Below are 54,099 nucleotides of genomic sequence, written 5' to 3'. Positions count from 1 at the left end.
CGTCACCTCCACCACCGACTATTCGGCGGGCGGGGCCCGGTCGCGGCACTGGCGGGCCTGGGTCCGGCCGCTGGCGACGGGCGGGGCGGGGCCGATGGCCCTGCTGGCCCTGCGCGACGAAACGGACGTGCGGCGCATGGAGCTGATGCGCGTCGATTTCCTGGCCAACGCCAGCCACGAGTTGCGCACGCCCCTGGCCTCCCTGTCCGGGTTCATCGAGACCCTGAAGGGCCACGCCAAGGACGATCCGGTCGCCCGCGACAAGTTCCTGGACATCATGTCGGCCCAGGCCGACCGGATGAGCCGGCTGGTCGCGGACCTGCTGTCGCTGAGCCGGATCGAGCTGAACGAACATATCCCGCCCTCAGGCCGGGTGGATGTGTCGCGCGCCGCGTCCGACGTGGTGGACGCCGTCAGCGTTCTGTCGCGCGACAAGGGCGTCTGCATCAAGCTGGAGGTCCAGGAGGGCGCCGCGACCATCGACGGCGACCGCGACGAGATCATTCAGGTGATCCAGAACCTCGTGGACAACGCCATCAAGTATTCGACGGCGGGGCAGACGGTCGAGCTGACCGTGGCGACGGATCTGACGGTGGACGCCGCTCCGGGGCCGAGACGCGAGGGGACGACGCGGCTGTCGCTGGTCAGCCCGGACCGGGAGCAGGGCGCGCGCTATGCGGCCGTCACCGTGCGGGACCATGGGCCGGGCATGGCGCGCGAGCATCTGCCGCGGCTGACGGAGCGATTCTATCGGGTCGAGGGCCAGAAGAGCGGCGGCGACCGGCCGGGCACGGGTCTGGGCCTGGCGATCGTCAAACACATCGTCAACCGGCACCGGGGCGGACTGACGGTTGAAAGCGCGCCGGGGGACGGGGCGTCGTTCAGCGCCTATTTCCCTCTGAACATCAAGGAGCCGACGTCGTCCGAGCCCCTTGCGTGACGGCGCACCGGCGCGGGAACCTGCGCCGTAACAGAACTGTCATCCAGCCGTCTTAATCCGCTCGCCAAGTGAAGGCAGTTTCCGGCCCGCAAGGCGCCGGGCGTTTCCGGGGCCGAATCCGGCTCCCCGAACCTGACCTGATGTTCTGGCTTTTCCTGCTGATCCTGGCCGCGCTGGCGGCGCTGGGCTTTGTCGGCGCCCGCGCCCTGGCGACGACACGCGCTCGCGAGGCGGGGGTGCGCGGCCATTCGCGCCCGACCCAGCACGGCCTCTACGCCCTGATCTGGATCGCCGCGCCGTCGCTGGCGATCCTGTTGCTGGCCTCGATTTTCTCCACCCCCATCGCCAACCAGACCCTGGCCGCCGGGGCTCCGGCCGAGGTGGTCGCCCTGGAGCCGATGAAGCGGGCCGCCTTCTTCTCCGACGCCCAGCGCGTGGGCGTGGGCGCCGCGCCGCTGCAGATCTGGGAGGCGCCGCTGAGCGAGCGTCTGATCCAGGAAGGCCGCCGCGCCGTCGAGATCAACCGGATGCTCAGCTTCGGCGGCGGGGTCGCGGCCCTGATCGCCGCCATCCTGGGCGGGCTGTTCGTCTTCCTGCGCATCCGGCCGGACCTCAGGGCGCGCAACGCCGTCGAGGGCTGGGTGGCGATCACCCTGTTCGCCTGTTCGGTCGTGGCCATCCTGACGACGCTCGGCATCGTCGCCTCCCTGTTGTGGGACGCCCTGCGCTTCTTCGAGACGGTGCCGGTGTTCGAGTTCCTGTTCGGGACCAAATGGTCGCCCCAGATCGCCATTCGCGCCGATCAGGTCGGTTCGACCGGAGCCTTCGGCGCCGTGCCCCTGTTCGCCGGCACCTTCCTCATCATGCTGATCGCCATGTGCGTGGCGGCGCCGGTCGGCCTGTTCTCGGCCATCTATCTGTCGGAATACGCCAGCCGTCCGTCGCGGGCTGTGGTCAAGCCGGTGCTAGAGATCCTCGCGGGCGTGCCGACCGTGGTCTACGGCTTCTTCGCCGCCCTGACGGTGGGGCCGGCCTTCCGGGACTTCTTCAACACCATCGGCGGCTGGCTGGTCGGGGGTCCGCTGGACGGAATGGGCCAGTATCTGCTGCTGGTGCAGAACCAGATGGCCCTGGTGGCGGGGGCCGTCATGGGCATCATGCTGATCCCCTTCGTCTCCTCCCTGTCCGACGACATCCTCAACGCCGTGCCGCAGAGCCTGCGCGACGGCTCATACGCCATGGGCGCGACCAAGTCCGAGACGGTGAAGCGGGTTCTGCTGCCCGCCGCCCTGCCGGGCGTGGCCGGCGCCCTGCTGTTGGCCATGTCGCGGGCGATCGGCGAGACCATGATCGTGACCAAGGCGGCGGGCCTGGCGGCCAAGCTGACCCTCAATCCGCTGGACACGGTGACGACCGTGACGGTGCAGATCGTCACCCTGCTGACGGGAGACCAGGAGTTCGACAGTCCCAAGACCCTGGCCGCCTTCGGCCTCGGCCTGACCCTGTTCCTGGTGACCCTGTGCCTGAACATCATCGCCCAGCGCATCGTCCAGACCTATCGGGAACAGTATGACTGACGCGACCCCCGAGATGATCGAGAAGGGCATGATCGAGGCGGCGACGGCCGACACGCGGCTGGACCGGCTGCAGAACGGTCTGAAGGCCCGCTATGCCCGCGAGCGCCGGTTCCGCCTGTACGGCGTCCTGGCCGTGGCCCTGGCGATCGGCTTCCTGGCCCTGCTGCTCGGCCGGATTGTGACCCAGGGCTATACCGCCTTCTACGCCCACGAGATCACCCTGCCGGTCTACATGGACCCGGCGAGGATCGACCGCGCCTATCCCCAGGGCGCCAACTATCAGCTGATGACGGCCGAGCAGGAGCTGCGTCGGATGGGCGTCACGGACGACGCGCGCGGAACCAAGGCCCTGGCCATGCGGTCGCTGTTCTCGTCGGAGCTGAAGTTCCGGGCGGCGGAGCGGGTGCGCGAGAACCCGGCCCTGATCGGTCAGACCGTGGCCATCTCGGCGCCGGCGTCGGACGAGGCCGACCTCTACTACAAGGGCGAAATCTCCAAGGCGACGCCGGCCGACCAGCGCCGCCTGACCGACGAACAGATCGAATGGCTGGACCGGATGAAGGCCGAGGGCGCCGTGCGGACCCACTTCAACACGGCCCTGTTCACCAACGGCGACTCGACCGAGCCCGAGCTGGCCGGGGTGCTGGGCGGGGTGGTCGGATCTGCCCTGATGCTGCTGGTCACGGCCCTGATCGCCATTCCGATCGGCATCGGGGCGGCGGTCTATCTGGAGGAGTTCTCGCCCCGGAACCGGATCACCGACCTGATCGAGGTCAACATCAACAATCTCGCCGCCGTCCCGTCGATCGTCTACGGCCTGCTGGGCGTGGCCCTGTTCATCAACTGGCTGCACCTGCCGCGCTCGTCGCCACTGGTGGGCGGTCTGGTGCTGGGGCTGATGGCCCTGCCGACCATCATCATCGCGACCCGGTCGTCGCTGAAGGCGGTGCCGCCCTCGATCCGCGAAGCCGCCCTGGCCATGGGCGCGAGCCGGACCCAGACGGTGTTCCAGCACGTCCTGCCCCTGGCCATGCCGGGCGTGATGACGGGCACCATCATCTCGATGGCCCACGCGCTCGGCGAGACCGCGCCCTTGCTGCTGATCGGCATGGTCAGCTTCGTGCCGGGCGTGCCGCATCTGATCAACGAACCGGCGGGCGCCCTGCCGTCTCTGGTCTATATCTGGGAGAATGCGTCGGAGCGCGCGTTCCATGAGCGGACAGCCGCCGCCATCATGGTGCTCCTCGCCTTCATGATCCTCATGAACGCCGCCGCGATCGTGCTGCGCCGGCGCTTCGAACGCCGGTGGTAAGTCAATGAAGTTCCCCATTTTCCGCGCTCAGGATGACCGCAATGGCGGGACGGCCCATTCGGGCGACGTCTCGCCGATCGTGCAGACGCCTGGAGCCGGCCCTGAAACGCTGCGCCCCGCCGAAATCGCGGCCCCGAGCAACGATGTCGCTCCGGGACAGGCTGGCATGGCCGCGCCGGTGGTGACGCCGTCGGCAGGCCCCGCCCAGCCGGTCAAGATCACCGCCCGGGACGTGTCGGTCTTCTACGGGGACAAGCAGGCGTTGCACGAGGTCAGCCTGGACATTCCGGACAAGACGGTCACGGCCTTCATCGGCCCGTCGGGGTGCGGCAAGTCGACCTTCCTGCGGACCATGAACCGGATGAACGACACCATCCCGGGCTGCAAGGTCAGCGGCAAGATCGACATGGACGGGCAGGACATCAATGCGAAGTCCATCGACCCGGTGCTGCTGCGCGCCCAGGTCGGGATGGTGTTCCAGAAGCCCAATCCTTTCCCAAAGTCGATCTATGAGAACGTCGCCTATGGCCCGAAGATTCACGGGCTGACGACCTCCAAATCGGAGCTCGACGGGATCGTCGAGGCGTCGCTCAAGCGCGCGGGTCTGTGGGATGAGGTGGCCGACCGGCTGCATTCCTCGGGATCGGGCTTGTCGGGCGGCCAGCAGCAGCGTCTGGTCATCGCCCGCGCCATCGCGGTCGAGCCGGAAGTCATCCTGATGGACGAGCCCTGCTCGGCGCTGGACCCCATCGCCACGGCCAAGATCGAAGAGCTGATCGACGAGCTGCGCGAGCGCTACTGCATCGTCATCGTCACCCACTCCATGGCCCAGGCGGCGCGGGTGTCGCAACGCACGGCCTTCTTCCACATGGGTCGTCTGGTCGAGACCGGCGACACAGAGGAGATCTTCACCAACCCCCGCGAGCGTCGCACGCTGGACTACATCACGGGACGGTTCGGCTGATGAATCAGCACACAGTAAAGGCGTACGGCGACGAGCTGAACCAGCTGACGGCAGAGGTGGCCCGCATGGGCGGTCTGGCCGAGGCCCAGGTGGCGGATGCGGTCGACAGCGTCGCCCGCCGCGACATCGCCCTGGCGAGAGCCGTGGTGGAGCGTGACGTCAAGCTGGACGCCATGCATCGCGACATCGAGAAGAAGTCGATCCGCCTGATCGCCCTGCGTCAGCCAGTGGCCTCGGACCTGCGTCGCGCCCTGGCGGCGATGAAGCTGGCCAGCGATCTGGAGCGGACCGGCGACCTGGCCAAGAACATCGCCAAGCGCGCCCTGGCCGTGGCCGAGACCGAGCCGATGCAGCCGCTGACCCGGTCCATCGAGCGGATGGGCCGGCTGGTGTCGGTGCGTCTGCGCGATGTGCTGGACGCCTATACCTCGGGCGAGCTCGACGGCGCCCTGGCGGTCTGGAACACCGACGACGAGGTGGACGAGCATTACAATGCGCTCTTCCGCGAGCTCCTGACCTATATGATGGGCGATCCGCGCACGATCAGCGCCTGCACCCATCTGTTGTTCATGGCCAAGAACCTCGAACGGATCGGCGACCACGCGACCAATATCGCCGAGACCATCCACTATGAGATCACCGGCGAGGAGATGGTGGGCGAACGCCCCCGCTGGACGCCGACCAGCGCCGATACGGGCGTGGGCCAGACCCACACCCTGCCGGAAGCCTAAGCTAGACGACGCGACGGAGAGACGACCGTGCAGCCCTATATCCTGGTGATGGAAGACGAGGACGCGCTGGCGACCCTGCTTCAGTACAACCTCGAGAAGGAGGGCTATGACGTCGTCATCGCCTCCGACGGCGAGGAAGGTCTGGTTCAGGTCGATGAGCGCCAGCCCGATCTGGTCCTGCTGGACTGGATGCTGCCGAAGGTGTCGGGCATCGAGGTCTGCCGTCGCCTGCGCGGACGGTCCGAGACGCGCAACCTGCCGATCATCATGCTGACCGCGCGGGGCGAGGAGACCGACCGGGTGCGGGGTCTGGACACCGGCGCCGACGACTATCTGACCAAGCCCTTCTCCATGGTCGAGCTGATCGCCCGCATCCGGGCCGTGCTGCGCCGGATCCGGCCTGGTCTGGCCGATGACCGGGTCGGTCATGGCGACATCGTCATCGACCGCGTCGCCCACCGGGTTCGCCGCAACGGCACCGAGGTCCACCTCGGGCCGACCGAGTTCCGTCTGCTGGACCACTTCATGCGCCACCCGGGCCGGGTGTTCAGCCGCGAACAGCTGCTGGACGCCGTCTGGGGCTCGGACGTCTATGTCGAGGCCCGCACGGTGGACGTCCACGTCGGCCGCCTGCGCAAGGCCCTGGACGTCGGCGGCAGCGCCAACCCGATCCGCACGGTCCGCTCGGCGGGCTATTCGCTGGATCTTGAGCACTAGGGCTGAAAATGTCCGTCACCCTCGGGCTTGATCCGAGGGCCGGACGTTCCGCAGGCGGTGCGTTGATTTCTACATCGCGCGGCCGCTGCCTCCGATCCTCGGGTCAAGCCCGAGGATGACGGTGTTTTTTCTTTCCCCCTTCGTTTGAACGGTTAGGGTCCGGTCTCCGGTTTTTTGGAGATCGCCATGCGTCGTCGCACCTTCCTTTCGGCCCTGCCGGCCGGCGCATTGATGGCGGGGGCGGCGAAGGCCCAGACGCCGGCTCCCGCTTCTGCGCAGGCGGCGCCGGCGCGCCCTGCAAATCCCTATGCCGGCATCGGGCCAGGCGACCGGATCACCGGGGCGCCCTTCGCGGGGCGATCGACGGTCTGGGGCATGCACGGGGCGGCGGCGACGGCGCATCCGACGGCGACCCTGATCGGGATCGAGACCCTCAAGCGCGGGGGCTCGGCCATCGACGCGGCCATCGCCATCAATGCGGCGCTGGGTTTTCTGGAGCCGGTGGCCAACGGCATCGGCGGCGACGCCTTCTGCATGCTGTGGGATCCGAAGCAGAGAAAGGTCGTCGGCTTCAATGGCTCGGGAAACAGCCCGCGCGGCCTGTCGCTGGAGACGGCGCGGGGCAAGGCCAATGCGCGGGGATACCTGCCGTCCTATGGGGCGGTGACGGTCAATGTGCCCGGGGCGGTGGACGCCTGGTGGAGCGCGCACCAGCGGTATGGAAAGCTGCCCTGGAAGGACGTTCTCCTGCCGGTCGCCGAACTGTGCGAGCAGGGCGTGCCCATGCCGCAGACGATCGCCTGGTATCTGCAGCGGAACATGGCGAACTTCGACCGCTCGACGATCATCGAGGAGAACGACAATCGCAAGACGGTCTATGCGCCGGGCGGGGCGACGCCCAAGGTCGGGGAGGTGTTCGCCAATCCCTTCCTCGGCAAGACGCTGCGGGCCATCGCCGAGGGCGGGCGGGACGCCTTTTACGACGGGCCGATCGCGGATCAGATCGAGGCCTATTTCAAACGGATCGGCGGCTGGCTGAAGCGGGCGGACATGGCGGCGCACCATACCGAATGGGTCGAGCCGCTGCGGACCGACTATCGCGGGGTGGATGTCTACAGCCTGCCGCCCAACTCTCAGGGGTTGTCGACCAACCAGATCCTGAACATCTGCGAGCAGTTCGACATCAAGGGGATGGGGTTCCAGTCGGCCGCCTCGATCCACCATCAGGCCGAGGCCAAGCGGCTGGCGTTCGAGGATCGCGCCCGGTATTTCACCGATCCCCGCTTTGCAGATATTCCTCTGGAGTGGTTGAATTCCAAGACCTATGCGGTCGAGCGGGCGAAGCTGATCCGCCCGGACCGGGTGATGGAGCGGGTCTTCCCCGGCGACGCCCCGACCCAGGGCGACACCACCTATTTCAGCGTCGCCGACAGCGACGGGATGATGGTCAGCTGGATCCAGTCCAACTATCGCGGCATGGGATCGGGCCTGGTCCCCGACGACGGCCACGGGGCGCCGCTGGGCTTCATGTTCCAGGACCGGGGCGAGCTGTTCGCCCTGAAGGACGGCCACCCGAATATCTATGCGCCGGGCAAGCGGCCGTTCCAGACCATCATCCCGGGCTTCGCCTGCAAGGGCGGGGAGCCGTGGATGGCTTACGGCGTCATGGGCGGCGGGATGCAGCCGCAGGGCCAGGCCCAGATCATCGTCAACATGGTCGATTACGGCCTTGATCCGCAGGAGGCCGGCGATGCGCCGCGTTGGCAGCACGAGGGCTCGTCGGAGCCGACGGGGGAGCCGGCCGAGGGCGTCGGCACCCTGTTCCTCGAGACGGGGGTGCCGGCGTCAGTCAAGGCGGAGCTGACGGCCATGGGCTGGGCGCTGGGTCAGCCCAACGGCGGCTTCGGCGGCTATCAGAACGTGGTGCGGCAGGTGAACGGGCGCGGGCCCTGGACCTATGGGGCGGCGACCGAGATGCGCAAGGACGGGATCGCGCTGGCGTACTGATGGCTTACTGGTCCCCCTGAAGCGCCCAGGCGATCAGCATGTCGGCGGTGACGCCGTCGGGGCCGAAGGCGAGGCGGGGCCAGTCGGGGATCAGGCGGCTGATGGCCAGGATGACGCCGAGGCCCTGATCCTGGCTCCAGTGGGTTCCGGCGCCGCGCACGAACGTAGCGGCGTCGGCGGGGCTCATGTCGCCGCCGCGTGGATCGGTCAGCCAGGCCCAGGCGGCCCAGTTGCCCGTGCCCTCCATCGTCAGGAAGACGTCGTCGGCCTCCGCGTAGACGGCGTCGGCCCCGGTGAACCAGCGGTCGCGGCGGGCCTTCATGGCGCGGGCGGCGGCGGCCAGACGGGTGCGGGCGGTCGCGGCGTCGGGGGCGTTGGCGGCCTGATAGAAGAGGTCGCGCTCGGCGGCGTAGGCGGCGGCGTAGCCGGGCCGGGCCTTGAAGCGGTTCTGGACGACGTCGTCGTTCGTATCCTCGGGCAGGCCCTTGGCCAGCATGGCGTCGACCCGCTCGCCCAGACCCTCGGCCTGCTGGGTGTGGGCGAACTCATGCATGAAGACGACCATCGACAGGCGGCGCGGGTCGCGGGCCTCGGCCGGGTCGGCGCGCCACAGGGCGGGCAGGGCCATGATGAAGAACATGCCGCCGTCCGAGGTCGGGGAGGCGAAGGCCAGACGGTTCGCCGGCACGGTGTTGCCGTCCGGCAGGGCGATCTGGCCCGCATGGGGCGAGGCCGTGGTGCGATAGCGCCGCGCGCCGACGCGGAAGTCGCCGCGCCGGTCGGGCGTCAGCCGGTAGGCGCAGCGCTGGTCGAACAGGGTGATCGAGGGCGTGACCGGCCGGGCGATACGCAGGCGGGCGGCGTCCAGCCGGTCCCAGGCCGTCAGGGCCTGGGCCGTCCAGTCCCTCGGCTCGCCCTGGAATCGGCAGGCGGCGGCCGCCGGAGCGGGGGCTGGGGCCGAGGCGAGGGTCAGGGCGGACAGGAGGGCGGCGATCATCCGCACTCAATGGCCGGGAAGCGTCGCGGTTTCAAATGAAGTCGCGGATGGAGTTGCGGCGAGGCGAAGGCGGAAATCAGCCCGCCACAACCTCGTCCGGCGCGATCTCGTAGACGGTGTTGCAGTATTCGCAGGTGACGCGGATCTGGCCGTCGTCCTCGACCATGTCGGCGCGTTCCTGATCCGAGAAGGAGGTGAGGACCGAGGCGATGCGGTCCTTCGAGCAACGGCAGACGGCGGCCAAGGGGCGGGCCTCCTCCAGTCGGACGCCGTCCTCGTGGAACAGACGAAACAGCAGGACGTCCGGCGTGATGGTCGGGTCGATCAGCTCGTCGTCGCCGAGGGTGGCGAACAGGGCGCGGCTGCGGTCCCAGACGTCATCGGTCGCGCCGCGGGCCGTGTCGCCGGCGACCATCTGGATCATGGCTCCGCCGGCGCGCCATTGCTGCCCGGCCTCGGTCGAGACCTGACCGACGGCGAGGCGGACCTTGGTCGGCACCTGCTCGGACTGGGCGAAATAATGTTCGGCGCAGAGCGACAGGCTCTCGCCCTCGATGGGCGTGATGCCCTGATGGCGATCGAAGTCCGGTCCCTGATCCAGGGTCATGATGAAGACGCCCTGACCCAGCAGGGTCTGGGCCCCCGGGCGAGCGAAGCCGGTCGAGGCGGCGGCGACCTCGGCCTCGTCAAATCGGCAGTAGCCGCGCAGGGTCCCGGAAGTGTCATAGTCGGCCACGACATAGCGCACGGGCCCGTCGCCCTGGGCCTGGACGATCAGCCGGCCTTCGAACTTGAGGCTGGAACCGACGAGGGCGGCCAGGGCGCAGGCCTCGCCCAGCAGGGCGGCGACGGGCTCGGGATAGGCATGGGCCGACAGGATCTGGTCGATGGTCTCGCCGAGGCGCACCAGACGGCCGCGCACGGGCCAGCCTTCGATCTGGAAGGCGGCGGCGAGGTCGTCGGTCAGGGGCAGGGCGGGGGCGGCGGGCGTGTTCAGGGGCACGGCGGGTGTCCGGTCTTGATCTTGGGCAAGCGCAGGAAGATAGGCGCCCGCAGGCGGGATGGTAAGGGGCGGGGTCGTCAAGGGCCGTGGCGGCGGCAAGGCGAGGCGGAATTTCGCACCGGCGCCCCAAGCTTGACGGAACCGATCGCGGCCCGGTTCGCTCTTTTCCCCGAAGCGCCCGACACCCGACGGGCGAGAAGACAAAGGTGCGCTCCCATGATCCGTGATTTCGACGACGTCATCGATGAGGTCCGCAAACACCCCGGCATCACCGCCGGCACCCTGGCCCTGGTGGCCGGCGCCGCCATCGCGACCGTGCTGCTGACCCAGCGGACCGGACCGCGTCGCTATGAATGGATCCGCGAGCGGCTGGACCCGCGCGGCTGGATCGACGCCGAGGCCCTGCGTCACCGGTTCGAGGACATCTCGCGCGGTCTGAGCGAGGGCGCCGAGGATCTGTCGCACAAGGCGGGCGAATTCACCGACGACACCCGTCACAGCGCCCGCAAGCTGTTCAGGCGTGGTCAGAAGGCGATCTCGCCGTCCAAGCGCAAGCGCTATGCCCGGGCCGCGCGAGGCTATGCCGAGGATGCGGGCCGCAACGCCCGTCGCTATGCCGGCGAAGCGGGTCAGTATGCCCGGGATCATGCCCGGGAAGGCGGGGCGCTTCTGGCCGTGGCCACCATCGCGGCGGCGATCGGCGCGGCCGTGCTGGAAAGCCGTCGCCCGGACAGCCACGTGCGCCGTATCGGCAAATTCTAGGGGTTTCGCGCATAATCGTTGCGACGAAGGGCGGTTTCGGCGAAACAGCCGCGCATGAGCGCGCAGCCGACCCTGATCTTCGATTTTGATTCCACCCTCGTCCGCATCGAGACGCTTGAGGCGCTCGCCGATCTGGCGCTAGAGGGCCATCCCGAGGCCGCCGCCATCCGTGAACAGGTGGCCGATCTCACCGATCAGGCGATGGCGGGCGAGCTGCCGTTCGGCGAGGCGCTGCGGCGTCGTCTGGCGCTGCTGCCCCTGACGCGGGAACACATCGACGCCCTGGCCGCGACGATCCTGGACGAGGGGACGCCGTCGGTGCGGCGGAACCTGCGCTTCTTCCAGGAGAACGCCGGGCGAATCCTGATCCTGTCCGGGGGTTTCCGCGAGATCATCGCGCCGGTCGCCGAGCGGCTGGGCATCGCGCCGGAACAGGTCTTCTGCAACGACCTGACCTATGACGCCGAGGGTCGGGTCACGGGCGTGGACGACGCCAATCCCTTGTCCCAGGCGGACGGCAAGCCCAGGGTCATCAAGGCGCTGAACCTGACGGGCCCGGTCGTCATGATCGGCGACGGCTGGACCGACGCCGAGGTCAAGCTGGCGGGGGCCGCAGACCGCTTCTACGCCTACACCGAAATCGTGCGCCGCGAGCGGGTGGTCGCGGTCGCGGACGCCGAAACGCCGTCGATGGACGACCTGCTGTTCGCCGAGGGGCTGACGGGGCGTTGGTCCTATCCGCGCCGCCGCATCAAGATGCTGTTGCTGGAGAACATCCACCCGGCGGCCGTCGAGCGGCTGACCGACGAGGGATACTCGGTCGAAACGATCAAGGGCGCCCTGGACGAGGACGACCTGATCGAGCGGATCAAGGGGGTGCATGTCCTCGGCATCCGCTCCAAGACAAACGTCACGCCGCGCGTCCTGGAGGCGGCGGACCGGCTGCTGGCCATCGGCGCCTTCTGCATCGGCACCAACCAGATCGACCTGCAGGCGGCGGCGGATCACGGGGTGGCTGTGTTCAACGCCCCCTATTCCAACACCCGGTCGGTGGTGGAGCTGGCCATCGGTCTGACCATCACCCTGATGCGCGACGTGGCGGACAAGTCGGCCGCCATGCACCAGGGCAAATGGAACAAGTCGGCGGACGGATCACGCGAGCTGCGCGGCAAGACCCTGGGCATCGTCGGCTACGGAGCCATCGGTTCGCAGCTGTCGGTCGTGGCCGAGGCTCTCGGGATGCGGGTCATCTTCCATGACCTGTCGGAGCGACTGGCGCTGGGCAATGCGCGGCGCGTGCGGCGTCTGGACGATCTGCTGGCCGAGGCCGATGTGGTCAGCCTGCACGTCGACGGGCGACGCGAGAACACCAATCTGATCGGCGCGGCCGAGTTCCAGAAGCTGAAGCCGGGCGCCCTGTTCCTGAACCTGTCGCGTGGTCATGTGGTCGATATCGGCGCCCTGTCGCAGGCGATCGGGTCGGGCCGGGTCGGGGGCGCGGCGCTGGACGTCTTCCCGGAGGAGCCGCGCACCAACGCCGATCCGTTCGACAGCCCCCTGCGCGGACTGAAGAACGTGATCCTGACCCCCCACATCGGCGGCTCGACCGAAGAGGCGCAGGAGGCCATCGCCGAGTTCGCGGCGGAGCGGCTGCTGAACTTCATGAATCGGGGCGACACCACCTTCTGCGTCAACCTGCCGAACGTGCAGTTGCCGGAGGTGTCGGGCGGCCACCGCATCCTGCACATCCACAGGAATCAGCTGGGCGTCATGTTCGAGCTGAACCGGGAGCTGGCCGAGGCCGGTCTGAACATCCTGGGGCAATATCTGAAGACGGACGAAAACGTCGGCTATGTCATCACCGACGTTGACCGCGACTACGATCCCGAGGCCCTGACGGCGCTGAAAGCCGTGTCGGGGACGCTTAAGTTCCGTCTGCTGCATTAAATTCGGCGAAAGCTTCCCCTGCGTCGTCTTGCTTCCCGCACAAACGGGCGCAGACTGGCGTCAACGGCCGCATGATGACGGCCGATGGGAGGATCCATGTCTCGTTTCTATCGTAGCGCCGCCGCAGCGGTGCTGGCGCTTGCCGCCGTCTCGGTCGCCGGCGCCGCCTCGGCCCAGACCTACAACCGCCTGGTCGTGTTCGGCGACAGCCTGAGCGACAACGGCAACCTGTTCGCCGCGACCGGCGGAACCCAGCCGCCGGCGCCGGTCTACTGGCAGGGCCGCTTCTCGACCGGCCCGACCTTCGTGGAGCTTCTGGGCTTCAATCTGGGCCGGTTCACCGCAGGCTCCCCGGTGACGGGCAGCATCAACTACGCCTTCGGCGGCGCGCGCACCGACAGCCAGGCCTCGCCTCCGGGCATGCGGAACCAGCTGGCCGCCTATCTGGGCGCGGGCGGCCGGTTCGGGTCGGGCGACCTGGTCAGCATCCTGGGCGGCGCGAACAATATCTTCCAGGGCCTGCCGGCGGCGGGCGCGAGTTCGAATCCGACCGGCGCCATCACCCCGGTGGCGAACAGCGCCGCCGCCGACATCAACTTCCTGGTGAACAGCGTGGCCTCGGCGGGCGCGGGGACGGTTCTGGTCACCAACCTGCCCAAGCTGAGCCTGACGCCGCAGTTCAGGAACACCACGGCGGCGCCCCTGGCCGACTTCGCCGTGTCGACCTTCAACACCGCCCTGTTCAACGGCCTGACGACGACGGCGGCGGCCCAGCCCAACACCAACATCATCTACATGGACCTTTTCAAGATCGGCGACACGATCGCGGGCAGTCCCGGCCGCTTCGGCATCACCAACGTGACCGACGCCTGCTTCAACGGCGTGACCCTGTGCGCCAACTCCAGCGGCTACTTCTATCTGGACGGCGTCCATCCGACGGCCCTGGGCCATCAGATCATCGCCAAGCTGGCCAATGACTATCTCTACTACGGCGATCGGGGCGCGGACACGGCGGTCCTGGGCGAGACGACCTTCCGTCAGCGCGAGGTCGATCTCGATTTCGGCGGCGAGCGGCTGTCGGCTCGCGAAGACTGGCATGACGGGACGAGCGTGGTCGTGGGCGCCGCCTATGACAGCACCGAGACGGACGCCCGGGGCACGATCAACGCCTATGACTCGACCGGGCAAGGCGCGCGCATGGGTATCGAGCACGCCTGGTCCAACACCTGGAAGGTCGGGCTGAGCGGCGGCTATCGCAAAACGGATGTCGAATCGGGCCGGTTCAACGCCGATTTCGAGACCCTGTCGCTGGACGTCTACGCCGGCTGGCGGTCGGGCAATCTGTTCGCCAACGCCGCCGCCGGGGCCAGCCACGACAATATCGACGCAGACCGGCAGTCGGCCCTCGATCCCATCGTCATGACGGCCACGACGACGGCGACCAGCAAGGGCGCGCGGGCGCAGGCCGGCATGTGGTTCGGCGGCGAAGGGCTGGCGATCTCGCCCCGGGTGGCGGTCAGCTGGGTGTCGTCCACCGTCGACGGCTATTTCGAGCAGGGCCCGTCGGCCCAGTACCAGTACGCCGACCGCGACGTGACTGTCCTGTCGGCCGAGGCGGCCTTGAGGGCCGAGGGGCGGGTCGGCGGCTTCGGCTTCTTCCTTGAAGGCGGCTATCGCGACGCCCTGGACGATAGCTCGGACGCCGTGCGCACCTCGATCATGGCCAACACCGCCAAGGCGCTGGACAGGCATGTGGAGGAGCCCTTCGGCGGTCAGATCCTGGCTTCGGCGGGCCTGACGGGCGATCTGGGCCCGCTGAAGGTGGACGTCGGCTATCGCGGCCGCTTCGGCGAACATGCGGACAGCCACCTGGGCGGGATCACCCTGACCCTGCCACTGCAGTAGCATCGGACCGGCCCCCTCCCGTCCGGCGCGGGAGGGGGCTGCGACCGCGCGTCGCAATCGGCGCCCCAAAGTCGCCCCACAGTCGCCGCGGGAGCGAGTCAGAAGACGGCCGTCCCGCGCGGCGCCGTCTGATTTCGCATGTTGCGATCATGGCCCGGCGAGAATGTCCCCCGCTCGATGCAGCGACGCCGGAGCCGACGACCCCATGCGCCGATACCTGCCGCACCTGCGGCTATTGACGATCCATGCCGGTCACACGGCCGCCCTGCTGGTGGTGGCCGTGCTGGCGATGGCGGCCGCGCCGATGAACGCGCCCAAGGACACCGAGATTTCCGCACCTGTGGCCCCGCCGGTCAAGGCGGTCGCGAGGCCGGCCGGGCCGGTCACGCGGGCCCTCGTCTTCGCCGAGCCGGTGCCGGGGCGGGGAATCAATTCGCCCTATGGCATGCGTCGCCTGGGCGGCGAGCCGGGGGCCAGGCCGCACAAGGGGGTCGATATCGCGGCGCCGACCGGCACCCCGGTGCTGGCGACGGCCGAGGCGCGGGTTCTGAGGATCGGCCATGACCCCGAGGGCTATGGGAACTTCATCGAGCTGTCCCACCCGAACGGGATGACCAGCCTCTACGGCCACCTGAGCCGGATCGATGTAGCGAGCGGCGACGTCGTGGCGGCGGGGTCGAGGATCGGTCTGGTGGGCTCCACCGGATATTCCACCGGCCCGCATCTGCATTTCGAGGTCCGCCGCGCGGGGGCCCAGGTCAATCCGGTCAAGGTGATCGGCCGCACCTTTCAGATCCGGGCGAAGGCGCCGACCGCCTAGCGACGGCGCCGATTCCCCTGCTACGACGTCGGACAGGCAGGGAGTGATCATATGGCGGCCTTGACGCTGGACGGGGTGAGCAAGCGCTATGGGTCGTTCCAGGCGGTCGATGGCCTGAGCTTTGAGGTCGAGAAGGGCGCGATCTGCGGCTTCCTGGGGCCGAACGGCGCGGGTAAGACCTCGACCCTAAGAATGATCCTGGGCCTGCAGCCGGCGACCAGCGGACGGATCGAGATTCTGGGCGCCGCGGACGGGCGGACGGTGCGCGACCGGATCGGCTTCCTCCCCGAGGAGCGCGGCCTCTACAAGAAGATGACGCCGGTGGACGCCATCGCCTTCTTCGGCGCCCTGAAAGGCCTGCCGCAGTCCGAGGGGCGCAGGCGGGCGCGTGACCTGCTGGAGCAGCAGGGGTTGGGCGCGTCGCGCAACAAGAAGATGAAGGAGCTGTCCAAGGGGATGGCCCAGAAGGTCCAGTTGATCGCCTCGGTCGTGCATCGGCCGGAGTTCGTGATCCTGGACGAACCGTTCAGCGGCCTGGACCCCGTCAACCAGCAGGGGCTGGAGGCGATGATCCGGGGGCTGGCGGCGGAGGGGGCGACGGTGTTGTTCTCGACCCATGTGATGCAGCACGCCGAGCGGCTGTGCGACAAGGTGGTTCTGCTGGCGCGCGGGCGGAAGGCCTTCGAGGGCACGGTGGACGAGGCCCGGGCCACCACGCCGCGCTTCCTGGAACTGGAGGGCGCCATCGCGCCGGACGCGGCGGCCGCCCTGCCAGGCGTGGAGGCCGTGGAGGTTCTGTCGGACGACGGCGATGTGCGGGTGCTGCGCGCCGCCCTGGGGCGCGGCCAGGGCGGTCAGGCGGCGCTGAAGGCGGCCTTCCTCGGCGGGCTGGACGTCCGCCGGTTCGAAATGCGCGAGCCCTCCCTGCATGACGCCTTCATCGGCCTGACCGGCGATCGGCCGGACGAGGACCAGTCGGTGCGACGGGCTGAGCTGGAGGCTGTGAAATGAGCCGTATCTTCCTGATCGCGCGGCGCGAATACGCCGCCTACGCCAAGACGGTCGGCTTCTGGCTGTCGCTGCTGGCCTTTCCCCTGTTCGCGGTTCTGGGCGGTGGAGTTCAGGTGCTGATCAAATCGTCCGAGCCGGTGCGCGAGGTCGCTCTGGTGGAAAGCGGACCCCAGGCGACCGGCCTGGCCGCTGCTGTGCGGCAGGTGCTGCAGGACGACGCCGACCGTCGCGCCGCTCGCCAGCGCGAGGAGATCGAGAAGGCCATGAAGGCCTCCGGCGCGCCTCCGGGGGCGGCGAACCAAGCCCTGGCCGGTCTGGGCGGGAATCGCCTGAGGTTCGTCGATACCCCCGCCGATATCGCGGCGGCCGCTCCCGGACCCGCGCGGGACGACGCCGTGCGGCGTCATCTCGAAAAGGAGGCGGATCAGCGGCTGGCCGCCGTCGTCTTCCTGGACCGCAACGGCGAGGCCCCGACGGCCCGCGTCTGGACCGCTCGGGCGACGGACGACACGGTTGAGGACTTCATCCGCGACGCCCTGAAGTCGATCAACCGCAAGGCGGTGTTCGCGGCCTCGGGCATCGACACGGCCATCGTCGATCGGACCGAGACCTTCCGGCCCGAGATCAGCGTCTTCTCGCCCAATTCGCGCAGCGGCGGAGAGGTGTCGTTCCGCGACAAGCTGCCGATGCTGGTTGGGCTGGCGGGGGGCTTCATCCTGTGGTCGCTGATCCTGACCGGGGCCTCGATCCTGCTGAACAGCGTGATGGAGGAGAAGTCGAACAAGATCCTGGAGGTCTTGCTGTCCTCGGCCTCGGCGACCGAAATCCTGACCGGCAAGGTGCTGGGGGTGGCGATGCTGACCCTCTCGGTGCTGGCTGTCTGGGGCGTGCTGGGGCTGGGCGGCCTGGCGCGGTTCGCCCCGGATCAGGCGGCGGACATCATGGGCGTGCTGTGGTCCGGCGGGATGCTAGGCTGGTTCCTGGCCTTCATGGTCGGCGGCTATCTGATGTATGCGGTCCTGTTCGCGGCCATCGGCGCCTTCTGCGAGACGCCGCGCGACGCCCAGACCCTGATGGGGCCGATCATGATGATCCTGGTCGTGCCGATGCTGACCCTGTCGATGGCGCTGCAGACGCCGGATGCGCCGGTGGTGAAGATCCTGTCGTGGATCCCGCTGTTCACGCCCTTCCTGATGATGGCGCGGATGCCCAGCGATCCGCCGTTGATCGAATCGATCGGCGCCCTGGTCACGATGTTCGCCTTCGCCGGATTGATGGTCTGGGTCGCGGGTCGGGCGTTCCGCGCCGGGGCCCTGTCGGACGTGAAGCTGAGCTGGAAGAGCTTTGCGGCGGCGATCCGTGGCGGGGGGCGGTAGCTCCGTTTGTCCTCCCTGTTCGCCTCTTGGCGAATGGGGGGGGGACCGCGAAGCGGTGGGGGCTCTTGAAGGGGCTCCGCGTCGGGGGCGCGGAAGGAAACCCTCCGTCACGACGCAAGCGGCGCCGCGCCACCTCCCCATCGCTTCGCGACGGGGAGGACAAACAAAAAGGCCGCTCTTTCGAGCGGCCATTTCAATTCCTGGACCGTGAGGTCGTATCAGCCGCGCGGGCCGGCGCCCGGGACGCGGGGCTTCGGAGCGGGCAGCCGGCCTTCGCGCTGCATGCGCTAGCGGGCCAGCTTGCGGGCGCGGCGGATGGCCTCGGCCTTTTGACGGGCGCGCTTTTCCGACGGCTTTTCGAAGTGAACGTGGCGCTTCATTTCACGGAAGCTGCCCTCGCGCTGCATCTTCTTCTTCAGCGCCTTGAGGGCTTGATCGACGTTGTTGTCGCGAACGAAAATCTGAACCAGGTGAAACTCTCCTTTGGCCGCCCGCCGCGTCCTGTGAGGGAGACGGGCAGACAAATAAATTAGGCGTCCGACAGACACGGTCTGCGGATGAAGGCGGGCTGATACACGAACCCACCCCCGCTGTCCAGTTGTCGCAAGCGGTTGTGAAGGGCTCGAAACGCCCGCGCCGCAGGCGTATCATGCGGCCATGACCGACGCGCCGCACCTGTCGAACGCCGCCCCCGATTCGCGGTCAGAGCCCGACTGGGCCGACCAGATGGAGCAGGCGGTGCTCGACATCGCCATCCGGCGCGCGCCCGGTCTGGGCTGGAACGGGCAGCTGGTGCGGGCGGCGGGCGCCGAGGCGGGGTTGTCGGACGGCGACATCGAACTGTTGTTCCCGAACGGCGCGCGAGATCTGGCGGCCCTGCTGTCGCGACGGCACGACGACCGGGCGATGGCGGCCCTGTCGGCGCTCGATCCGGCCACGCTGAAGATGCGCGAGCGAATCGCCCGCTCGGTCTCGGCGCGGCTGGAAGCGGCGGCCGCGGATGCGGAAGCGGCCAAACGCTGCACCGGCTTCCTCGCCCTGCCGACCAACGCCGATCTTGGGCTGTCGCTGGCCTGGGAGACGGCGGACCTTCTTTGGCGCTGGTCCGGCGACACGGCGACGGACTGGAACCACTATTCCAAGCGCACGATCCTGTCGGGCATCCTGATCCCGGCCCTGACGATGCGGCTGTTCGACGGGCGGGAGAAGGCCGATGCCTTCGTCGCCGCCCGCATCGAGAACGTCATGGTCTTCGAGAAGTGGAAGGCGGGCAAGGACTTCGAGGCCCCGCTGAAGCGGATGACCGACCTGCTGAGCCGGATGCGGTATGGCTAGTCTGTATCGACATTTGTTGACACGGGTCCGGTCTGACCTCACATTGGTGGAGATGCAGGAGGACGCCGATGCGTGTGCAGGTGAAGAAGTGGGGTAACAGTGCGTCAGTCCGGATTCCGGCGACCGTCCTGGCTGCCGCCGATCTGAGCATCGATCAGGCGGTTGATGTTCGCGAAGAGGGCGGGCGGATCGTGATAGAGCCCCTGCGCAAGCCCGTTTACGACCTGGATGATCTTCTGCTGGATATGGCGCCGGAGCGGTTTCCTGAGGAAGTCGATCTCGGCGCTCCGGTAGGGAACGAGGTCTGGTGACACACTCATGGGCCCCGGATGTCGGCGACATCGTCTGGCTTCACTTCGATCCTCAGGCAGGTCATGAACAAGCTGGACGTCGGCCGGCCCTGGTCTTGTCACCCGCACGCTACAACCGGGCTCGCGGCATGATGCTGTGTTGTCCAATGACGTCCCGCATCAAGGGCTATGCGTTCGAGGTCGTGGTCAGTGAAGCACCGCCGAGCGCCATTCTAGCGGATCAAATCAGAAGTCTGGACTGGCGCGCACGCAGGGCCGCTCCCAAGGGCGTGGTTTCGCCCGAAGTCCTGGCCGAGGTTCAGGCCAAGCTACAGGCGCTGTTGCGACTCTAGCGTTCAGACTGCTGGGCTAAGCCGAACCCAGCACCCGGTTCACATGGGCCATCTTGCGGCCGGGGCGGGCCTCGGCCTTGCCGTAGAGGTGCAGGCGGACGGCGGGGTCGGAGGCCAGGTCGCGCCAGGCCTCGACCTCGTCGCCCAGCAGGTTGGTCATCTCGACCCGGGCGTGCGCGGCGGTGGGGCCGAGCGGCCAGCCGACGACGGCGCGGACATGCTGTTCGAACTGGTCGCAGACGCAGCCGTCCTGGGTCCAGTGGCCGGTGTTGTGGACGCGGGGCGCGATCTCGTTGACCAGCAGGGTTCCGTCGGCCAGCTCGAACAGCTCGACGCCGAGGACGCCGACATAGTCCAGGCCGTCGAGAATGGCCTCGGCGATCTCATGGGCGCGGGCCTGACCGGCGGCGGAGACCTCGGCGGGGGCCAGGGTGATCTTCAGCACGCCGTTCGCATGGCGGTTCTCGCCGAGGGGGTAGACGGCCACGGCGCCGTCGCGGTCGCGGGCGGCGATGACGGACAGTTCGCGGGTGAAGGCGGCGGCCGCCTCGAGGATGGCCGGGCGGCCGCTGATGGCCTCGAAGGCGGCGGCGGTTTCGGCCGCGTCGCGGATCCAGACCTGGCCCTTGCCGTCATAACCCTCGCGGCGGGTCTTCAGCAGGGCGGGCAGGCCGATGACGGCGACGGCCTCGTCCAGGTCCGACAGAGTGTCGACCACGGCGAAATCCACGGTCGTGGCGCCGACGGCGTTGAGGAAGGTCTTTTCATCCACCCGATCCTGGGCGACGCGCAGGGCGGTCGGGCCCGGGGCCACCAGGGCGCCGGCCTCGGCCAGACGCTCGATCGAGGCGGCGGGGACGTTCTCGAACTCGAAGGTGACGACGTCGCAGAGGCGGCCGAGCCGGGTCAGGGCGTCCGGATCGTCATAGCCAGCGACGATCTGCGCGGCCGAGACGCGGCCGGCGGGGCTGTCAGCCTCGGGGTCCAGGATAACCACGTCGAAGCCGAGCCGCGACGCGGCCTGGCTGATCATCCGGCCCAACTGTCCGCCGCCGAGGACGCCGAGGGTGGAGCCGGGGGGCAGGGGCAGGTCGGACATCAGTCCTCGACCGTTTCGGCGACTGAGGCGGTCTGGGCGTCGCGGTAGGCGGTCAGACGGGCGGCGAGGGCGTCGTCGGACAGGGCCAGGATCTGACCCGCCAGCAGGCCGGCGTTCTTCGCCCCCGCCTCGCCGATGGCCAGGGTGGCGACGGGGACGCCGCCGGGCATCTGGACGATGGAGAGCAGGGAATCGAGGCCCTTGAGCGCCCTGGACTGCACCGGCACGCCGAGAACGGGCAGTTCGGTCATGGAGGCGGCCATGCCGGGCAGGTGGGCGGCGCCCCCGGCCCCGGCGATCACGACCTTGAACCCGGCGGCCTTTGCGCCCAAGGCGAAGTCGAACAGGCGCTGCGGCGTGCGGTGGGCGGAGACGACCTTCGCCTCCCAGGCCACCCCGAGGGCATCCAGCGCGTCGGCGGCGTGCTTCATCGTCGGCCAGTCCGAGCGGCTGCCCATGATGATCGCGACCGGCGGTGTCGTCGTCGGCATGTCCATGTCCCCGAATTTCCGGGGCCCCAGAAAAGGAGCCTGCTAGGGAAAGCGGCCCGTTACAGCACGCGCGTTGCGCCCGCAACCAAGGGCGTTAGCATGGCGGCGCCGTGGGGCCGATCCGCATGGCGATTCCCTGGGTGATTCCGGAGTTCTTCGTGGCCGATGCGGCGAACGCCCCATCTTCCGACAGTCTCGACCTGAGGGCCGAGGTCGAGCGGCTGCGGGCCGAGGTCGAGACCCTGCGCCTGCGCGCCGAGGCGGCGGAGGCGGCGGCGGACCATGACGTCCTGACCCCGGCCCTGAACCGGCGCGGATTCGTCGAGGCGGTGAACCGGGCCATGGCCTGGTGCACCCGCTATGGGTCGCCGGCGGTGATCGTCTATCTCGATCTGGACGGGTTCAAGGGCGTGAACGACGATCTGGGACACGCGGCGGGCGATGCGGCCCTGGTCGCCGTGGCCCGGCTGTTGCTCGACAATGTGCGCGAGACCGACGCCGTGGGGCGGCTGGGCGGCGACGAGTTCGCCCTGGTCATGCTGAACGCCGGCGCGGACGAGGGACGCGACAAGGCGCGCCGGCTGTCGGAGGCCCTGGCGGCGGACGGCTTCGACTGGAACGGCGCGGTCAGGAAGCTCGGCGGATCGTTCGGCGTGCGGGCCTGGAACGGCCACACGGACGCCGAAACCTGGCTGGCCGAAGCCGACGCCGCCATGTGGGTCCGTAAACGGTCGCGCTGAAGGCGTTTCGCGCCGCCCAAAGGCATGATCGTGCGTCGCTTGACCTCCTCGGGCCGGGCGATCAGCTTCCCCGAAACCTTTCCCGGAGCCGTGAATGTCCGCCGCCCAGCCCCTGCCCAAGCCGAGTTCGTCCCTGCTGGACCTCATCGGCCGGACGCCGATGATCGAGGTGACGCGGATGGACACCGGCCCGTGCCGCCTGTTCCTGAAGCTGGAAAGCCAGAATCCCGGCGGGTCGATCAAGGACCGGATCGCGCTGGAGATGATCGAGGTCGCCGAACGCGAGGGCTGGCTGAAGCCCGGCGGGACGATCGTGGAGGCGACGGCGGGCAATACGGGACTGGCCCTGACGCTGGTCGGAAAGCAGAAGGGTTACAACATTCTGCTGGTGATTCCGGACAAGATGTCGAAGGAGAAGATCCAGCATCTGCGCGCCATGGGCGCCGATGTGCGGCTGACCCGGTCCGACGTGCCGCACGGCCACCCCGACTACTATACCGACATGGCCGAGCGTCTGGCCCAGCAGATTCCGGGCGGCTACTACGTCAACCAGTTCGCCAACGCCGCCAACGCCGCCGCCCATGTGAAGACCACCGGACCCGAGATCTGGGAGCAGCTGGACCATGACGTGGACGCCTATGTCGCCGGGATCGGCTCGGGCGGGACGATCACGGGGGTGGCCCAGTATCTGAAAAGCGTCGGAGCCAAGACCGAGATCATCCTGGCCGACCCGGTCGGCTCGACCCTGGCGGGCATCGTCAATGAGGGCGTACCGGGCCCGGAGGGCAGCTATACCGTCGAGGGCATCGGCCAGAACTTCGTGCCGGACACGGCGGACATGAGCCTGATCGACCGGGCCATTTCCATCCCGGATGCAGAGGCGATCGCCACGGTGCGCGAGTTGCTGCTGAAGGAGGGCGTGCTGGCCGGGTCGTCGTCGGGCACCCTGATCGGGGCGGCCCTGCGTTGGTGCCGCGAGCAGACCGAGCCGAAGCGGGTGGTGACCTTCGTCTGCGACACCGGGGCCAAGTATCTGTCCAAGGTCTACAACGACGCCTGGCTGGCGGATCAGGGTCTCGGCGACCATCCGATGGCGGGAAACCTCTCGGACCTGATCGGCCGCAAGTACGAGGACGGCGCCGTCGTCGTCTGTGGGCCGGACGACAGTCTCGACAGCGCCTTCAAGCGGATGCGGTCCAATGACGTGTCGCAGCTGCCTGTGATCAGCGAAGGGCGGCTGGTCGGCATCCTGGACGAGAGCGACATCGTCCACATCATGAACACCGACGAGATCACCCGGAAGGAACGGTTCGCCAAGCCGGTGTCCTCGGCCATGACCCGCGACCTGGACACGGTGCAGGTGACGGAATCGCTGGACGCCCTGATCCCGCTGTTCGACCGCGACCGGGTGGCCATTGTTCTGGACGGCGAAAAGTTCGTCGGCCTCATCGCCCGCGTCGATCTGATCAATCACCTCAGCCTGAACCGGTAAGTCCATGGCCGATTTGAAGAACAGCCAGGGTTTCTCGACCCGCGCCATCCATGCGGGGCAGAAGCCGGACCCCACGACCGGGGCGGTGATGACGCCGATCTACGCCACCTCGACCTACGCCCAGGAAAGCCCGGGGGTGAACAAGGGCTATGAGTATGCGCGGGGCAAGAACCCGACGCGCGAGGCGTTCGAGGCCTGTATCAACGACCTCGAGGGCGGGGTTCAGGCCTTCGGCTTCGGGTCCGGCATGGCGGCGACTTCCACGGCGCTGGAACTGCTGGACGCGGGATCGCACATCGTCACCGGCGATGACCTGTACGGCGGCTCCTGGCGGCTGTTCGAGCGGGTGCGCCGGCGGTCGATGGGGCTGGATTTCAGCTATGTCGACATGGCCGATGTGGCGGCGGTCGAGGCGGCGATCACCGACAAGACCCGCATGCTTTGGGTCGAGACCCCGACCAATCCGATGATGAAGCTGGCCGACATCGCGGCCCTGTCGGCCGTTGCAAAGGCGAGGGGCCTGCTGCTGGTGGTGGACAACACCTTCGCCACGCCGTGGAGCCAGCAGCCTATTTCGCTCGGCGCCGACGTCGTCATGCATTCGGCGACCAAATATCTGAACGGCCATTCCGACATCGTGGGCGGGGTACTGGTGGCGGGATCGACCGAGATCGCGACCCAGCTGAAGTTCCTGCAGAACTCGATCGGTGGGGTAATGGGGCCGTTCGACGCCTTCCTGGCCAATCGGGGGTTGAAGACCCTGGGCCTGCGGATGAAGGCGCACAACGAGAACGCCCTGGCCATCGCGCGCTGGCTGGAGACCCGGGCTGGCGTGGCGAAGGTCATCTATCCGGGCCTGATCAGCCATCCACAGCACGATCTGGCGGCGCGCCAGATGAACGGCCGCTTCGGCGGCATGGTGTCGGTGGTGATCGACGGCGATCTGGCGCGCGTGCGTCAGGTGCTGGAGCGGGTTCAGGTCTTCACCCTGGCCGAGTCGCTGGGCGGGGTGGAGAGCCTGGTCAACCATCCGGCCATCATGACCCATGCCAGCGTGCCCAAGGAGGTTCGCGAGGCGGGAGGCGTCACCGACAGTCTTATCCGCCTGTCGGTCGGGGTCGAGGACGTGGCCGACCTGATCGCCGATCTGGACCAGGCTCTGGGCTGACTTCGTCGCCATTCAGGCGGCGGCTTCACTATCCGTTTCGGGATGAGGTTCTGCGATCGCCAGAGCCGTCTCGATGGCCTCGAACAGGCGTTGCGAGGTGATCGGCTTGGCCAGGTGCCCGTCGGCCCCCGCCTCGACGCCCGCCTGCACGTGTTCGGCCATGGCGTTGGCGGTCAGCATCAGCAGGGGCGTGCGCGGGGCGCCGGCCGCCTGTTCAAGGCGACGGATGCCGCGGGTGGCGGTCAGGCCGTCCATGACCGGCATCTGCATGTCCATCAGGATCAGGTCGAACGGACCCTTGCGGAAGGCCTCCACGGCCTCACGCCCGTCCTCGACGGAGACGATCTCGACATCGGCCGCCGACAACAGGACCTCGACCACCTTGCGGTTGGCCGGATGGTCGTCGGCCAGAAGAATGCGGATGGGTCCGTCACGGCGTTCGGCGGGCGCGGCCGGCGCGGTCTCTGGCGTGGACGCCTCGATCTGAACGACGGGCAGGGGCAGGCGGAACCAGAAGGTCGCGCCTGCGCCGGGCGTGCTGGAACAGCCCATCTCGCCGCCCATGCGCTGGACCAGATCACGCGAGATGGCGAGACCGAGGCCCGTCCCGCCGTACTGTCGCGTGATCGAACCGTCGGCCTGCTGGAAGCGGGTGAAGAGGCGCGACATCTGGGCGTCATCGAAGCCGACGCCCGTGTCCGCGACGCAGAACCGGATCTGGCCGTCGTCCTCCGTGGCGACCGTGACGCGGACCTCGCCCTGACCCGTGAACTTGACGGCGTTGGAGACGAGGTTGCCCAGAACCTGACGCACCCGGACCACGTCGCCGGATACGGCGGTCGGCGTATTCGGATCGATGTCCACGGCCAGAACCAGACCCTTGTCCTCGGCCCGGGCGCGCCACAGGGCGCCGATGTCCTGAACCATCTGAACAAGAGGGAAGGGGGCGGTTTCCAGTGACAGCAGCCCGGCCTCGATCTTTGCGCTGTCGAGGATGTCGGAAAGCAGACGTTCCAGGGTTTCGCCGGAGGTGCGGATGATGTCGATCATCTCACGCTGGCGGGGCGGCAGACCCTCGCGACCGAGGGCATCGGCCATGGCGACGACGCCGTTCAGGGGCGTGCGGATTTCGTGGCTCATATTGGCCAGGAACTCGCTCTTGGCCCGGTTGGCGGTCTCGGCCCGGCTTGACGCCTCGCGCAGCCGTCCCGCCTGGCGGGCGAGCCAGAAGGCGGCGCCCAAGGCCGTGACCAGGAACAGGGCGACGATGGCCACCAGCCAGCGCTGGCTGTCGATCACGTCTTTCTGCAGCCCCGCGTTGCTGCGGGCCGTCTGGAGCTGCAGCCGGCGTTCGTCGAGCTTTTCCTGAAGGTCGCCGGTGACCTGGCCGATGCCGGCGCTGAACCGGCGGGTGTCGTAGATCAACTGGGCGCGCCGGTAGTCGTCCAGCTTGCGGTAAGCTTCAGCGGCGCGGCCGGAGGCGAACAGCACCTCGGCCTCGACATGGGGTACTTCGGAAGGGCCTTCCTCGCGGAAATCATTGGCGGCGATGCGGCGTCGAATCTCGTCCAGATCGCGCTGCGCCTCGGCTACCCGCCCGGTGCGAGCAAGAGCGATGGCCCGCGCGGGCAGAAGGTGGGTCGCCAGAAAATCCGCCGCGCCCAGATCGGGCCCGTAGGGCGCCAGACACTGTAGCAGGCCGCGCCAGTCCTGACGCCCCTCGGCCACGGTGACGCAGAGGTTGGCGTCATAGGCGGTCAGGCTCTCGATGCCAGCGCGCACCGACAGCCGGTGATGAACCTCGTAGAGCCGGCGGGCCTGCTCATGGTCGCCGAGTTGCACCGCCATCCGGGTCAGGTTGTAGACGCTGTCGAAGTCGGGGCGCGGATAGGCGGGGTTGGAGAACTCGACCTCGAATCGGTAGAAGGCGCGCGCGGCGCCGCCCAGGTCGTTGAGCTTCATCAGGCCGATCCCGGCCACCTCCCAGATGCCCGCACGGGCCGTGGGAGCGAACGGGTCCGAGGGCGGGATTCGGGTCTCGAACTCCGTGAGCAGCTGCAGGCCCGCGCCGATCCGGTCCTGATCCATCAGGTCCAGGGCGGCCAGACGGACGGCGTGGGCGCCGACGAACCAGTCCGGATCGGTCCGGGCAATGCGGTGCATTTCGACGGCAGCGCTCGAATCGCCGTTGTCATAGCGGATCGTCAGGTCGTTCAGGTCGGCGATCCGCTGATAGCGGGCGTCGTGCAGGCGAACGGCGGCGGCGCGGAGCCGGGCGTTCCAGGCGGCCGCCTTGTCGAAATCGCCCTGGTTCAGGACGGTCCAGGTGACATGGTAGACGCGGTTCAGGCCCTCGCGGTCATTGCGCTTGAGGGCGGCTTCGCCGAAGACTTCGAGCTGCTGGAAGTTAGTGCGGGAGGCCCGCGCCTCCACGAAGCGCGCGACCTGGTCCGGGTCATGGTCGGCCGCCCTCGTAGCGCTCGCGCCGGACAGGCAGGCGATCGCCAGAAAGAAAGCAGCGATCGGATGCACAAACCAACGCGTCAAGATTCTGTCCCCACGGAGGGTCAATAAACCGCGAGTCGTTGATTAAGGTTTACCCCGGCCTAGAAGGCGAGATTGACGGCGGCGACCAGGGCGCCGGCGTACTGATCCCCGGGCAAATCGAGGTTGGTGTCATGCCAACGCAGATCCAGTTCGACCACCTCGTTGACGGCGTAGGCCAGGCCCGCATTCCAGCCCGTGTAATCGGGCGCATTGTCCTGTTCCCGGCGGCCGAGGGTGACGCTGGCCTGAAGGCGGTCGGCCAGCGGCCAGCGAACGCGCGTCTCGACCCAGGTCCAGGCCTCCGTCGATCCCAGGCCGTCCGGGGAGTGTTCGACCCGCAGGCGGGCGTCGACGTCGCCGAAGTCCTTGATGACGTCGAACTGGTACTCCCAGGCCGCGTCGTCATGGCCGGCCACGGCTCCGAGCCGCCATTTGTGCGAGGCGGAGGTATCGAAATCCAGGCCGAAGGCGGAGTATTGCCAGCCGGCCTCGGCTTCCGTCTCGACGTAGGAACCCGAGGAATCGATCGTCTCGAACTCCACGTCGGCGTAGAAGCCGTTGGCGGCGTTCCACTGAGCCTCGCCATAGACATAGGGCGCGCCGTCGCTTTTGGACGCGCCCTTGGACCGGTTGTCGCTGCCCGCGCCGAGTTCAAAGGTCCAGTTCGAGCCGCGGTCGGGGTCGTAGCGTGCATTGTCACCGTCCTGGGCCAGGGCGGCTGCGGGCGCGAGAACGGCGAGGGCGGCGAGAGCGAACGAACGGATCATTCGCGGAGGCTTTAGGCGACTCCGGCCTTGTTGGCGAACAGATCCGCAGCCTGTGCAAATTCGTCGCGGAGCCGTTGGACCAGTTGAGCGGCCGGGATGACGTCGTGGATCGATCCCGCGCCCTGACCGGCGGACCAGACCGTCTTCCACGCCCGGGCCTCCTCGCCCATGTCGAGTTTATGCTCGGGCAGGGTTTTCGGGTCGATCCCGTTGGCTTCCAGCGACTTGGTCATGAAGTTGGCGGGAATGCCCGAGACGGCCGGGGTGTGGACGATGTCGGTCGCGCCAGAATCGATGATCATGTCCTTGTAGCCGTCCGACGCCATGGCCTCGGTCGTGTTGATGAAGCGGGTGCCCATGTAGGCGAAGTCGGCGCCCATCATCAGGGCGGCGGCGACATCCTGACCCGTCGAGAGACAGCCCGACAGGATGATCGTCCCGTCGAAGAACTGGCGCACTTCGTTGACCAGGGCGAAGGGGTTGATGATGCCGGCATGGACGCCCGCGCCGTTGGCCACCAGGATCAGGCCGTCGACGCCCGCCTTGGCCGCGTTTTTCGCGTGGCGGACGTTGGCGATGTCATGGAAGACCACGCCGCCGTAGCCGTGGACCGCATCGACCAGATCCTTGACCGCGCCGAGCGAGGTGATGACCAGGGGCACCTGATGCTCGACCGTCACGGCCAGATCGGCCATCAGCCTGGTGTTCGAGTGGTGGACGATGTGGTTGACGCCGAAGGCCGCCGCGTCGGGCGTCAGGCGGGATTTGATCTCGACCAGCCAGTCCCGATAGCCCTCGGTGGTGCGCTGGTTCAGCGACGGGAAGGTGCCGATGACGCCGGCATTGCAGCATTCAACGACCAGATCCGGGCCGCTGACGAGGAACATCGGCGCCTCGATCACCGGCAGTTTCAAGCCCTTTTGCAGGGAAGCGGGAATGGCCATGGCGTCGTCCTCCGTTGTCTTTGGCTACGCTTAACTGGGCGACGCGGGGGAAGGCAAATCCGAAGGGCGGCTTGTCGTCGGAACGGCGATACCGCTAAGGTCGCGAGAGCGGAGCCGGGCGGTTCCGGCGACGGGAGAGACGGCGTGCGCGGCGAAATTCTGACTTACGACGACGGCCCCGGCGCGGGCCTGATCAGCGGCGACGACGGCCAGCGCTACAGCTTCGCGAGATCGGACCTGCAGCAGCTGAAGCCCGTCTACAGCGGCATGAAGGTGGACTTCGTGCCGGCGGATGGGGTGGCCACCCAGGTCATCGTTCTGGCGCACCAGCCGGCGGGTCCGCTGCCGCCGTCCGGCTACACGCCCGGCGTGGCAGGTTCGGGGGCGTCGTTCGACTGGCGGACCCTGTTTCTGGACGCCAATGGACGCATCGGCCAGAAGGACTACTGGATCGGCGTAGCTATCCTGTTCGTGGCAGGTCTGGTTCTGGGCTGGCTGCCGCTGATCGGAACTCTCGTGTCCATCGCCAGCATCTATTTCGGCGTCTGCGTCGCGTCCAAGCGGCTGCACGACATGGGCCGATCTGGCTGGCTGGCGGCCATTCCCTACGGCGTCATGGCGGCGGCGGTGGTTCTGAGCGCCATGGCTGTGTTCGGGGGCGTCATGAGCGCTGCGGCCTATGGAGACGGCTTCGGGACGCTTGCGAGCGTCGGCGGGATAGCGGGGCTTTGGGGTCTGGCTGTCCTGATCAACCTGGGCTTCGTGATCTGGCTGGGCGTTACGGCCGGTCAGCCGGGCGACAACCTCTATGGGCCGCCGCCGCGCGCGCTCGCCAACTTCTGAGGCGACGCGGCGGTGTTCTGGCGGCCGGGCTTTGCGTCGAGGCGGTCGGCGCCCTAAATCGCCGCCATGACCACAGACACCTCCGGCCTGCATCAGCTAGGCCAGCAAACCGTCCAGCCGACCAGCCCCGAGACCGCGGTGCTGGAGCGGGTTCCGAATCCGCATCCCGACGCCCTCTATCTGGCCCGGTTCACCGTGCCGGAGTTCACCAGCCTGTGCCCCGTCACCGGGCAGCCCGACTTCGCCCACATCGTCATCGACTATGCGCCGGGCGACTGGCTGGTCGAATCCAAGAGCCTGAAGCTCTACATGACCAGTTTCCGTAACCACGGCGCCTTCCATGAGGACTGCACCGTGGCCATCGGGCTGAAGCTGGCGGAGCTGTTGCGGCCGAAATGGCTGAGGATCGGCGGCTACTGGTACCCGCGTGGCGGCATCCCCATCGACGTCTTCTGGCAGACCGGCGCGGCGCCCGAGGGGCTGTGGCTGCCGGATCAGGGCGTGCCGACCTATCGCGGGCGGGGGTGACGGACCGTCAGGTTCGGACGGCAGCCTGAGGACGCGCCCGGTGGCAGGGTTCGGTGATGAACCTGCGCCCGTTCCACGCCATGAGGTCGTTGTTGCTGGCGCTCGCGCTCGCTCCGGCCGCCGGGGCGCCGCCGGCCCGGGCCCTGGACCCGTCAGCGGACGATCCGGGCATCCTGGGGCTGGTCGATGACTGGTACGCCGAGCAGTGTGCGGGGGCCGAGGGGCGCCCCTATCGCCTGATGGCGCCGGGCGGCATCGACGCCAGTCCCGGCTATGTCTATCCCGACACCGGATCGGCCGCCGCCGTGCCGCCCATCTATGTGTCGCTGGCGGCGACCGCGCCCCTGTTCCGCTACGAGATCGCCCAGATCAGAGCCGACCCGCGCTTCGCCAAGGTGAGGGTCCGGGAACGCGGCTATCGCCAAGCCTCGGCTTCGGCGAAGACCTATGAGCTGATGTCCGATGCTGTGCTGGTGGCCGAGCGTCAGGACGACGGGCGCTGGCTGGTTCTGGCCTATCGCACCACCTCCACCGGATTTCATTCCAGCCTGGCCACGGATCCGATGCCGGACCTCGGGCCTGGTCGAGAACGACCCCGGCGGCGGTGCGCCCGGTTCGATCCGACGGAATATCGGAGATAGGTCGGGGGCGGAAGGAATGGAGTAAGACGGGGCCATGATCGATTCCCGTCGCCTTCCTCTCGAAACCTGGGGCCGCCGTCTTCTGACGGAGGTGCAGGCCCGGGCAGATCGCCGCATCTGGTCGCGTTCCGCCTTCGAATTCCTGATGTTCGGGCTGAAGCAGGGCTGGGCCTGTTTGTTCGGCGGCCTGATGCTGGCCTTGCTGGTGGGCACCCATCTGTGGTGGCCGCAGCAGGCGCCCATCGCTCGATATGATTTCCTGGTCATCGCGGCCGTGGCGATCCAGGCCGGCATGCTGTGGCTGAAGCTGGAAAGCTGGGAGGAGGCGAGGGTCATCTTCGTCTTCCACGTCGTCGGCACGATCATGGAGCTGTTCAAGACGGCGCACGGATCGTGGATCTATCCCGAGCCCAGCCTGTTGCGCATCGGGGACGTGCCGCTGTTCTCGGGCTTCATGTATGCGGCGGTGGGCAGCTACATCGCGCGGATATGGCGGATTTTCGACATCCGTTTCCGCCGCTATCCCCCCCTGTGGGCGACCTGGCTGCTGGCGGCGGCGATCTACATCAACTTCTTCAGCCATCACTGGCTGCCCGACATCCGGCTGGGGCTGTTCGCGGCGACCATCCTGCTGTTCGGCCGGGGCGAATTCTATTTCACCGCCGACCGCAAGCGTCGCTCGATGCCCTTCCTGCTGGGGTTCCTGCTGGTGGCCTTGTTCATCTGGTTCGCGGAAAACCTTGGCACCTTCGCTCGCGCATGGACCTATCCCGATCAGGCCGACGGCTGGGCGCCGGTATCCCTGGCCAAGCTGGGCAGCTGGTTCCTGCTGATGATGATTTCGGTGGTGTTGGTGTCCCTGGTGCGGCGACCGGAGGAGGAGGCGATCAGCAACGCGCGCTCCCGCATGAAGCGTTCAAAGCTGGAGGGCCCGAACGAGGAGAACGTCCAACTGAGGACGATCGAGGAATGGCACGCCTATCGCCAGAGCTCGCGGTTCGCACACTCGCAGGATTACGCCCGGTTGATGGCCGCCGCCTTGGTCGACGAAGGATTCGAAGAGCCGCTGACGGGCCGAACCATCGCTCCGGGAGAGGCTGTTCTGACGTCGTCGATCCGCGAGTCGCTCGTCGCCAACGGCCTGTCCTCACGGGTTCGGGCAGTGCTCCACGAAATCGAGCGGTTCGGGGTGGATGAGGACAGTCGGATCTATGGGGCGGAAGCCGTCACCCCATTTGCCCTACTTATGCGCGGACGCTTCCCGCGATATGTCGGCTCGGAATACGCTTCGAACGACGCCGTCAGGGACGAGATGTTCCCCGTGCTGTTCCAGGATTTGACCCGCCTCGACTTCCCGTCCGGACGCTTTGACATCGTGACGACCAACGAAGTGCTCGAACATGTGCCCGATCTGGACGCCGCTTTACGCGAGATCGCTCGGGTTCTGAGGTCGGGAGGCCGTCATATCGGCACGGCGCCCTGTCATCTCGACACGCCGACCGGGCAGGTGCGGGCGAAGATCGTCGAGGGCGAGATCGTCCATCTCGAGGAGCCCGAACATCACGGCAACCCGTTCGAGGAGGGCGGCGCGCTTGTGTTCGAAATACCCGGCTGGGATCTGCTCGACCGCGCCAAGGCGGCCGGCTTTTCGGACGCCTGGTATCAGTATGTTTGGTCGCGCAGATACGGCTATGTGACCGAGTACACCGGCGTGGTGCTGATCTGCTTTGAAAAGTGAAGCTTCCACCACACGCCGTCTTCTAGGGGCCGACGCTGATCGGCTCATATGGAGCTTTCGATCCTAGCGGAGCTTCGGGCTAGTAACTGTTGGCGAACGCACGAGATTGCTGGCATAGCGACCTCATGCCCATTCCCAATATCTCCGACCCTTTGGCCGACCTGAGCGAGGCGGAAGAAGCGAGCGTTTCGCTACGCTCGCTTGAAGAATGGAAGGCGTTCGCTGCGCACAACCCCTTCGTTTACGGCGTAGATCGCCCGAATGAGTTGGTGCGACGTGTTTTGGAACGAGGGATTGTTGAGCCCCTGACCGGACGTGCGATCTCAGGATCAGAAATCAGTTTCGACGGGAACATTCGCGAAGGTTTAGGCAACGGGTTCATCGGATCGCGGGTGCGGGCGGTCATGCACGAGATTGAGCGCTTTGGCGTCGATCATCAGACGAAAATCTACGGCGCTGAGGCGATCACGGCTTTCGCGCTCCTGATGAGAGGGCGTTTCGCCCGCTATCTCGGGTCAGAGTATGGTTCGACCGAAGAACTGCGCAGGAGCATGTTTCCTATTCCGCACGAGGATCTAACGGCGCTGACGTTCGATGATGAGATGTTCGATATCGTCACCACGAACGAAGTGCTGGAACACGTTCCCGATCTCGATGCCGCCATGGCCGAGATGGCGCGCGTCTTGAGGCCCGGCGGACGACATATCGGCACCGTGCCATTCGCAATCGTTTCAGAGACTGGGACGGTCAAGGCTCGATTGGTAAATGGCGAGGTCGTCCATCTCACCGAGCCAGAGTATCACGGCAACCCGTTCGAAGAGGGGGGCGCGCTGGTATTTGAAGTTCCCGGATGGGACGTGCTGAGGCGAGCCAGAATAGCTGGTTTTTCGGACGCATGGATCCAGTTTTGTTGGTCGGTCCGGCATGGCTACTTGTCTGAGAATACAGGGATTTCTGTCCTGGTGCTCGAAAAATAGTTAATCATGGTAGCCATTCTAGAAGCGCCGCCACATCCGGCCGGTCCCTTTCCAGCAACGGCTCCGGCGAGGTTCCGATGTGGATGAAGCCGGCGACCTTTTCGTTTGGCTGGACGCCGAACAGGGCGGCGGCTTCGGGATCGTAGCTGTACCAGTCGGTGATCCAGCAGGTCGCGAAGCCGTGGGCCGAGGCGGCGTGTTCGAGGTTCATGCAGACGGCGCCCGCGCTGAGCTCCTGTTCCCAGACGGGTTTCAGGCCCGGCGCGGCGGTGGAGATCACCAGGATGGTGGTCGGGGCGGCGGTCAGCTTGGCCAGCACCGCCTGGGCCTTGCCGGGCAGGCCCTTGGCCACGGCCAAGGCGGCGAGTTGTTCGGCGATCCCGGCGCGGCTTTCCGGACCCATGACGACGAAGCGCCAGGGGGTCATCTTGCCATGGTCGGGGCTGCGCGCGCCGAGGGTCAGGATGTCGGCGATCTGATCGGCGTCGGGGCCGGGCGTCGTGAGCGCCTGCGCAGGAGCCGAGCGACGGATCGCCAGCCGGTTTCGCAACTCGCTCGACGGCGTCGGGGCGGGCAGGGGTTCTCCGAGAGCGGGCGGCGAAACTGTCTGTGTCATTCGACCTAGCTAGGCGCGGCGGGCGTCCGGCGCCATAGGGAAGAGGTGAGCGACGATGCCGAAACCCCCGATGTCGATCCCGTCCCGATCTGGGCCGAGGGACGGCCGCCTGCGCCGGCCTGGGTCGATCGGTCCTCGACCAAAGCGTTCGAGAACGACTGGGTCCGGCTGACAGCCCATGAGGCCACGGCGCCGACCGGGGCGGCGGCCGACTATGCGGTGCTGCGGCCGAAGTCGCTGGCGACGGGGGTGCTGCCCATCCATTCCGACGGGACCGTCACCCTGGTCGGTCAGGCGCGGTTCGCCCTGATGAACTATTCCTGGGAAATGCCCGAGGGCGGGGCGCCGTTCGGCGAGGATCCGTTCGACGGCGTCCAGCGCGAACTGGCCGAAGAGGCCGGGCTGGCGGCGCGGTCCTGGCGCGAGGTGTTGCGGATGGAGCTGTCCAACTCCGTGACTGACGAGCGGGCGATCTGCTGGCTGGCGTGGAACCTGGAGCCGGTGGCGACCGACCCGGACCCGACCGAGGTTCTGGCCATCGTTCGCGTGCCCTTCCTGAGGCTGATCGAGGAGATCGGTCGGGGCGCGGTGCGGGATTCCATGACGGTGGCCACGGCGTTCCGCGCCTACCATATGGCGAAGGAAGGTCTTCTGCCCGGCTGGCTGGCGCACGCCATGCTGACGCGGGTATGATGGTCGCCTCAGGAGCCGCCCGATGACCACCCCCTCCAGCCCGCGCCTCGAAGTCGTCTCGCCCGATCAGTCGGTGTGGGCCCAGCTGCGCGCCTCGGCCGAGGACGCCGCGCGGACCGAGCCCCATCTGGGGTCGGTGATGAATGCGACCATCCTGTCGCACCTGGACCTGGCCAATGCCCTGAGCTTCCAGATCGCTCGCAAGATCGGCGACGCCGAGCTGGCGCCCATGAGCGTGCGCGAGGTCTGCGCCTTCGCCTTCTGGTCGGACAAGGAGATCGTGGCGGCGGCCGAGGCCGATCTTCAGGCGGTCGCCGAGCGCGACCCGGCGATCAAGACGCTGTTGCAGCCCTTCCTCTACTTCAAGGGCTATCAGGCGCTGCAGGCATCGCGGGTGGCCCACTGGCTGTGGACCCAGGGTCGCGAGACCCTGGCCTTTCATCTCCAGAGCCGGATTTCCGAACTGTTCCAGATCGACATCCATCCGGGCGCGAAGCTGGGCAAGGGTCTGTTCCTCGACCACGGCACCGGCATCGTCATCGGCGAGACGGCGGTGGTGGGCGACGAGGTGTCCATGCTGCACGGGGTGACCTTGGGCGGCACCGGGGCCGAGCGCGGCGACCGCCACCCCAAGATCGGCAAGGGCGTCCTGCTGGGCGCCGGAGCCAAGGTGCTGGGCAATATCGAGGTCGGCGACTACGCCAAGGTGGCCTCGGGCTCGGTGGTGCTGAAGCCCGTGCCCTCGGGTTGCACCGTCGCCGGGGTGCCCGCGCGACTGGTCAACTGCCCGACCGGCGCCGAGCCGGCCCGGACCATGGATCATACCCTGGCCGACGTGGTGTATGACTTCGTGATCTGATCGCGGCCGTCCCCTCGCCATGCTGCGCAGTAGGGGAGGAGACGTGACATACGCATCCGGCCCCTTTAGGGTCCGCGCCTTCAATCCAGACCACCGAGGCTACCTGTGACCAACGAAGACATGAAGCGCATCGAGACGCACCTGAAGCGCACCTTCAACACCGGCGGCATCATCGTGAAGCCCCGGCCCAAGGTGAACGACTCGGCCGAGGTCTATGTCGGCGACGAGTTCATCGGCGTCGTCTTCGAGGACGAGGACGAGGACGGCAGCTTCATGTTCGAAATGGCGATCCTGTCGGAAGACCTTTCGCCGGCCTGATCGAGAGCATCGCCGGACAGTAAAAACCCCGGGTGGTTCCGACCACCCGGGGTTTTCCGTTTTCAGGTCTATGGCGAGCGGATCAGCGCTTGCCGAAGATCATGTCGCTGAGCTTGGCGAAGAAGCCCTTGGGCGCTTCGGCGGCGGGAGCCGGAGCCGCCGCAGGCTTGGGGGCCTCGACAGGCTTGGGGGTTTCGATTGGCTTGGGCGCCTCGGTGAGTTTGGGGGCCGGCGTCTCCATCGGCGCGGCGGCGGCGGCCGTCACGGACTTGGGCGCCGGAGCGGGGGCGGGCTTCGCGGCGGGCTTGGGCGCAGCAGCCTTGGGCGCCGGTTTGGCGGCAGGCTTCGCCGCAGCGGCTTTCGGCGCCGCCTTCGCGGCTGCAGGCTTGGCGGCGGGTTTCGCAGCGGCCTTGGGCGCAGCGGCCTTTGCAGCCGGCTTGGCCGCAACGGCCTTCGGGGCGGGCTTGGCGGCGGCGGGCTTGGCGACCGCCTTGGGCGCGGCGGCTTTCGGGGCGGCCTTCACCGCGGGGGTCTTGGGCGCAGCGACCTTGGCGGGCGCGGCCTTCACGGCCGGCTTTGCGGCGGCAGGCTTCGCGGCGGCTTTCGGCGCAGCCTTTACGGCTGCGGGCTTGGCGGCGACCGCCTTGGGGGCGGCGGCCTTCGCGGCGGCAGGCTTGGGCTTTGCGGCGGCTTTCGGCGCGGCCGATTTGGCCGCAGCCGGTTTGGACGTAGACGGTGACTTAGCCATGAGATACCCGACCCCTCGGTTTGCGCGGCACGGGGAGTTCGGGCCGCAAGAATATTGATTCGCAATCATAGCGGCGTTTGCTCGATGTCATATAGCCCTGTTCAGATCATCGCCCACGGGTTGCGCGCGCCGACGGAGGCCGCCGCCGAGGCGATGGACGCCGACCCCCTTCTGGAAGGGGCGACCTATTCCATCCTGGAGGAGGACGAGGATCGCGGGATCTGGCGCATCGACGCCTTCCCGACGACCGAGGACGAGGCCGCGCGGATCGAGGCGGTGCTGGCCGACCACGATCAGGTCAAGGTGAAGGTCGAGCCCTTGGCCGACGCCGACTGGCTGGCCATGTCGCTGTCCGGCCTGCCGCCGGTGAAGGCCGGGCGGTTCTTCGTCTATGGCGCCCATGATCAGGGGCAGGTTCCGCCGAACGCCGTGGCGTTGAAGATCGACGCCGGCGCCGCCTTCGGCACCGGCCACCACGGTACGACGGTGGGGTGTCTGATCGCCTATGACGAACTGCTGAAGCGGGAACGGTTCGAGCGGGTGCTGGACGTCGGCTGCGGTACCGGCGTCCTGGCCATCGCGGCGGCGAAGACCGGCAGCCGGGTCGCCCTGGGCACCGACATCGACGCGCCGTCGGTGCGGATCGCCAACGAGAACGCGCATCTGAACAGGGCCAAGGCCAGCTTCGTTCACGCCTCGGGCCTGAACGACCGGCGGGTGCGCCAGCACGGCCCCTATGATCTGGTGTTGGCCAACATCCTGGCCCCGCCGCTGGTTTCCCTGTCGCAGGACATCAAGCTGGCGCTGCGGATCGGCGGGGTGGCGATCCTGTCGGGCCTGCTGCGGACACAGGAGCGGCGGGTGACGGCGGCCTATGTCTCCAAGGGATTCCGGCTGGAGCGGCGCATCCATCGCGACGCCTGGTCGGCCCTGGTCCTGCGGCGGATGGGCTGAGGGCCGATATCGCGTCCATGCCTCTTCACATGATCAAGCTGTGCGTCGGCGTGGCCAAGGTCGAGACGCTGGAGCGCCGCGCCGCAAAGGGCCAGTGGCTGACCGTCAACACCCGGATGACGCCCAAGCGCGCCGACGAGATCGAGGACGGCGGCTCCCTGTTCTGGGTGATGAAGGGGTCGGTGACCTGTCGCATGCCGATCCTCGACATCTCGACGCGGGGGGAGGGGAAGGCGAAGTCCTGTGTGATCAAGCTGTCGCCCGAGGTGATCCGCACGGCCCCGCAGGCGCGCAGGCCATTCCAGGGCTGGCGCTATCTGGAGCCGAAGGACGCGCCGCCGGATCTGTCGACGATGGATGCGGGGGATCTGCCGGACGATCTCGCGAAGCAGTTGCGGGAGTTGGGGGCGTGGTAGGAAGGCGCAGAGCAAACCGCCGATCTGGACTTCGGCGCTGAAAACGGTTCGCGCAGCAAAAACCAACTTCCTTTCGTCATTCCGGGCGCAGCGTAGCGAAGACCCGGAACGAGGCGGCGCCGTAGTGAAGCGGAGGCGAAATGCCGGAGGCGACTGCGTCCGTGACAGGTTCGCGCTCGCGCGCGCCGCCGGGTTCCGGGTCTGCGGGCCAAGGGGCCCTTCGCCCGGAATGACGAAAGAAGGCGCTAAAACTCCAGCCCCGCCTCGCCCCTGAGGACCGCCTCGGCCTCGGGCGTGTGCTTGGCGCCGGAGCGGTCATGCAGCACCAGCGGCGGCAGCAGGCGAAGCGGCGCGCGGCCGGAGCGGACGGCCTGGACGATGACCCGTTTGGCGGGTGCGTCGGCGAAGGGCTGGATCGGGAGGATGGTGAAGGAGCCGGCCTTAGCGCCCAGCAGGGTAAGGATGTCTGCCAGACGGTCGGCGCGGTGGATCATCAGGATACGGCCGCCGTCCTTCACCGACTTCAGCAGGAAGCTGGTCCAGGCTGCCAGGCCGTCATCGGCCATCCAGGCGCCGCGCTTGCCGGGGGATGGGGCGCGCAGGGCGTCGGGGTCGTCGAAGAAGGGCGGGTTCGAGATCGCCCAGTCGAAGGGCGGAATGGCGAGCGGGCCGGGACCGGCGGCGACGTCGCCGGTGACGATCGAGGTCCTGTCCTTCACATCGTTCAGCACGGCGTTGCGGCGGGCCAGCTCGGCGGCGGCGGGGTCGCGCTCCACCCCGGTCAGGGCGACGCCGGGGCGGCGGGCGGCGACCTGCATCAGGACAGCGCCGGCGCCGCAGCCGGCCTCGATGAGGCGCTGGCCCGACTTGGCGGCGACGGCGGCGGCGAGCAGGGCGGCGTCCATTCCGGCGCGATAGCCGTCCCGGCCCTGCAACAGGCGCACGCGGCCACCCAGCAGGGCGCTCTCGTCCACCGTTGAATCCTCAGGGGGCGGGGCGTCGGGCAGTGTCATTCGGCTTGACCCGTCATGGTCCGATCACCATTGTCCGCCTCGCTGCGACGCAGCAAGCCGCCTTTGCGTTTTTCAGCCCGTTCCGGCCCCGAAACGCCAGATATCAGAGAGTTTCTTGGACGCCGCCACCCTGATCCCCGCCCGCTCGAAAGGCGATGTCGAGGCGCTGGTGCGTCTGGCGACGCCCGACATGATGCGGGTCGACGCCCTGATCGTCGAGCGCATGCAGTCGGACGTGCCGGTCATTCCCCTGTTGGCGGACCATATCGTGGCGGCGGGCGGCAAGCGGCTGCGGCCCCTGCTGACGGTCGCGGCGGCGCGCGCGGCGGGCGGGACGATCGAGAACCCGATCCGGCTGGCGGCGGCGGTGGAGTTCATCCACACCGCGACCCTGCTGCACGACGACATCGTGGACGTGTCCAACCTGCGGCGCGGCAAGGTGGCGGCGCACCTGATCTGGGGCGCGCCGTCCAGCGTGCTGGTGGGCGCTGTCCTTTTCGCGCGGGCTTTCGAGCTGAGGGTCGCGACGGGCCAGATGACGGCGCTCGGAATCCTGGCGCAGGCGGCTGCGGTGATCGCCGAGGGCGAGGTGCTTCAACTCACGCGGTCGCACGACCTGAACCTGGATCAGGACACCTATCTGAAGATCATCTCGGCCAAGACGGCCGAACTGTTCGCCGCCGCCGCCGAGGCGGGGGCGGTCGGGGCGGGGGTGGACGAGGCGGCGTCGAACGCTCTGCGGGCTTACGGCCTGAACCTCGGCCTGGCCTTCCATCTGGCCGACGACGCCCTGGACTATGGCGGGGCGTCCGAGACCCTGGGCAAGAACGCCGGAGACGACTTCAACGAGGGCAAGGTCACCCTGCCGCTGTTGCTGGCGGTTCAGAGGACGCAGGGCCGGGAAGACGATTTCTGGGACCGCACCATCAACAAGGGGCAGCGAACCGAGGACGATTTCGACCGGGCGCGTGAACTGATCGTCGGTTCGGGCGCGGTCGCGGCCACCATCGACACCGCCTATGATTACGCCGACCGGGCCAAGGCGGCGTTGGCCGTTCTGCCGGTCAGCGAGTGGCGGACGGCGCTGGAAGGTCTGGCCGACTTCGCGGTGTCGCGGGCGGCCTGATTGGGCAGCGCGGCGGCTCCTCGCCGATTTGGACCAATAAATTGCGTCGCGACGCCGATTCTTGCCCTTCGCGGCAATATTTCTGCGTGAAATCGCGCATCCGCGCTTTGACGTGGCAATCCTTTCCAGCCTAACCTCGCTCTCAAGAACGAATGTCTCTTGGGGAGAATCGATTGGCTGTCGCGATCGCCGTGACGCGTGAACGCCGGGAAGGCGAGACGCGCTGCGCCCTGACCCCCGAAACCGCGAAGAAGTTCGTTTCGCTCGGCTGCACCGTGACGGTGGAGGCGGGGACGGGCGCGGGCTCGTCCTTCCCTGACGCCGACTACGTCGCCGCGGGCGCGGTGGTGAAGCCGGACACCCGGGCGGTGCTGGAGGGCGCCGACATCCTGCTGAAGGTGCGCGGGCCGACGGCTCAGGAGATCGCGGGCCTGAAGCCCGGTGCGGTGGTCGTGGCCTTGCTGGACGCTTACCGCGAGAAGGATACGGTCGCGGCCCTGGCCGGGGCGAATGTCACCGCCTTCGCCATGGAGTTCGTGCCCCGCATCACCCGGGCCCAGGTGATGGACGCCCTGTCGTCACAGGCCAACCTGGCGGGCTATCGCGCCGTGATCGAGGCGGCGGCGGCCTATGGGCGCGGCTTCCCGATGATGATGACGGCGGCGGGCACGGTCGCCCCGGCCAAGGTCTTCGTCATGGGGGTCGGCGTCGCCGGTCTTCAGGCCATCGCCACGGCGCGGCGTCTGGGCGCGGTGGTCACCGCCACCGACGTGCGGCCCGCGACCAAGGAACAGGTCGAGAGCCTGGGTGCCAAGTTCCTCGCCGTCGAGGACGAGGAGTTCAGGAACGCCCAGACGGCCGGCGGCTACGCCAAGCCGATGTCGGCCGAATACCAGGCCAAGCAGGCGGTCCTGACCGGCGAACACATCAGGAAGCAGGACATCGTGATCACCACCGCCCTGATCCCCGGCCGCGCGGCGCCGGTGCTGGTCACGGCCGAACAGGTGGCGACGATGAAGCCGGGCTCGGTGCTGATCGATCTGGCGGTCGAGGCAGGCGGAAACGTCGAGGGGGCCAGGGTCGGGGAGACGGTCGTGACCCCGAACGGCGTCTCCATCGTCGGCATCGCCAACCTGCCGGGCCGGATCGCGGCGGATGCGTCCAGCCTCTACGCCAAGAACCTCGTCGCCTTCCTCGACCTGATGCTGAAGGACGGGGCCGTGGCGGTTGATCTGGAAGATGAAATCCTGAAGGCGGCCGTGGTCACCAGCGGCGGCGCCGTGGTGCATGAAGGGGTGCGGGGATGAATGGCTGGTTGAAGAAGTTCCTTAGCGTGGTGGCGACCATTGCCCTTATCGGAGGCCCCGTCCTCGCCGGCGTCACGCTTCTGATCGGTGTGATCAACATCTTCACGCCGCGCTCGGGCGGGCTCGGGTTCATGCTGATTGTTCCCGCGCTCTATCTTCTTTTCGCCGGCCTGTTGATCGGCGGTGTGCTGCGCCTGCTGGTCAGTATCGACAATCGTCTTGAACGCCTTGAGGCCCGGAACTGATGGAACACGTTGATCCCACCGTCTTTCGTCTGGCGATTTTCGTCCTCGCCATCTTCGTCGGCTACTATGTCGTCTGGTCGGTGACGCCGGCGTTGCACACGCCGCTGATGGCGGTGACCAACGCCATTTCCAGCGTCATCATCGTCGGCGGCCTGATCGCCGCCGCGGCGACCGCAGGCGACAGCGGGGCGACGTCCTGGATCGCCAAGGGCGCGGGCGTGGCGGCCGTGACCCTGGCCAGCGTCAACATCTTCGGCGGCTTCATGGTCACCCGGCGGATGCTGGCCATGTACAAGAAGAAGGAACGGCCGGCGAAGCCCGCGGAGGCGAAAGGCTGAGCCGATGATGACGTCCCAGGACATCGCCATGATGATTGCGATCCCCGTCTCTTTGGCGGGCGTGATCGGTCTGGTTCTGCTCAGCGGCGCGCTGTCGTCGACACGACGTCAGCTCATCGAGCGCGCGCTGATCGGGATATTCTTCCCGCTGATGACGGCCTTCTGGGGTTGGTACGCGATTGGTGCCTGGTTCGAGGGCGAGCGGATCGGGGCGTTCGGCGCCGCCATCCTGTCGTTGGGTTCTCTTCTTCAAGGCGTCAAAATGTTTCGCAAGACCCGGATTGCCGGCGGGACGCGAACCTGATGCCGGATCTCGCGCTCGGCGAACTGGATCCGATCGGGCTGGCGCGCGCGGCGTCGTGGGCGGCGACGGGGCTGGGGCTGGGCCTGTGGGTCTGGAGCTGGCTGCGCGAGAAAGACGCCATTCAGAAGATGCGCTTCATGGACTGCGGCGTGGTGCTGGTCTTCGCCGCCACCCTGCTGAGGATCGTGATCCAGACGCGGGCCATGACGCCGATCGACTGGGCCCTGGCCATCCTGTCGCCCCTCTTCATCCTCGCCGCCCTGTGGCGGCTGACCCGCACCTGTCGGCCGAAGGGAGGGTGAGATGTGGGTGATCCTCGCCTTCGCGATCGCGCCTTTGATCGGCGTCATCCTGGCCGCCATCTTCTATTCAGGTGAAGATGCGCGTCGGGGTGATCGGCGGTCTCGCGCGGTGATCTTCTTGGGACGGGTCGCTGTTGTTCTGATTGCGCTGGGCTGCATCGGTCTGCTGTGGCTTGCGCGGAGCAGCCTCAATGAGTTTCACACCGCCATGTTTATCATCGGCTGCGGCATAGTGCTTGCGGCTCGCGTCGTGTTTCACCGCGCGTCGGCGCTCATCCAATGGATTCTGGCCGCCGCAGGCATCGCTATGATCCTCGGATCAATGGCACTCGAGCGCTTCGACGAGAGCGGATGGATCGGCCTCGTCCGAGGTGCGGGATGGGCCGCGCTGCTGATTGCTGTAGGCGCGGCCGGGGTGTTCGCACTCCACCACTTCGACAAAAGCCGTGAACGAAAAGACGCCGCGACTCGGCCCCTGAAGGATTCGACAAGATCATGAACGCCTCTCTCGCCGCCCTGGCCTATCTGGTTTCCGGCGTCCTGTTCATCCTGTCGCTGCGCGGGTTGTCGGGCCCGGAGACCAGCCGTCAGGGCAATACCTTCGGCATGGTCGGCATGGCCCTGGCCGTGGGCGTGACCCTGCTGACGCTCGGCACGAGCGGCGCCCTGGACTGGGTGACGGTCGGCCTGCTGGGCGCGGGCGTGGTGGTCGGCGGCGGGGCAGGAGCCTTGATCGCCAAGAAGGTCGCCATGACCGACATGCCGCAGCTGGTCGCGGCCTTCCACAGTCTGGTCGGGATGGCCGCCTGTCTGGTGGCCGTGGGCGCCGTCTATGCGCCGGTGGCCTTCGGCATCTCGGACGGGGCCGGCATCAAGACGGTCTCGATCATCGAACTGAGCCTGGGCGTCGCCATCGGGGCCATCACCTTCACCGGTTCGGTGATCGCCTTCCTGAAGCTGGACGGGCGGATGTCGGGGGCGCCGATCATCCTGCCGGCGCGGCATTTGATCAACATCGGCCTGGCCCTGGCGCTGGTGCTGCTGATCGGGGTGATGATCGGCTCGGGCGGGACGGCGCTCTGGGCCTTCTGGGGCATTTTCGCCATCAGCCTGATCCTCGGCGCGACCCTGATCATCCCGATCGGCGGGGCCGACATGCCCGTCGTGGTGTCGATGCTGAACTCCTATTCCGGCTGGGCGGCGGCGGCGCTGGGCTTCACGCTGGAGAACATCGCCCTGATCATCACCGGCGCCCTGGTCGGCTCGTCGGGCGCGATCCTGTCCTACATCATGTGCAAGGGCATGAACCGCAGCTTCATCTCGGTCATCCTGGGCGGCTTCGGCGGGGGCGATGCGGCCGCAGGCGCGGGCGGCAGGGTCGAGACCCGGCCGGTCAAGCAGGGCTCGGCCGACGACGCCGCCTTCATCATGAAGAACGCCTCCAAGGTCATCATCGTCCCCGGCTACGGCATGGCGGTGGCCCAGGCCCAGCATGCGCTGCGCGAAATGGCCGACAAGCTGAAGGAGGAAGGGGTCGAGGTGAAATACGCCATCCACCCCGTCGCCGGCCGCATGCCCGGCCACATGAACGTCCTGCTGGCCGAGGCCAATGTCCCCTATGACGAGGTGTTCGAGCTGGAGGACATCAACGCCGAGTTCGCCACCGCCGACGTCGCCTTCGTCATCGGCGCCAACGACGTGACAAACCCGGCGGCGAAGACCGACCCGCAGAGCCCGATCTACGGCATGCCGATCCTGGACGTGGAAAAGGCCGGCACCGTCCTGTTCATCAAGCGCGGTATGGCGGCGGGCTATGCGGGGGTGGAGAACGAGCTGTTCTTCCGCGACAACACCATGATGCTGTTCGCCGACGCCAAGAAGATGGTCGAGGGGATCGTGAAGGCGTTGTGAGGCGATGCCTGTCGGTCCCGAGGTCCAGGATGTGATCGACGCGCTCGGGGAAGTCTCCGGCTTGTTGAAGGAATATGGCGGAGAGTGGGGCTGGTCGGTCGCTATTCGCGTCGATGAGTATCGCCTCAGGCTTGCCGTCAACGATCTCGAAGCGCTCGGCGCTGTGTTGGCGGATACGACAGGTGGAATGGGCTCGTTGCGGGATGTCGCCCTGACACCTGCCGGAGGCCGTTCAAATCCAAAGGAAGAACGGGCAGCGCTTCAGGATCGCCACCTTGCGGCCTCGGCCAATGCGGCCGAGAAATGCAGGATCGCGATGCGTCGCCATGGGTTGGAGGTTTGGCGCTGAGCCGAGGCCTTTAGCAGGCGGAATCGCTCTAACCTCCCGCTATGAACTTCACCGCCGCCGAAGTGATCGAATGGCTCGCCTTGTCGCCCCATCCCGAGGGCGGGCATTATCGCGAGACGTTCCGCGACCCGCACGCCGTGGAGGGGCGGGCGGTGTCGACGGCGATCTACTACCTGCTGGCCGAGGGGGAGGCGTCGCACTGGCACCTCGTCGATGCGGCCGAGGTCTGGCACCACTATATGGGCGATCCGCTGGAGCTGAGGATCGCGACGGAGACGGGCGTTCGGACCGTGGTTCTGGGCGACGAGCTGAAGGCCGGGCAGGCGAAGCAGGCGGTGGTTCCGGCCGGGGCCTGGCAGGCGGCGAGGGGGCTGGGGGCGTGGAGCCTGATGGGCTGCACGGTCGCGCCAGGGTTCGAGTTCTCGGCCTTCGAGATGGCGCCGACGGGCTGGTCGCCGCCGGGTTCCTGAGCGAAGGTGGGGCGGGGAGACACGACATGGCGTCCGAGCCGAAGACAAAACCGACCGACGTTCCCGTCGCCGACTTCATCGCGGCGCAGCCCGATGCCCGACGGCGTGAGGAGGCCGAGGCCCTGTGCGCCCTGATGACCGAGGTGACGGGGGAGCCGCCGGTGATGTGGGGGCCGTCGATCGTGGGCTTCGGCCGCTATACCTATGTGAACACGACGAAGAAGCCCGCCGACTGGCCGATCATCGGCTTCTCGCCGCGCAAGGCCAAGTTGACGATCTACATCATGCCGGGGTTCGAGGGGCAGCCCGACCTGATGGCGCGGCTGGGCAAGCATACGACGGGGGTGTCCTGCCTCTATCTGAACCGGCTGGCCGACGTGGATCAGGCGGTTCTGAAGGAACTGGCCGAACGGTCAGTCGCGTGGATGCGGGAGCGCTATCCGACCGGCGCGTGAAGCCTCTATCGCGCGGCTGACGGCGGCGCTATCACGCGGCTGTGAACACCGCCGCCGCGCCCTCGACACCGCCCGCCCACGTCCGTTTCGAGGCGCTGGATTCCCTGCGCGGCGTTTGCGCGATCCTGGTGGTGATGTTTCACATGCCGGTAGCGAGCCACTGGCGGGACTGGGGGCTGGTCCAGCACGCCTATCTGTTCGTGGACTACTTCTTCGTTCTGTCGGGCTTCGTGATCGCCCACGCCTATGCCGGACGTCTGAAGACGCCGCGCGACGCCGGGCGGTTCATGGTGCGGCGGCTCGGGCGGGTGTGGCCGCTGCACGCCCTGATGCTGGCGGCCTTCGTGGGCTTGGAGCTGGTGCGGCTGTGGACCCCCTTCGACGCCGTCCCGCCGTTCGCGCGGGACCGGTCGGTGGAGGCCATCTTCACCAACCTGCTGCTGGTCCAGGCGTGGAACGTGCATCCGTATCTGACGTGGAACGGGCCGGCCTGGACGTTGAGCGCCGAGGTGGCCTGCTACATCCTGTTCGCCGGACTGGTGCTGGCGGCGCCGAGGCGGTTCCGGGTCATTGGACTGGCCGTGGCGCTGGTCGGCGTGGTGCTGGTGCTGATGGCCTCGGTCCATGACACGACGCCGCCGCCGCCGTGGATGAATACGACCCATGTGGCGGCCGTGCCCCGGGCCTTCTACGGCTTCTTCCTCGGCGCGGCCCTGCAGGGGGTCTGGGTGCGAATTCCGCGCCTGAAGGGCATGGGGGCGACGGTGCTGGAACTCGCCACGGTCGTGGCCGTCTGCCTGTTCGTGGCCTGGGCGACGGGGCCGGCGACGGTGGCCGTGACCCTGGCTTTCGTCGTCGCGGTCTGGGTGTTCGCGGGCGAGAACGGGGCGGTGTCGAGGCTGCTGGATCACAGGGCGCTCGTGACCCTGGGGCGCTGGTCGTTCGCGATCTACATGGTCCACATGTTCGTCCTGACCGTGGTCCTGATCGCGGCCAGAAAGCTGGACTGGATGCCGAACGGGCGGCGGATCGACTTCGGCTCGGTGTGGCTGAACGACCTTTTCGCCGTCGGCCTGTTCGTGTGGATCGTCGGGCTGGCGGTTCTCGCGCACCGGTTCGTGGAGGGGCCGGCGCAGCGGCAGATCGACCGCTGGACGAAGCCGGCGAGGGGCTGAACCTTCGCGCCTCAGGCCGCCATTCGGTAGGCGTCGGCGGCTTCGGCGAAGGCGCGGCCTTCGTCCCACAGCAGGTCTTCGTCCGAATAGCGGGCGCTGGCGGCGGCGGAGATGACGTCGACGACCTGTTCCTCCAGCCGGTCCCAGATGACGGCCAGATCGCCGCAGCCGTCGGCCTCGCACGGGACGATCAGGTAGCGGCTGTCCGCGACAGCAGCGGCGGGGGAGAAGCGGGAAGCGATTGTCGAGCGGGCCATGGAATGTCTCCTGTCGGTCGGGGCGTCTTGCCGATGTTGAGAGGATGCGACAGTATTGCGCCATTATCGGTCGTATCATTTCGGGGCAGGCGCATGAGGCACGACAAGGCGGTTCTGGTCATCGAACTGGCGCGGCGCATGGCGGCCTCGGCGGAAGGCCTGACGCTGAACGAGATGGCGGTGGAGATGGACGTCGGTCGGCGCACGGCCGAGCGACTGCGCGACGCGGTCCTGGCCCTGTTCCCGCAGACGGAGGAGGTGTCGGACCCGCCGAGCAAGCGCTGGCGCATCCGGGGCGGTCTGTCGGGGTTCGAACAGGCGCCGACGGCTGGCGAACTGGTCGAACTGTCCAAGGCGGCGCAGGGGCTGAGGCGGACGGGCGAACACGCCCGGGCGGCGGCGCTGGAAGGGCTGGAACGCAAGTTGAAGTCGGCCATGCGGTCCACGACCCTGAACCGGTTGGCCCCCGATCTGGAGGCCCTGGTCCGGGCCGAAACCATAGCGGTGCAGGCCGGGCCGAGGCCCAGCGCGGACGAGGCGGTGCTGGCCACCATTCGCCGGGCGGTGCTGGCCCAGTCGCCTCTGGGCTTCATCTATTCCCGGCCGGGCGCCGAGGCGCGGCGACGCACCGTGGCGCCCTGCGGCCTGATGTTCGGCCGGGCCAACTATCTGGTGGGGCTGGACCGGAAGTCCGGGGAGATACGCACCTTCCGGCTGGACCGGATGACCGATGTCCGCGCCGAGGAGGGCGTCTCGCCGCCACCGCCCGACTTCGACCTGACCGCGTTCGCCAGCCAGTCCTTCGGCATCTATCAGGACCAGATCGAGGATGTGGTGCTGCGCATCTCGCCGGCCGGCGCGGACGAGGCGCGCGGCTGGCGCTGGCACCCGACCCAGACGCTGGAGGACGGACCGGACGGCGGGGTGACGGTGCGGTTCCGCGCCTCAGGCATGCGCGAACTGGCCTGGCACCTGTTCACTTGGGGCGACCAGGTCGAGATCGTCGCGCCGGAGCGCCTGAAGACGGTGATGGCCGAGCAACTGGCGGCGGCGCGGCGGGGGCTGGAGCGGGCGGGGTAGGGGGCGCCGTCCTGACGGGGCGGCGTTTCGTGCTGGCCCCAGGGTCTCAGGCGTCACGGCGGTCCATTTCGGACCTGTCCGCGACCCTGCCAGAGGCAAGGTCGCCCCTTGATGGAAAACGATTATTTCAGGCTGGCGGCGAAGCGCTGGATGCGGGTGCAGGCTTCTTCGAGCACCGCTTCTGAGGTCGCGTAGCTGACGCGGAAATAGGGCGACAGGCCGAAGGCCGAGCCCTGGACCACGGCGACGCCCTCGGCTTCCAGCAGTTCCGTCGTGAATGTGTCGTCGCCGTCGATGACGACGCCGGACGGGGTGGTCTTGCCGATCAGGCCCTCGATCGACGGATAGACGTAGAAGGCGCCCTCGGGGTTGGGACAGCGGATGCCCGAGGCCTGGTTCAGCATGGACACGACCAGGTCGCGGCGGGCCTGGAAGGCGTCGTTGCGGGGCTTCAGGAAGTCCTGCGTTCCGTTCAGGGCCTCGACGGCCGCCCACTGGCTGACGGACGAGGGGTTGGAGGTGGTCTGGCTGGCAACCTTGCGCATCAGGTCGATCAGGGCCTTGGGGCCGCCCGCATAGCCGATGCGCCAGCCGGTCATGGCGTAGGCCTTGGACACGCCATTGACCGTCAGGGTGCGGTCGTAGAGGTCCGGGGCGACCTGGGCGATGGTGGTGTATTCGAAATCGTCGAACGTCAGGTGCTCGTACATGTCGTCCGTCAGGATCCAGACCTGCGGGTGACGACGCAGAACCTCGGCCAGGGCCTCGAGCTCGGCGCGGGTATAGGCGGCGCCGGTCGGGTTGGACGGGGAGTTGAGGATCAGCCACTTCGTCCGGGGCGTGATCGCGGCCTCCAGCACCTCGGGACGCAGCTTGAAGCCGTCCTTTTCCTCGCCCGTGACGAAGACGGGCTCGCCGCCGGCCAGCAGGGTCATGTCGGGATAGGAGACCCAGTAGGGCGCCGGGATCAGCACCTCGTCGCCGGGGTTCAGGGTGGCCAGAAGGGCGTTGTAGATCACCGGCTTGCCGCCCGAGGCGACGTGGATCTGGCTGACCTCGTAGGTCAGGCCGTTCTCGCGGGCGAACTTGGCGACGATGGCCTTCTTCAGCTCGGGCATGCCGTCGGCGTCGGTGTACTTGGTCTCACCGCGATGGATTGCGTCGATGGCCGCCTGTTTGATGTTGTCCGGGGTGTCGAAGTCCGGCTCTCCGGCGCCCAGACCGATGATGTCGCGACCGGCCGCCGCGAGGGCGCGGGCCTTGGCGCTGACCGCGATGGTAGCGGACGGCTTGACGCGGGCGAGGGCGGACGATTGCAGGGACATTTGGAATTCTCGTTCTCGGGAGGCGGGCGCTGTTTACGGGTCGGGGGCGTTGCGTGCAATTGAACAGGCGTTTCTGAGTTCAAAAATGCTGATTGCTGTTGGTCTCGCCGCGATGGCGCTGGTGCAGACGCCGCCGTCGCCGCCGGAATGCCGGATCAGCCAGACCGATGAGGCATGCGCCAGGGCAAGACGGGCCGCGTTCGAAGCTCGCCAAGGCCTTACATCCATAGAGGCCGAGGCCGGGACGGGCGCCGAAATCTATCGGGCCGGTTTCACGCACGGCTTCGGCGGCGACATGCCGACCATCGCCTTCGAACGCCGGCCGGGCGAGTCGCCGCGTGTCGTGGTGTATCTGTCTCCCGACAAACAGATGAAGGCGCCCGTGCCCCTCTCAGACTGGGAGGCCGTGAGGCGTGCGGCGCGCTTCGCGGACCGCGAGTTGGCGCCGGATATGGGTTCCATCTACCCGCCTGGAATGACCCCGCCTCATAAGGTTTGCCTCCACGCCTGGTCGACCTGGATCGAGATGGCCAACACCACGACGCCGGAGGGGCGAGACGTCCCGGTGCGTCGACGCGGCGAGAGCGCCTGCGGCGGCGAACTGACGGCGACCTTCGCCTTTGATCTGGCGGCGCGCGCGGTATCGCTGTTGCCGGACTGCGTGCTGCTCGACCGCAAGCGGGAGCCCAGCGACGTGATCCGGCTGGCCCTGTGCGGCAATCTGGATGGCGACAGAATGGCGGCCGCCGGATTGATGAACCAGATCGGCGTGGGCCATGCCGATCCCGGCCAGCGTACGACACGAGAGCGGGCGTGGAGCGCCTGGATGGGAACGAACGCCGACGCGGTTCTGACGTGGCCCGGCGATGAGCGTCGATATCGGCAAACGGGCATGCTGCGTTCGATCGGCGCATTTTTGGCTGAGAAGGAGGCCGAGGAGCGCGGCTTTCGGGTCAATCTGATGAAATTCTCGGGCGTCAGCGGCACGCGTGTCGAGGTGTCCGGTCGTATCGAGACTGACAGCGTCGATGGCGAGGGTCGGGTCAACGGCGGATTCTTCGCACCGTTTACGCAGGTTTGGGGCTGGGACCGGGCCTGGCAGGAATGGCGGCTTGAAGGGTGGACGGTCGAGCCGTTCCAGCCGAGAACCTGATCATGCGTCGCCCGATCCACCCGAAAGTGAATCGCCCGCCCTCTGGAACTGGGCGACCCCGGCATCCGGGCGTCGTGCTGGCGATCGCGTCGCTGGTCACGCTGGCTGCCGCACCGGCGATGGCGCAACGTGGTTGGGAGCCGAACCAAATTCCGTCCTGCTCGGAACGCTCGACGGAGGTCTGTGGCGCCGAGGAGATGGCCGGGTTGCTCGGCAAGCTCGAACTGCCCACGGCGGAGGCGCTGGCCGCGGAAGGCTACAAGGGCGTCAGAATCCTCCGGTATGACGCCTTTGGCACGATCTGGCCGGCGGTCAGCTTCATGAACCGGCCGCTGAACGAGTATCGGCGCGAGGGTTTCGCCGAGGCGCGGACCCTTCATGCCGACGGCCATGTCGCCATCCTGACGCGCCCCGTCTGGGAGGTTGGGTGGAACGAGGTCGACAGGATCATCAAGGCCGTGCGGGATCGGCAGGAACCCGAGCCCGAGCCGGACATGAAGACCATGATCGCGCAAGGCCGGACGCCGTTGGCTTTGCGATGTCTCGATCCGCCCCGGGTGATCGTCGAACTGATCGACGACAGAGAGGTGAAGCGCTGGAACCGACCGTCCTGCGGCGAGGATCCGGCGACCGAGCGCGTTCATGACGTCGCCATTCTCGTCGCAGCGGCCTTTCCGACCTGCGGGCATTTCGCCATCGAGCGATATGGCCATGGAACCGGCCGGTTGAGGGCCTGTCTGATGGCGGGCAGCGCCCAGCCGATCGCGGCGGCGGAGGTTCTGGAGGCGCTGCAGGTGGGGATCGGGGGAGATGCCCGTCGGGCCTATGCGACGGAGATGCAGGCGCCCGATGTCACCCTGCTGGCGATCGACGGGCGGCGGTTCGAGGGCAGGGCGGGAATCGAGGCGGCGTGGAAGAAGAGGGCGCTGGGCGACCGGTGGCTTCGGGTGCTGCGCGCGGAAGGCGACGCAGGCGGCGTGACCGTTGTTGGCCAACTGTTGCTGACCCAAACGTCCGGCGCGCGTGACCCCCTGGGCGTCACCTTGCGCTTCCGGAAGGAAACGGATGACGAATGGCGGATCGCGTCCTGGGAGACCGAGCAGCGTCCAGTCCCGGTTCCATAGGGGCGGGGTAGGGTGGTATCGGGGCCCATGCGTCGCCTGATCGACTTCGTTCTGAACATGGAGGCCGCGCGGTGGCGGGCCTTGCTGGCGACGGCGCTGTTGCTGGGCGCGATCGTGGCCGTGTTCGCCTTCGGCAAGACGCAGATGGCCCTGGGCGCCGAGGAGAGGCTGGAGGCCTGGCTCGGCGGGTTCCGGGTCGGGCCCTGGGGGCTGGCGGCGGCGGTGGCGGTGTTCACCGTCTCGGCGTTTCTGGGGGTGCCGCAGTTCATCCTGATCGCAGCCTGTGTGGTGGCGTTCGGGCCGTGGTTCGGGTTCCTGTTCAGCTGGATCGCGACGGTGGTTTCGGCGGGTGTGACCTACTGGCTGGGGCGAGGGCCGACGGCGCGGATGCTGGAGCGGTTCGGCGGGAAGACGACCGAGCGGCTAAAGCGGTTCGTGGGGCGCAACGCCTTCTATGCCTCCTTCATCATCCGCAATGTGCCGTCGGCGCCCTTTATCGTGGTCAATATGGCCTTCGGGGCGGCGCGGGCGAACTTCGCGGGCTATCTGGCCGGCTGCGCCCTGGGGGTGCTGCCCAAGACCGCGCTGGTGGCGTTTTTCGGCGGATCCTTCATGGCGGCGGTGGCCGGGGACGGCGTGTGGACCTCGGCGATACTGGCGGGCGTGGGGGTCGGCTGGCTGGCCCTGATGCTGGGGGTGCGCGAGATCGTGAGGCGGCGCGAGGCGAGCCGCGAGGAGGCGGGGAAGGGGGAAGAAGCTTAGCCGTCACCGCCTCGTGATCGGCCCGTTCGACTGAGGCCGGATCAGGGCTTGTAATCGCCTCATAGTGCGGGCAAACGGGCCTCGCCCAGTCAGGCGCGGACGATCAGGAAACGAGGCGTATGGGGATGCGCGTCGTGGGGCGTCGCCCGTCAGACCACGGACAATCGACGCCCCGGCCCATACGACACACGGTAACAAACCCCCATGAGCTTTTCCCTCTTCGGCGCCATTTCCAACGACATCGCGATGGATCTGGGGACCGCGAACACCCTGATCTATATGAAGGGCAAGGGCATCGTCCTGAACGAGCCCTCGGTGGTGGCGCTGCGCAACGTCGGCGGTCGCAAGATCGTGCACGCCGTGGGCATCGAGGCCAAGCAGATGCTGGGCCGGACGCCGGGCCATATGGAAGCCATCCGTCCCATGCGCGACGGGGTCATCGCCGACTTCGAAGTCGCCGAGGAGATGATCAAGCACTTCATTCGCAAGGTTCATAACCGCAAGGGCTTCGTGAACCCCAAGATCATCGTCTGCGTGCCTTCGGGCGCCACGGCGGTGGAGCGTCGCGCGATCAACGACTCCTGCCTGAACGCCTCGGCCCGCCGGGTGGGCCTGATCGACGAGCCGATGGCCGCAGCGATCGGCGCCGGCCTGCCGATCCACGAGCCGACCGGCTCGATGGTCGTCGACATCGGCGGCGGCACGACGGAAGTCGCCGTCCTGTCCCTGTCGGGCATCGTCTATTCGCGTTCGGTGCGCGTCGGCGGCGACAAGATG

59 protein-coding genes and 1 pseudogene (1 of these 60 only partly in view) are annotated in these 54,099 nt (G+C 67.8%); 47 read left to right on the top strand and 13 right to left on the bottom strand.

What is annotated here, in order from left to right; all coding sequences use genetic code 11:
- The 7 genes from ACT6QK_RS03690 to ACT6QK_RS03660 form a co-directional block, all read left to right on the top strand.
- Positions 1 to 940, top strand: the 3' portion of a protein-coding gene (locus ACT6QK_RS03690; RefSeq protein WP_444596452.1) for a sensor histidine kinase. 473 nt of this gene lie to the left of the window's left edge; 940 of the gene's 1,413 nt are visible here — the last part of the coding sequence; its start codon lies beyond the left edge, outside the window; it ends in the stop codon at positions 938 to 940.
- 140 nt (positions 941 to 1,080) lie between these two features.
- Entirely contained in the window at positions 1,081 to 2,517 is a 1,437-nt protein-coding gene (gene pstC / locus ACT6QK_RS03685) for a phosphate ABC transporter permease subunit PstC (protein ID WP_444596451.1), read from the top strand.
- The gene (gene pstA / locus ACT6QK_RS03680) at positions 2,510 to 3,829 is read left to right on the top strand and encodes a phosphate ABC transporter permease PstA (protein ID WP_444596450.1); all 1,320 of its coding nucleotides are present in this window, start codon (positions 2,510 to 2,512) and stop codon (positions 3,827 to 3,829) included. The genes pstC and pstA overlap by 8 nt, the downstream gene beginning before the upstream one ends.
- A gap of 166 nt (positions 3,830 to 3,995) precedes the next feature.
- Entirely contained in the window at positions 3,996 to 4,793 is a 798-nt protein-coding gene (gene pstB, locus ACT6QK_RS03675) for a phosphate ABC transporter ATP-binding protein PstB (RefSeq protein ID WP_444596468.1), read from the top strand.
- Positions 4,793 to 5,524 carry a phosphate signaling complex protein PhoU gene (gene phoU / locus ACT6QK_RS03670; RefSeq protein ID WP_444596449.1) on the top strand — a complete coding sequence of 244 codons (732 nt, stop codon included), beginning with the start codon at positions 4,793 to 4,795 and terminating at the stop codon, positions 5,522 to 5,524. Before pstB ends, phoU begins: the two co-directional genes overlap by 1 nt.
- Positions 5,525 to 5,551: 27 nt before the next feature.
- The gene (phoB, locus tag ACT6QK_RS03665; protein WP_444596448.1) at positions 5,552 to 6,241 is read left to right on the top strand and encodes a phosphate regulon transcriptional regulator PhoB; all 690 of its coding nucleotides are present in this window, start codon (positions 5,552 to 5,554) and stop codon (positions 6,239 to 6,241) included.
- 186 nt (positions 6,242 to 6,427) lie between these two features.
- Complete coding sequence (locus ACT6QK_RS03660; RefSeq protein ID WP_444596447.1) at positions 6,428 to 8,248, top strand: gamma-glutamyltransferase family protein; 1,821 nt, start codon at positions 6,428 to 6,430, stop codon at positions 8,246 to 8,248.
- 4 nt (positions 8,249 to 8,252) lie between these two features.
- On the opposite strand, the gene ACT6QK_RS03655 is transcribed toward ACT6QK_RS03660, so the two are convergent.
- Complete coding sequence (locus ACT6QK_RS03655; protein WP_444596446.1) at positions 8,253 to 9,245, bottom strand: hypothetical protein; 993 nt, start codon at positions 9,243 to 9,245, stop codon at positions 8,253 to 8,255.
- Positions 9,246 to 9,321: 76 nt separating this feature from the next.
- Positions 9,322 to 10,242, bottom strand: coding sequence for an Hsp33 family molecular chaperone (locus ACT6QK_RS03650; RefSeq protein ID WP_444596467.1), 921 nt, complete (start codon positions 10,240 to 10,242; stop codon positions 9,322 to 9,324).
- 222 nt (positions 10,243 to 10,464) lie between these two features.
- Between ACT6QK_RS03650 and ACT6QK_RS03645 the strand changes: the two genes are divergently transcribed.
- The 6 genes from ACT6QK_RS03645 (at position 10,465) to ACT6QK_RS03620 (ending at position 18,069) form a co-directional block, all read left to right on the top strand.
- Positions 10,465 to 11,010, top strand: a complete 546-nt coding sequence (locus ACT6QK_RS03645; RefSeq protein WP_444596445.1) for a hypothetical protein — start codon at positions 10,465 to 10,467, stop codon at positions 11,008 to 11,010.
- A 54-nt stretch (positions 11,011 to 11,064) separates the two neighbouring features.
- Positions 11,065 to 12,957: a phosphoglycerate dehydrogenase gene (serA, locus tag ACT6QK_RS03640; RefSeq protein WP_444596444.1), complete on the top strand. Its 1,893-nt coding sequence runs from the start codon at positions 11,065 to 11,067 to the stop codon at positions 12,955 to 12,957.
- A 96-nt stretch (positions 12,958 to 13,053) separates the two neighbouring features.
- Positions 13,054 to 14,862 (top strand): autotransporter domain-containing protein, encoded by a 1,809-nt coding sequence (locus tag ACT6QK_RS03635; RefSeq protein WP_444596443.1) that lies wholly within the window; start codon positions 13,054 to 13,056, stop codon positions 14,860 to 14,862.
- Positions 14,863 to 15,067: 205 nt separating this feature from the next.
- On the top strand, positions 15,068 to 15,682 hold the full coding sequence (locus tag ACT6QK_RS03630; RefSeq protein ID WP_444596442.1) for a M23 family metallopeptidase: 615 nt from the start codon (positions 15,068 to 15,070) through the stop codon (positions 15,680 to 15,682).
- Positions 15,683 to 15,733: 51 nt separating this feature from the next.
- Positions 15,734 to 16,693 carry an ABC transporter ATP-binding protein gene (locus ACT6QK_RS03625; protein ID WP_444596441.1) on the top strand — a complete coding sequence of 320 codons (960 nt, stop codon included), beginning with the start codon at positions 15,734 to 15,736 and terminating at the stop codon, positions 16,691 to 16,693.
- Positions 16,690 to 18,069, top strand: coding sequence for an ABC transporter permease (locus ACT6QK_RS03620; protein WP_444596440.1), 1,380 nt, complete (start codon positions 16,690 to 16,692; stop codon positions 18,067 to 18,069). The genes ACT6QK_RS03625 and ACT6QK_RS03620 overlap by 4 nt, the downstream gene beginning before the upstream one ends.
- 287 nt (positions 18,070 to 18,356) lie before the next feature.
- Here the strand turns inward: ACT6QK_RS03620 and rpsU are convergent, their stop codons facing one another.
- Positions 18,357 to 18,539 (bottom strand): 30S ribosomal protein S21, encoded by a 183-nt coding sequence (gene rpsU / locus ACT6QK_RS03615; RefSeq protein WP_444596466.1) that lies wholly within the window; start codon positions 18,537 to 18,539, stop codon positions 18,357 to 18,359.
- 187 nt (positions 18,540 to 18,726) lie between these two features.
- Between rpsU and ACT6QK_RS03610 the strand changes: the two genes are divergently transcribed.
- From ACT6QK_RS03610 to mazF, 3 genes are all read left to right on the top strand, one after another.
- Positions 18,727 to 19,404 (top strand): COQ9 family protein, encoded by a 678-nt coding sequence (locus tag ACT6QK_RS03610; protein ID WP_444596439.1) that lies wholly within the window; start codon positions 18,727 to 18,729, stop codon positions 19,402 to 19,404.
- A 68-nt stretch (positions 19,405 to 19,472) separates the two neighbouring features.
- Complete coding sequence (locus ACT6QK_RS03605; protein WP_444596438.1) at positions 19,473 to 19,715, top strand: AbrB/MazE/SpoVT family DNA-binding domain-containing protein; 243 nt, start codon at positions 19,473 to 19,475, stop codon at positions 19,713 to 19,715.
- Complete coding sequence (gene mazF / locus ACT6QK_RS03600) at positions 19,712 to 20,047, top strand: endoribonuclease MazF (RefSeq protein ID WP_444596437.1); 336 nt, start codon at positions 19,712 to 19,714, stop codon at positions 20,045 to 20,047. The genes ACT6QK_RS03605 and mazF overlap by 4 nt, the downstream gene beginning before the upstream one ends.
- Before the next feature lie 16 nt (positions 20,048 to 20,063).
- On the opposite strand, the gene ACT6QK_RS03595 is transcribed toward mazF, so the two are convergent.
- On the bottom strand, positions 20,064 to 21,146 hold the full coding sequence (locus ACT6QK_RS03595) for a 5-(carboxyamino)imidazole ribonucleotide synthase (RefSeq protein WP_444596436.1): 1,083 nt from the start codon (positions 21,144 to 21,146) through the stop codon (positions 20,064 to 20,066).
- Complete coding sequence (gene purE / locus ACT6QK_RS03590) at positions 21,146 to 21,637, bottom strand: 5-(carboxyamino)imidazole ribonucleotide mutase (RefSeq protein ID WP_444596435.1); 492 nt, start codon at positions 21,635 to 21,637, stop codon at positions 21,146 to 21,148. Before purE ends, ACT6QK_RS03595 begins: the two co-directional genes overlap by 1 nt.
- A gap of 125 nt (positions 21,638 to 21,762) precedes the next feature.
- Here purE and ACT6QK_RS03585 point away from each other — a divergent pair, with 125 nt between their 5' ends.
- The 3 genes from ACT6QK_RS03585 to ACT6QK_RS03575 all read left to right on the top strand — a co-directional run bounded on the left by ACT6QK_RS03585 (position 21,763) and on the right by ACT6QK_RS03575 (position 25,037).
- Positions 21,763 to 22,377, top strand: coding sequence for a GGDEF domain-containing protein (locus ACT6QK_RS03585; RefSeq protein ID WP_444596434.1), 615 nt, complete (start codon positions 21,763 to 21,765; stop codon positions 22,375 to 22,377).
- Positions 22,378 to 22,471: 94 nt separating this feature from the next.
- Positions 22,472 to 23,869 (top strand): pyridoxal-phosphate dependent enzyme, encoded by a 1,398-nt coding sequence (locus ACT6QK_RS03580; protein WP_444596433.1) that lies wholly within the window; start codon positions 22,472 to 22,474, stop codon positions 23,867 to 23,869.
- A 4-nt stretch (positions 23,870 to 23,873) separates the two neighbouring features.
- Positions 23,874 to 25,037, top strand: a complete 1,164-nt coding sequence (locus ACT6QK_RS03575) for a cystathionine gamma-synthase (RefSeq protein WP_444596432.1) — start codon at positions 23,874 to 23,876, stop codon at positions 25,035 to 25,037.
- A 12-nt stretch (positions 25,038 to 25,049) separates the two neighbouring features.
- Here the strand turns inward: ACT6QK_RS03575 and ACT6QK_RS03570 are convergent, their stop codons facing one another.
- From ACT6QK_RS03570 to ACT6QK_RS03560, 3 genes are read right to left on the bottom strand one after another with little or no spacing between them, the layout of a single operon-like run.
- Entirely contained in the window at positions 25,050 to 27,584 is a 2,535-nt protein-coding gene (locus tag ACT6QK_RS03570; RefSeq protein ID WP_444596431.1) for an ATP-binding protein, read from the bottom strand.
- Positions 27,585 to 27,643: 59 nt separating this feature from the next.
- Positions 27,644 to 28,351 carry a TorF family putative porin gene (locus ACT6QK_RS03565; RefSeq protein ID WP_444596430.1) on the bottom strand — a complete coding sequence of 236 codons (708 nt, stop codon included), beginning with the start codon at positions 28,349 to 28,351 and terminating at the stop codon, positions 27,644 to 27,646.
- Positions 28,352 to 28,362: 11 nt separating this feature from the next.
- Complete coding sequence (locus tag ACT6QK_RS03560; RefSeq protein ID WP_444596429.1) at positions 28,363 to 29,295, bottom strand: NAD(P)H-dependent flavin oxidoreductase; 933 nt, start codon at positions 29,293 to 29,295, stop codon at positions 28,363 to 28,365.
- 144 nt (positions 29,296 to 29,439) lie between these two features.
- Between ACT6QK_RS03560 and ACT6QK_RS03555 the strand changes: the two genes are divergently transcribed.
- The 6 genes and pseudogenes from ACT6QK_RS03555 (at position 29,440) to ACT6QK_RS03530 (ending at position 34,022) form a co-directional block, all read left to right on the top strand.
- Positions 29,440 to 30,138, top strand: coding sequence for a DUF805 domain-containing protein (locus ACT6QK_RS03555; protein ID WP_444596428.1), 699 nt, complete (start codon positions 29,440 to 29,442; stop codon positions 30,136 to 30,138).
- A gap of 66 nt (positions 30,139 to 30,204) precedes the next feature.
- Positions 30,205 to 30,666 (top strand): preQ(1) synthase, encoded by a 462-nt coding sequence (queF, locus tag ACT6QK_RS03550; RefSeq protein ID WP_444596427.1) that lies wholly within the window; start codon positions 30,205 to 30,207, stop codon positions 30,664 to 30,666.
- Between the two features lie 56 nt (positions 30,667 to 30,722).
- A complete protein-coding gene (locus tag ACT6QK_RS03545) occupies positions 30,723 to 31,307 on the top strand; it encodes a hypothetical protein (RefSeq protein ID WP_444596426.1) in 585 nt (194 codons plus the stop codon).
- 34 nt (positions 31,308 to 31,341) lie between these two features.
- A pseudogene (locus ACT6QK_RS03540) lies at positions 31,342 to 32,190 on the top strand (DUF817 domain-containing protein); the annotation flags it as partial.
- 24 nt (positions 32,191 to 32,214) lie between these two features.
- A complete protein-coding gene (locus tag ACT6QK_RS03535) occupies positions 32,215 to 33,045 on the top strand; it encodes a class I SAM-dependent methyltransferase (RefSeq protein ID WP_444596465.1) in 831 nt (276 codons plus the stop codon).
- A 125-nt stretch (positions 33,046 to 33,170) separates the two neighbouring features.
- Positions 33,171 to 34,022, top strand: coding sequence for a class I SAM-dependent methyltransferase (locus ACT6QK_RS03530; RefSeq protein WP_444596425.1), 852 nt, complete (start codon positions 33,171 to 33,173; stop codon positions 34,020 to 34,022).
- Between the two features lie 4 nt (positions 34,023 to 34,026).
- Here ACT6QK_RS03530 and ACT6QK_RS03525 read toward each other — a convergent pair whose 3' ends face one another.
- Positions 34,027 to 34,638, bottom strand: coding sequence for a nitroreductase family protein (locus tag ACT6QK_RS03525; protein WP_444596424.1), 612 nt, complete (start codon positions 34,636 to 34,638; stop codon positions 34,027 to 34,029).
- Between the two features lie 45 nt (positions 34,639 to 34,683).
- Here ACT6QK_RS03525 and ACT6QK_RS03520 point away from each other — a divergent pair, with 45 nt between their 5' ends.
- The 3 genes from ACT6QK_RS03520 to ACT6QK_RS03510 all read left to right on the top strand — a co-directional run bounded on the left by ACT6QK_RS03520 (position 34,684) and on the right by ACT6QK_RS03510 (position 36,508).
- On the top strand, positions 34,684 to 35,331 hold the full coding sequence (locus ACT6QK_RS03520; protein ID WP_444596423.1) for an NUDIX domain-containing protein: 648 nt from the start codon (positions 34,684 to 34,686) through the stop codon (positions 35,329 to 35,331).
- A 22-nt stretch (positions 35,332 to 35,353) separates the two neighbouring features.
- Positions 35,354 to 36,190: a serine O-acetyltransferase gene (gene cysE, locus ACT6QK_RS03515; protein ID WP_444596422.1), complete on the top strand. Its 837-nt coding sequence runs from the start codon at positions 35,354 to 35,356 to the stop codon at positions 36,188 to 36,190.
- Positions 36,191 to 36,310: 120 nt separating this feature from the next.
- Positions 36,311 to 36,508, top strand: a complete 198-nt coding sequence (locus ACT6QK_RS03510; protein WP_444596464.1) for a DUF3126 family protein — start codon at positions 36,311 to 36,313, stop codon at positions 36,506 to 36,508.
- 82 nt (positions 36,509 to 36,590) lie between these two features.
- Here ACT6QK_RS03510 and ACT6QK_RS03505 read toward each other — a convergent pair whose 3' ends face one another.
- Entirely contained in the window at positions 36,591 to 37,256 is a 666-nt protein-coding gene (locus ACT6QK_RS03505; protein WP_444596421.1) for a hypothetical protein, read from the bottom strand.
- A gap of 84 nt (positions 37,257 to 37,340) precedes the next feature.
- Here ACT6QK_RS03505 and ACT6QK_RS03500 point away from each other — a divergent pair, with 84 nt between their 5' ends.
- Both ACT6QK_RS03500 and ACT6QK_RS03495 read left to right on the top strand, forming a co-directional pair.
- Positions 37,341 to 38,210 carry a 50S ribosomal protein L11 methyltransferase gene (locus ACT6QK_RS03500; protein ID WP_444596420.1) on the top strand — a complete coding sequence of 290 codons (870 nt, stop codon included), beginning with the start codon at positions 37,341 to 37,343 and terminating at the stop codon, positions 38,208 to 38,210.
- A gap of 17 nt (positions 38,211 to 38,227) precedes the next feature.
- Positions 38,228 to 38,626, top strand: coding sequence for a DUF1489 family protein (locus tag ACT6QK_RS03495; RefSeq protein WP_444596419.1), 399 nt, complete (start codon positions 38,228 to 38,230; stop codon positions 38,624 to 38,626).
- 245 nt (positions 38,627 to 38,871) lie between these two features.
- Here the strand turns inward: ACT6QK_RS03495 and ACT6QK_RS03490 are convergent, their stop codons facing one another.
- Complete coding sequence (locus ACT6QK_RS03490) at positions 38,872 to 39,639, bottom strand: tRNA1(Val) (adenine(37)-N6)-methyltransferase (RefSeq protein WP_444596418.1); 768 nt, start codon at positions 39,637 to 39,639, stop codon at positions 38,872 to 38,874.
- A gap of 115 nt (positions 39,640 to 39,754) precedes the next feature.
- On the opposite strand from ACT6QK_RS03490, the gene ACT6QK_RS03485 reads away from it, so the two are divergent.
- The 12 genes from ACT6QK_RS03485 (at position 39,755) to ACT6QK_RS03430 (ending at position 47,621) form a co-directional block, all read left to right on the top strand.
- Positions 39,755 to 40,765 carry a polyprenyl synthetase family protein gene (locus ACT6QK_RS03485; protein WP_444596417.1) on the top strand — a complete coding sequence of 337 codons (1,011 nt, stop codon included), beginning with the start codon at positions 39,755 to 39,757 and terminating at the stop codon, positions 40,763 to 40,765.
- A gap of 173 nt (positions 40,766 to 40,938) precedes the next feature.
- The gene (locus ACT6QK_RS03480) at positions 40,939 to 42,072 is read left to right on the top strand and encodes a Re/Si-specific NAD(P)(+) transhydrogenase subunit alpha (protein WP_444596416.1); all 1,134 of its coding nucleotides are present in this window, start codon (positions 40,939 to 40,941) and stop codon (positions 42,070 to 42,072) included.
- 8 nt (positions 42,073 to 42,080) lie between these two features.
- Entirely contained in the window at positions 42,081 to 42,317 is a 237-nt protein-coding gene (locus ACT6QK_RS03475) for a hypothetical protein (RefSeq protein WP_444596415.1), read from the top strand.
- A complete protein-coding gene (locus ACT6QK_RS03470; RefSeq protein ID WP_444596414.1) occupies positions 42,317 to 42,655 on the top strand; it encodes an NAD(P) transhydrogenase subunit alpha in 339 nt (112 codons plus the stop codon). The genes ACT6QK_RS03475 and ACT6QK_RS03470 overlap by 1 nt, the downstream gene beginning before the upstream one ends.
- Positions 42,656 to 42,662: 7 nt before the next feature.
- Complete coding sequence (locus ACT6QK_RS03465; protein ID WP_444596413.1) at positions 42,663 to 42,959, top strand: hypothetical protein; 297 nt, start codon at positions 42,663 to 42,665, stop codon at positions 42,957 to 42,959.
- Positions 42,959 to 43,261 (top strand): hypothetical protein, encoded by a 303-nt coding sequence (locus tag ACT6QK_RS03460; RefSeq protein ID WP_444596412.1) that lies wholly within the window; start codon positions 42,959 to 42,961, stop codon positions 43,259 to 43,261. The genes ACT6QK_RS03465 and ACT6QK_RS03460 overlap by 1 nt, the downstream gene beginning before the upstream one ends.
- A gap of 1 nt (position 43,262) precedes the next feature.
- Positions 43,263 to 43,760, top strand: a complete 498-nt coding sequence (locus tag ACT6QK_RS03455; protein WP_444596411.1) for a hypothetical protein — start codon at positions 43,263 to 43,265, stop codon at positions 43,758 to 43,760.
- Entirely contained in the window at positions 43,757 to 45,172 is a 1,416-nt protein-coding gene (locus ACT6QK_RS03450) for an NAD(P)(+) transhydrogenase (Re/Si-specific) subunit beta (RefSeq protein ID WP_444596410.1), read from the top strand. The genes ACT6QK_RS03455 and ACT6QK_RS03450 overlap by 4 nt, the downstream gene beginning before the upstream one ends.
- Before the next feature lie 31 nt (positions 45,173 to 45,203).
- Entirely contained in the window at positions 45,204 to 45,521 is a 318-nt protein-coding gene (locus ACT6QK_RS03445; protein WP_444596409.1) for a hypothetical protein, read from the top strand.
- 41 nt (positions 45,522 to 45,562) lie between these two features.
- Positions 45,563 to 45,991 carry a cupin domain-containing protein gene (locus ACT6QK_RS03440; protein WP_444596408.1) on the top strand — a complete coding sequence of 143 codons (429 nt, stop codon included), beginning with the start codon at positions 45,563 to 45,565 and terminating at the stop codon, positions 45,989 to 45,991.
- Positions 45,992 to 46,017: 26 nt separating this feature from the next.
- A complete protein-coding gene (locus ACT6QK_RS03435) occupies positions 46,018 to 46,446 on the top strand; it encodes a DUF1801 domain-containing protein (RefSeq protein ID WP_444596407.1) in 429 nt (142 codons plus the stop codon).
- A 41-nt stretch (positions 46,447 to 46,487) separates the two neighbouring features.
- Entirely contained in the window at positions 46,488 to 47,621 is a 1,134-nt protein-coding gene (locus tag ACT6QK_RS03430; RefSeq protein ID WP_444596406.1) for an acyltransferase family protein, read from the top strand.
- 11 nt (positions 47,622 to 47,632) lie between these two features.
- Here the strand turns inward: ACT6QK_RS03430 and ACT6QK_RS03425 are convergent, their stop codons facing one another.
- Positions 47,633 to 47,878 (bottom strand): hypothetical protein, encoded by a 246-nt coding sequence (locus ACT6QK_RS03425; RefSeq protein ID WP_444596405.1) that lies wholly within the window; start codon positions 47,876 to 47,878, stop codon positions 47,633 to 47,635.
- Between the two features lie 93 nt (positions 47,879 to 47,971).
- Between ACT6QK_RS03425 and ACT6QK_RS03420 the strand changes: the two genes are divergently transcribed.
- On the top strand, positions 47,972 to 48,958 hold the full coding sequence (locus tag ACT6QK_RS03420) for a helix-turn-helix transcriptional regulator (RefSeq protein WP_444596404.1): 987 nt from the start codon (positions 47,972 to 47,974) through the stop codon (positions 48,956 to 48,958).
- Between the two features lie 122 nt (positions 48,959 to 49,080).
- Here ACT6QK_RS03420 and ACT6QK_RS03415 read toward each other — a convergent pair whose 3' ends face one another.
- A complete protein-coding gene (locus tag ACT6QK_RS03415; RefSeq protein WP_444596403.1) occupies positions 49,081 to 50,283 on the bottom strand; it encodes a pyridoxal phosphate-dependent aminotransferase in 1,203 nt (400 codons plus the stop codon).
- A 49-nt stretch (positions 50,284 to 50,332) separates the two neighbouring features.
- On the opposite strand from ACT6QK_RS03415, the gene ACT6QK_RS03410 reads away from it, so the two are divergent.
- The 4 genes from ACT6QK_RS03410 to mreB form a co-directional block, all read left to right on the top strand.
- Positions 50,333 to 51,436 (top strand): hypothetical protein, encoded by a 1,104-nt coding sequence (locus ACT6QK_RS03410; RefSeq protein ID WP_444596402.1) that lies wholly within the window; start codon positions 50,333 to 50,335, stop codon positions 51,434 to 51,436.
- A gap of 2 nt (positions 51,437 to 51,438) precedes the next feature.
- Positions 51,439 to 52,560 carry a hypothetical protein gene (locus ACT6QK_RS03405; protein WP_444596401.1) on the top strand — a complete coding sequence of 374 codons (1,122 nt, stop codon included), beginning with the start codon at positions 51,439 to 51,441 and terminating at the stop codon, positions 52,558 to 52,560.
- A 27-nt stretch (positions 52,561 to 52,587) separates the two neighbouring features.
- Complete coding sequence (locus ACT6QK_RS03400) at positions 52,588 to 53,322, top strand: TVP38/TMEM64 family protein (protein ID WP_444596400.1); 735 nt, start codon at positions 52,588 to 52,590, stop codon at positions 53,320 to 53,322.
- 204 nt (positions 53,323 to 53,526) lie between these two features.
- On the top strand, positions 53,527 to 54,099 hold a 573-nt coding region (gene mreB / locus ACT6QK_RS03395), incomplete at its 3' end, for a rod shape-determining protein MreB (protein ID WP_444596399.1).

Source organism: Brevundimonas sp., from assembly GCF_052436175.1.
Lineage (GTDB): Bacteria > Pseudomonadota > Alphaproteobacteria > Caulobacterales > Caulobacteraceae > Brevundimonas.
Note: the sequence above shows the minus strand (reverse complement) of the source record. Positions and strands in the feature narration are given on the sequence as shown.

Bases quoted from the DNA above. Each gene is read 5' to 3' on its own strand.
- ACT6QK_RS03415 (WP_444596403.1), bottom strand. From the start codon at position 50,283: ATGTCCCTGCAATCGTCCGCCCTCGCCCGCGTCAAGCCGTCCGCTACC.
- purE (WP_444596435.1), bottom strand. From the start codon at position 21,637: ATGCCGACGACGACACCGCCGGTCGCGATCATCATGGGCAGCCGCTCG.
- ACT6QK_RS03580 (WP_444596433.1), top strand. From the start codon at position 22,472: ATGTCCGCCGCCCAGCCCCTGCCCAAGCCGAGTTCGTCCCTGCTGGAC.
- ACT6QK_RS03610 (WP_444596439.1), top strand. From the start codon at position 18,727: ATGACCGACGCGCCGCACCTGTCGAACGCCGCCCCCGATTCGCGGTCA.
- ACT6QK_RS03405 (WP_444596401.1), top strand. From the start codon at position 51,439: ATGCGTCGCCCGATCCACCCGAAAGTGAATCGCCCGCCCTCTGGAACT.
- ACT6QK_RS03575 (WP_444596432.1), top strand. From the start codon at position 23,874: ATGGCCGATTTGAAGAACAGCCAGGGTTTCTCGACCCGCGCCATCCAT.
- ACT6QK_RS03595 (WP_444596436.1), bottom strand. From the start codon at position 21,146: ATGTCCGACCTGCCCCTGCCCCCCGGCTCCACCCTCGGCGTCCTCGGC.
- ACT6QK_RS03530 (WP_444596425.1), top strand. From the start codon at position 33,171: ATGCCCATTCCCAATATCTCCGACCCTTTGGCCGACCTGAGCGAGGCG.
- serA (WP_444596444.1), top strand. From the start codon at position 11,065: ATGAGCGCGCAGCCGACCCTGATCTTCGATTTTGATTCCACCCTCGTC.
- ACT6QK_RS03625 (WP_444596441.1), top strand. From the start codon at position 15,734: ATGGCGGCCTTGACGCTGGACGGGGTGAGCAAGCGCTATGGGTCGTTC.
- ACT6QK_RS03435 (WP_444596407.1), top strand. From the start codon at position 46,018: ATGGCGTCCGAGCCGAAGACAAAACCGACCGACGTTCCCGTCGCCGAC.
- ACT6QK_RS03565 (WP_444596430.1), bottom strand. From the start codon at position 28,351: ATGATCCGTTCGTTCGCTCTCGCCGCCCTCGCCGTTCTCGCGCCCGCA.
- ACT6QK_RS03535 (WP_444596465.1), top strand. From the start codon at position 32,215: ATGAAGCGTTCAAAGCTGGAGGGCCCGAACGAGGAGAACGTCCAACTG.
- ACT6QK_RS03585 (WP_444596434.1), top strand. From the start codon at position 21,763: ATGGCGATTCCCTGGGTGATTCCGGAGTTCTTCGTGGCCGATGCGGCG.
- ACT6QK_RS03660 (WP_444596447.1), top strand. From the start codon at position 6,428: ATGCGTCGTCGCACCTTCCTTTCGGCCCTGCCGGCCGGCGCATTGATG.
- ACT6QK_RS03425 (WP_444596405.1), bottom strand. From the start codon at position 47,878: ATGGCCCGCTCGACAATCGCTTCCCGCTTCTCCCCCGCCGCTGCTGTC.
- pstA (WP_444596450.1), top strand. From the start codon at position 2,510: ATGACTGACGCGACCCCCGAGATGATCGAGAAGGGCATGATCGAGGCG.
- pstC (WP_444596451.1), top strand. From the start codon at position 1,081: ATGTTCTGGCTTTTCCTGCTGATCCTGGCCGCGCTGGCGGCGCTGGGC.
- ACT6QK_RS03440 (WP_444596408.1), top strand. From the start codon at position 45,563: ATGAACTTCACCGCCGCCGAAGTGATCGAATGGCTCGCCTTGTCGCCC.
- ACT6QK_RS03630 (WP_444596442.1), top strand. From the start codon at position 15,068: ATGCGCCGATACCTGCCGCACCTGCGGCTATTGACGATCCATGCCGGT.
- ACT6QK_RS03620 (WP_444596440.1), top strand. From the start codon at position 16,690: ATGAGCCGTATCTTCCTGATCGCGCGGCGCGAATACGCCGCCTACGCC.
- ACT6QK_RS03560 (WP_444596429.1), bottom strand. From the start codon at position 29,295: ATGGCCATTCCCGCTTCCCTGCAAAAGGGCTTGAAACTGCCGGTGATC.
- ACT6QK_RS03450 (WP_444596410.1), top strand. From the start codon at position 43,757: ATGAACGCCTCTCTCGCCGCCCTGGCCTATCTGGTTTCCGGCGTCCTG.
- ACT6QK_RS03655 (WP_444596446.1), bottom strand. From the start codon at position 9,245: ATGATCGCCGCCCTCCTGTCCGCCCTGACCCTCGCCTCGGCCCCAGCC.
- ACT6QK_RS03455 (WP_444596411.1), top strand. From the start codon at position 43,263: ATGTGGGTGATCCTCGCCTTCGCGATCGCGCCTTTGATCGGCGTCATC.
- ACT6QK_RS03525 (WP_444596424.1), bottom strand. From the start codon at position 34,638: ATGACACAGACAGTTTCGCCGCCCGCTCTCGGAGAACCCCTGCCCGCC.
- ACT6QK_RS03635 (WP_444596443.1), top strand. From the start codon at position 13,054: ATGTCTCGTTTCTATCGTAGCGCCGCCGCAGCGGTGCTGGCGCTTGCC.
- ACT6QK_RS03400 (WP_444596400.1), top strand. From the start codon at position 52,588: ATGCGTCGCCTGATCGACTTCGTTCTGAACATGGAGGCCGCGCGGTGG.
- ACT6QK_RS03420 (WP_444596404.1), top strand. From the start codon at position 47,972: ATGAGGCACGACAAGGCGGTTCTGGTCATCGAACTGGCGCGGCGCATG.
- ACT6QK_RS03645 (WP_444596445.1), top strand. From the start codon at position 10,465: ATGATCCGTGATTTCGACGACGTCATCGATGAGGTCCGCAAACACCCC.
- ACT6QK_RS03470 (WP_444596414.1), top strand. From the start codon at position 42,317: ATGGAACACGTTGATCCCACCGTCTTTCGTCTGGCGATTTTCGTCCTC.
- ACT6QK_RS03510 (WP_444596464.1), top strand. From the start codon at position 36,311: ATGAAGCGCATCGAGACGCACCTGAAGCGCACCTTCAACACCGGCGGC.
- phoU (WP_444596449.1), top strand. From the start codon at position 4,793: ATGAATCAGCACACAGTAAAGGCGTACGGCGACGAGCTGAACCAGCTG.
- ACT6QK_RS03495 (WP_444596419.1), top strand. From the start codon at position 38,228: ATGCCTCTTCACATGATCAAGCTGTGCGTCGGCGTGGCCAAGGTCGAG.
- ACT6QK_RS03605 (WP_444596438.1), top strand. From the start codon at position 19,473: ATGCGTGTGCAGGTGAAGAAGTGGGGTAACAGTGCGTCAGTCCGGATT.
- ACT6QK_RS03545 (WP_444596426.1), top strand. From the start codon at position 30,723: ATGAACCTGCGCCCGTTCCACGCCATGAGGTCGTTGTTGCTGGCGCTC.
- ACT6QK_RS03490 (WP_444596418.1), bottom strand. From the start codon at position 39,639: ATGACACTGCCCGACGCCCCGCCCCCTGAGGATTCAACGGTGGACGAG.
- ACT6QK_RS03460 (WP_444596412.1), top strand. From the start codon at position 42,959: ATGCCGGATCTCGCGCTCGGCGAACTGGATCCGATCGGGCTGGCGCGC.
- ACT6QK_RS03500 (WP_444596420.1), top strand. From the start codon at position 37,341: ATGTCATATAGCCCTGTTCAGATCATCGCCCACGGGTTGCGCGCGCCG.
- cysE (WP_444596422.1), top strand. From the start codon at position 35,354: ATGACCACCCCCTCCAGCCCGCGCCTCGAAGTCGTCTCGCCCGATCAG.
- queF (WP_444596427.1), top strand. From the start codon at position 30,205: ATGACCACAGACACCTCCGGCCTGCATCAGCTAGGCCAGCAAACCGTC.
- pstB (WP_444596468.1), top strand. From the start codon at position 3,996: ATGGCCGCGCCGGTGGTGACGCCGTCGGCAGGCCCCGCCCAGCCGGTC.
- ACT6QK_RS03505 (WP_444596421.1), bottom strand. From the start codon at position 37,256: ATGGCTAAGTCACCGTCTACGTCCAAACCGGCTGCGGCCAAATCGGCC.
- ACT6QK_RS03465 (WP_444596413.1), top strand. From the start codon at position 42,663: ATGACGTCCCAGGACATCGCCATGATGATTGCGATCCCCGTCTCTTTG.